At 72.8% G+C, this 57,671-nt stretch carries 35 protein-coding genes (1 of these 35 running past the window's edge); 22 read left to right on the top strand and 13 right to left on the bottom strand.

Annotated elements, in window-relative coordinates:
* Window positions 1-160, top strand: partial view of a low affinity iron permease family protein gene (locus tag AWQ68_RS35650; RefSeq protein ID WP_066949659.1) — the 3' end only. It extends 431 nt beyond the left edge of the window; the window shows 160 of its 591 coding nt (coding positions 432-591); its start codon lies beyond the left edge, outside the window; its stop codon occupies window positions 158-160.
* A 207-nt stretch (window positions 161-367) separates the two neighbouring features.
* On the opposite strand, the gene AWQ68_RS35645 is transcribed toward AWQ68_RS35650, so the two are convergent.
* Both AWQ68_RS35645 and AWQ68_RS35640 read right to left on the bottom strand, forming a co-directional pair.
* Window positions 368-949 carry a hypothetical protein gene (locus tag AWQ68_RS35645; RefSeq protein WP_066949656.1) on the bottom strand — a complete coding sequence of 194 codons (582 nt, stop codon included), beginning with the start codon at window positions 947-949 and terminating at the stop codon, window positions 368-370.
* The gene (locus AWQ68_RS35640; protein WP_066949653.1) at window positions 946-2,850 is read right to left on the bottom strand and encodes a hypothetical protein; all 1,905 of its coding nucleotides are present in this window, start codon (window positions 2,848-2,850) and stop codon (window positions 946-948) included. Before AWQ68_RS35640 ends, AWQ68_RS35645 begins: the two co-directional genes overlap by 4 nt.
* Before the next feature lie 13 nt (window positions 2,851-2,863).
* On the opposite strand from AWQ68_RS35640, the gene AWQ68_RS44490 reads away from it, so the two are divergent.
* Together AWQ68_RS44490 and AWQ68_RS35630 are read left to right on the top strand one after the other, a co-directional pair.
* Window positions 2,864-3,154, top strand: coding sequence for a hypothetical protein (locus tag AWQ68_RS44490; RefSeq protein ID WP_157546254.1), 291 nt, complete (start codon window positions 2,864-2,866; stop codon window positions 3,152-3,154).
* A gap of 213 nt (window positions 3,155-3,367) precedes the next feature.
* Window positions 3,368-4,459 (top strand): alanine racemase, encoded by a 1,092-nt coding sequence (locus tag AWQ68_RS35630; RefSeq protein WP_245656422.1) that lies wholly within the window; start codon window positions 3,368-3,370, stop codon window positions 4,457-4,459.
* A 26-nt stretch (window positions 4,460-4,485) separates the two neighbouring features.
* On the opposite strand, the gene AWQ68_RS35625 is transcribed toward AWQ68_RS35630, so the two are convergent.
* Both AWQ68_RS35625 and AWQ68_RS35620 read right to left on the bottom strand, forming a co-directional pair.
* Window positions 4,486-5,241: a trypsin-like serine protease gene (locus tag AWQ68_RS35625; RefSeq protein WP_169809049.1), complete on the bottom strand. Its 756-nt coding sequence runs from the start codon at window positions 5,239-5,241 to the stop codon at window positions 4,486-4,488.
* 204 nt (window positions 5,242-5,445) lie between these two features.
* Complete coding sequence (locus tag AWQ68_RS35620) at window positions 5,446-6,639, bottom strand: esterase-like activity of phytase family protein (RefSeq protein WP_066949645.1); 1,194 nt, start codon at window positions 6,637-6,639, stop codon at window positions 5,446-5,448.
* A gap of 315 nt (window positions 6,640-6,954) precedes the next feature.
* Here AWQ68_RS35620 and AWQ68_RS35615 point away from each other — a divergent pair, with 315 nt between their 5' ends.
* The 3 genes from AWQ68_RS35615 (at window position 6,955) to AWQ68_RS35605 (ending at window position 10,145) form a co-directional block, all read left to right on the top strand.
* Window positions 6,955-8,136 (top strand): sensor histidine kinase, encoded by a 1,182-nt coding sequence (locus tag AWQ68_RS35615; RefSeq protein WP_218007181.1) that lies wholly within the window; start codon window positions 6,955-6,957, stop codon window positions 8,134-8,136.
* A gap of 43 nt (window positions 8,137-8,179) precedes the next feature.
* A complete protein-coding gene (locus tag AWQ68_RS35610; RefSeq protein ID WP_066949641.1) occupies window positions 8,180-8,818 on the top strand; it encodes a response regulator in 639 nt (212 codons plus the stop codon).
* A gap of 124 nt (window positions 8,819-8,942) precedes the next feature.
* Window positions 8,943-10,145, top strand: coding sequence for an alpha/beta hydrolase (locus AWQ68_RS35605; RefSeq protein ID WP_218007180.1), 1,203 nt, complete (start codon window positions 8,943-8,945; stop codon window positions 10,143-10,145).
* Window positions 10,146-10,637: 492 nt separating this feature from the next.
* Here the strand turns inward: AWQ68_RS35605 and AWQ68_RS35600 are convergent, their stop codons facing one another.
* Complete coding sequence (locus AWQ68_RS35600) at window positions 10,638-12,491, bottom strand: AfsR/SARP family transcriptional regulator (RefSeq protein ID WP_157546252.1); 1,854 nt, start codon at window positions 12,489-12,491, stop codon at window positions 10,638-10,640.
* A 247-nt stretch (window positions 12,492-12,738) separates the two neighbouring features.
* Between AWQ68_RS35600 and AWQ68_RS35595 the strand changes: the two genes are divergently transcribed.
* The 10 genes from AWQ68_RS35595 to AWQ68_RS35550 all read left to right on the top strand — a co-directional run bounded on the left by AWQ68_RS35595 (window position 12,739) and on the right by AWQ68_RS35550 (window position 40,495).
* Window positions 12,739-16,218 (top strand): amino acid adenylation domain-containing protein, encoded by a 3,480-nt coding sequence (locus tag AWQ68_RS35595; RefSeq protein WP_245656420.1) that lies wholly within the window; start codon window positions 12,739-12,741, stop codon window positions 16,216-16,218.
* Entirely contained in the window at window positions 16,215-16,979 is a 765-nt protein-coding gene (locus tag AWQ68_RS43835; RefSeq protein ID WP_066949629.1) for a thioesterase II family protein, read from the top strand. Before AWQ68_RS35595 ends, AWQ68_RS43835 begins: the two co-directional genes overlap by 4 nt.
* Window positions 16,976-19,258, top strand: coding sequence for a lantibiotic dehydratase (locus AWQ68_RS35585; protein WP_066949701.1), 2,283 nt, complete (start codon window positions 16,976-16,978; stop codon window positions 19,256-19,258). The genes AWQ68_RS43835 and AWQ68_RS35585 overlap by 4 nt, the downstream gene beginning before the upstream one ends.
* Window positions 19,255-21,528 carry a lantibiotic dehydratase gene (locus AWQ68_RS35580; protein WP_066949628.1) on the top strand — a complete coding sequence of 758 codons (2,274 nt, stop codon included), beginning with the start codon at window positions 19,255-19,257 and terminating at the stop codon, window positions 21,526-21,528. The genes AWQ68_RS35585 and AWQ68_RS35580 overlap by 4 nt, the downstream gene beginning before the upstream one ends.
* Window positions 21,525-25,052, top strand: a complete 3,528-nt coding sequence (locus AWQ68_RS35575; RefSeq protein WP_066949626.1) for a non-ribosomal peptide synthetase — start codon at window positions 21,525-21,527, stop codon at window positions 25,050-25,052. Before AWQ68_RS35580 ends, AWQ68_RS35575 begins: the two co-directional genes overlap by 4 nt.
* Window positions 25,045-30,531, top strand: a complete 5,487-nt coding sequence (locus tag AWQ68_RS35570) for a type I polyketide synthase (protein WP_066949623.1) — start codon at window positions 25,045-25,047, stop codon at window positions 30,529-30,531. The genes AWQ68_RS35575 and AWQ68_RS35570 overlap by 8 nt, the downstream gene beginning before the upstream one ends.
* A 67-nt stretch (window positions 30,532-30,598) precedes the next feature.
* The gene (locus tag AWQ68_RS35565; protein WP_066949620.1) at window positions 30,599-30,784 is read left to right on the top strand and encodes an MbtH family protein; all 186 of its coding nucleotides are present in this window, start codon (window positions 30,599-30,601) and stop codon (window positions 30,782-30,784) included.
* 5 nt (window positions 30,785-30,789) lie between these two features.
* On the top strand, window positions 30,790-34,017 hold the full coding sequence (locus AWQ68_RS35560; RefSeq protein ID WP_066949699.1) for a non-ribosomal peptide synthetase: 3,228 nt from the start codon (window positions 30,790-30,792) through the stop codon (window positions 34,015-34,017).
* On the top strand, window positions 34,014-39,524 hold the full coding sequence (locus AWQ68_RS35555; RefSeq protein WP_066949618.1) for a non-ribosomal peptide synthetase/MFS transporter: 5,511 nt from the start codon (window positions 34,014-34,016) through the stop codon (window positions 39,522-39,524). The genes AWQ68_RS35560 and AWQ68_RS35555 overlap by 4 nt, the downstream gene beginning before the upstream one ends.
* Window positions 39,521-40,495 carry a TauD/TfdA family dioxygenase gene (locus tag AWQ68_RS35550; protein ID WP_066949615.1) on the top strand — a complete coding sequence of 325 codons (975 nt, stop codon included), beginning with the start codon at window positions 39,521-39,523 and terminating at the stop codon, window positions 40,493-40,495. Before AWQ68_RS35555 ends, AWQ68_RS35550 begins: the two co-directional genes overlap by 4 nt.
* 31 nt (window positions 40,496-40,526) lie before the next feature.
* Here AWQ68_RS35550 and AWQ68_RS35545 read toward each other — a convergent pair whose 3' ends face one another.
* Window positions 40,527-41,855, bottom strand: coding sequence for an FtsX-like permease family protein (locus AWQ68_RS35545; RefSeq protein WP_066949613.1), 1,329 nt, complete (start codon window positions 41,853-41,855; stop codon window positions 40,527-40,529).
* A complete protein-coding gene (locus AWQ68_RS35540) occupies window positions 41,855-42,631 on the bottom strand; it encodes an ABC transporter ATP-binding protein (protein WP_066949611.1) in 777 nt (258 codons plus the stop codon). Before AWQ68_RS35540 ends, AWQ68_RS35545 begins: the two co-directional genes overlap by 1 nt.
* A 97-nt stretch (window positions 42,632-42,728) precedes the next feature.
* Between AWQ68_RS35540 and AWQ68_RS35535 the strand changes: the two genes are divergently transcribed.
* Together AWQ68_RS35535 and AWQ68_RS35530 are read left to right on the top strand one after the other, a co-directional pair.
* Window positions 42,729-43,550 carry a TetR/AcrR family transcriptional regulator gene (locus tag AWQ68_RS35535; protein WP_157546249.1) on the top strand — a complete coding sequence of 274 codons (822 nt, stop codon included), beginning with the start codon at window positions 42,729-42,731 and terminating at the stop codon, window positions 43,548-43,550.
* Window positions 43,551-43,686: 136 nt separating this feature from the next.
* Complete coding sequence (locus tag AWQ68_RS35530; protein ID WP_066949606.1) at window positions 43,687-45,375, top strand: flavin-containing monooxygenase; 1,689 nt, start codon at window positions 43,687-43,689, stop codon at window positions 45,373-45,375.
* Between the two features lie 82 nt (window positions 45,376-45,457).
* Here the strand turns inward: AWQ68_RS35530 and AWQ68_RS35525 are convergent, their stop codons facing one another.
* Both AWQ68_RS35525 and AWQ68_RS35520 read right to left on the bottom strand, forming a co-directional pair.
* Window positions 45,458-46,798 (bottom strand): APC family permease, encoded by a 1,341-nt coding sequence (locus tag AWQ68_RS35525; RefSeq protein ID WP_066949603.1) that lies wholly within the window; start codon window positions 46,796-46,798, stop codon window positions 45,458-45,460.
* Window positions 46,795-48,426: an amidohydrolase gene (locus AWQ68_RS35520; RefSeq protein WP_066949601.1), complete on the bottom strand. Its 1,632-nt coding sequence runs from the start codon at window positions 48,424-48,426 to the stop codon at window positions 46,795-46,797. Before AWQ68_RS35520 ends, AWQ68_RS35525 begins: the two co-directional genes overlap by 4 nt.
* 84 nt (window positions 48,427-48,510) lie before the next feature.
* On the opposite strand from AWQ68_RS35520, the gene AWQ68_RS35515 reads away from it, so the two are divergent.
* The 3 genes from AWQ68_RS35515 (at window position 48,511) to AWQ68_RS35505 (ending at window position 51,176) form a co-directional block, all read left to right on the top strand.
* On the top strand, window positions 48,511-49,260 hold the full coding sequence (locus AWQ68_RS35515) for a TetR/AcrR family transcriptional regulator (protein ID WP_066949597.1): 750 nt from the start codon (window positions 48,511-48,513) through the stop codon (window positions 49,258-49,260).
* Between the two features lie 108 nt (window positions 49,261-49,368).
* Window positions 49,369-50,724, top strand: coding sequence for a transaminase (locus AWQ68_RS35510; protein WP_066949697.1), 1,356 nt, complete (start codon window positions 49,369-49,371; stop codon window positions 50,722-50,724).
* Entirely contained in the window at window positions 50,721-51,176 is a 456-nt protein-coding gene (locus tag AWQ68_RS35505; RefSeq protein ID WP_066949595.1) for an Lrp/AsnC family transcriptional regulator, read from the top strand. The genes AWQ68_RS35510 and AWQ68_RS35505 overlap by 4 nt, the downstream gene beginning before the upstream one ends.
* Window positions 51,177-51,243: 67 nt before the next feature.
* On the opposite strand, the gene AWQ68_RS46015 is transcribed toward AWQ68_RS35505, so the two are convergent.
* Genes AWQ68_RS46015 through kdpF form a run of 4 tightly spaced genes read right to left on the bottom strand, consistent with a single transcriptional unit; the run spans window position 51,244 to window position 56,003 of the window.
* The gene (locus AWQ68_RS46015) at window positions 51,244-52,116 is read right to left on the bottom strand and encodes a potassium-transporting ATPase subunit C (protein WP_066949593.1); all 873 of its coding nucleotides are present in this window, start codon (window positions 52,114-52,116) and stop codon (window positions 51,244-51,246) included.
* A complete protein-coding gene (gene kdpB / locus AWQ68_RS35495; protein WP_066949590.1) occupies window positions 52,116-54,251 on the bottom strand; it encodes a potassium-transporting ATPase subunit KdpB in 2,136 nt (711 codons plus the stop codon). The genes AWQ68_RS46015 and kdpB overlap by 1 nt, the downstream gene beginning before the upstream one ends.
* Window position 54,252: 1 nt before the next feature.
* On the bottom strand, window positions 54,253-55,914 hold the full coding sequence (gene kdpA / locus AWQ68_RS35490; RefSeq protein WP_066949587.1) for a potassium-transporting ATPase subunit KdpA: 1,662 nt from the start codon (window positions 55,912-55,914) through the stop codon (window positions 54,253-54,255).
* Window positions 55,914-56,003 carry a K(+)-transporting ATPase subunit F gene (kdpF, locus tag AWQ68_RS35485; RefSeq protein ID WP_066949585.1) on the bottom strand — a complete coding sequence of 30 codons (90 nt, stop codon included), beginning with the start codon at window positions 56,001-56,003 and terminating at the stop codon, window positions 55,914-55,916. Before kdpF ends, kdpA begins: the two co-directional genes overlap by 1 nt.
* Before the next feature lie 337 nt (window positions 56,004-56,340).
* On the opposite strand from kdpF, the gene AWQ68_RS35480 reads away from it, so the two are divergent.
* Window positions 56,341-56,604, top strand: coding sequence for a hypothetical protein (locus AWQ68_RS35480; RefSeq protein WP_157546246.1), 264 nt, complete (start codon window positions 56,341-56,343; stop codon window positions 56,602-56,604).
* Window positions 56,605-57,671: the final 1,067 nt, after the last annotated feature.

Raw genomic sequence — 57,671 nt, 5'->3', positions numbered from 1 at the left:
TGTGGTGGAAACCGAGGAAGTGATCCAGAAAAGCGAGGCCGACCTCGGCCGGGCCCCTGAGGGCCGGGCGGGCGCCGCTGACGATGCCGTCGAGACGATCGAGCGTGCGAAGGGATCCGGCGGCCGACAAGCACCCAGCGGCGATCAGTTCCCCCGCTGATCCCCTGCCGCCCGACTGGCAAGCACGGGCGATCTGTGCACCGTATCCACCGACGTGAGGTCTCCAAGGCCGCAGTCCGAGCTGAGGGCGCCGCGGTCGCAGCCCTGGACTCGCCACCGGTCCCAGTCCCGAGCGTCTCCGCTAGCCAGCCCACGCCGCCGGCCCTTTCCCCGACCTGAGCGGCCCATCGAGTCGGCTCGGGCCTGGTCACTTCCCCTTGGGAGAAGCCGCCGCGCTGGGTGACGGAGCGCTGGCGGCGGTGATGAGCTTGGGCGCGATCAGCTTCATCAACGCCAGCACATCCGCGGCGTTGTCCCGCCCCTTGACCCCGTATACCAGCTGAACGGTGAGCTCCGCCTTGCCCCGGGCGAGCACTGCCTGCGCGGCGTACTTCTCTTTGTGTGGATCTTTGAAGTAGTACCCGATGGAGCCGGGGACGATCTCCGGCAACGGCGTGGCTCCTTCGAGCTCCTCCTCCACCTCACCCGGAACTCTGGCCGGTGTGAGGATGACCTGCAAGACCTTAAGCCGATCACCGTCTCGCCGATAGACCGCACAGCTCCCATCCCCAACGTCCGCCGAAAGATCGAAGAAGCCGCGCACCAGGGGCTTGCGCACCCCGGTCATCAGCTCCACCGCCTTCAGCGGGATCTGGTCACAGATGTACGGCGGAGCCGCCACTGCCGGCAGCGGAGTGAGGTCCGCAGCCGCCTGTTGGTCCTCGCATGCCGTCGACAAGGCCAGGGCACTGGCGAGCGCGACGGTTATGGCGATTCGTGTCCTCATCATGCGTACTGAGTGAAGCCGTCGGAGAAGCTCTGGTTAAGGCGAAGCTCGACATCGCGCCAGAGATCTCCTGACGGCCCCTCGTATAGCCATCGATCGTAGGCGTCCAGTCGGCGGGTCTTCTCGGTGCTGTTGTCCGTCGTCTTGTCGATCATCTCCTCCTTTGTCATGAGAGTCCGACCGTCATCTTTCAGGAAGTTGTTGAGATTGTCCCTGGGATCGTCTCCCTCGCGCAGGCCTTCAAGAGAGGCCCACGGATGGGTGGGAGCGGGAGGATCAGCCGACCCGAACAGCCCGTGGTTGAGCATCGCCTGGACGGTGAGATCGTGCACGAGGGTCCGCGTCTGGTCCACAGCGGCGTTGGCCCCACGGCGGGCCTTGGTCTCCGCGCCGCCGTCACTCTTGAAGGCGTCCTCGACCAGGCCGGTCCAGGCCCCGGCGACCCCAGCGATGATCGGCCATTTTCCTGACTGCGGGATGGCCAGCGCGGTGTTGACCACCCCGGTGAACACCTTCATCTTCAATTGCTGCACCTCATCCAGTGCCTTGCCTTCGTCGATCTTGGCCAGGCCGGCCGCATCGGTGATCAGGCCGAAGCCGGCGCCCACTCGTTGGGCATTGGTCTTGAGCATGCCGTCGCCCTGCCCTGCGGCTATCTGGCCGGCTGCATGGTCGAGCAGCCATCCGGTGAAGGCGGTCTGCGCCATCAGGACAGGCGTGAAGGCGCCGACATCCGCGAACGCTTCACGCGCCACCCACCGCAACTCCTGCTGATCGAACTTCGCCCCCCACGGATCAGGCCCCGGCGCGCCGGGATTATCCGCGCCGGCGACACCGGGCACGACCCGGTCCGATTTCTGAGCAGCACGGTCGATGTCGGCGATGTAGCCGGCGAGGATGCGGCCGGTGCTGGGTGGGTGGACGAACGACGAAGGCGGAAAGCCCTTCTCGATCCGGCCGGCCTCGATGTGGACGAACTCCGACGCCAGCTTGGCCGAGAGGTAGCCGCGCGAGGGGTTCTGCGGCGAGCCGTCGTGATCGCGGAACGTCAGGGTGGCGGCCTCCAGCGCCTTGCCCAGCGCCACTCCCTTGTCCGCCATGCCGCGCTCGGTCAGCAGCCGCTTCAACGTGGTCGGATCACCGGCGAAGAAGTCCTGGGCCGCCGCCGGATCGCGGCTGAGCGCCTCCATGAGCGCGGTCATGACGCCTGGATCCGGCCCGACCGGCACCTGGGAGGCGTTCCGGTCCCATGCGTCGAGCTTCCTGGCGGCGGCGAGGAGGAAACCGGTTGCGAAGGTGCCCTGTTTGAGGGCCAGCGCGACCGCGTATCCCTCGCGCCATCCGACGGCGAGATCGGTGGTGAGCTCGTCCCGCCAGGTGTCGCTCAGCCGCGAACTCGCCGTCCCCAGCAGCTTGGCCAGGGCGGTCTGCAGCCGCTTGGCCTCCTTGTCGTCCCGCCGCTCCGTGGTGTCGGCCATCAGCTTCCGGTACGCCGTCGCGCCCAGGGCGTTCATCAGCGCGGTGGCGAACGCCGAATCGCCGGTGCGCTTCTCGAGCGCGGCCAGCGCCTCCTTGTCCACCTCGCCCCTGTCGCGGCCCCGGGCGAGCGCGCCGAGCGCCGCGTACACGTCCGGGTCGCCGCCCGCTTTGCCGTACTGCGCCTCGTCGAAGGCGGCGAGCGTGAAAGGTCCGGCGGACGCGCCCCACTCGGAACGTTCGGACCGGATGGTCTCGCCGCGCCGCCGCAGGTCGGGACGGCTCGACTCGATCCAGCTCCGCGCCTCGCGTAGCGCGCTCAACGCCGACGTGTCGAGATCGAGCCGCTGCAGCACCCCGCGGATCACCTGCTCGTTGCGGCCCAGGGCGTCCTCCGCCCGCCCCAGCGCCCGCTCGAAGGCGTCCATCCGCACGGGGTCGATGCCCGAATATCCCTCGGTCGCGCTCGTGCCGCCCGGCGGGACGGGGACCCGAGACGGCCCGCCGCCGGACGCTCCCGTGGCGCCGCCCGTCTTGTCCGGCGACGGCTCCGGGGTGGTGGGCGGCGGCTGCGGCGCCGGGGTCGGCGGCTCGTGCGGCTGCTGCTGGGACGGCGGCTGCGAGGGGCCGGTCGGGGGCCGTGGGCTCGGCGACGGCTGGGGTAAGGGGTGGGCCATGAGGGCGATGGACTCCAGCGCGGTCGGCGGGACGCGACGACTCCAGCGAGAGTAATTTCGATTCCCCGCCCCGTAAAGATGTCCGTCAGATCGGATATGTCCCATGAGGCCGGGGGCCTCCCCGGGGCCGAGGGCCACCGCGTCAGCGAAACCGCGGGAGGGCTCGGAATCTATGATCACCGTACGCACGCCGCCGGGCGGGACGGCCGGTTCCGGCAGGCGAGGATCACTCGGAGCGAGCCCGACCCGGGCGAAATCGGAGGTCACGGTGACGACCGCACTGCCCGCGAACGCCCAGGCGAAGGCGCTCGCCGCCGCCGGACGCCTGCCCGCGTTCGTCTACGACCTGGCCGAACTGGACGCGCACGTGCGGTCGGTACGCGCGGCGCTCGGAGACGTCGAGCTCTACTACGCGGTCAAGGCGAACCCCGACCCGGAGCTGCTGCGGGTCCTCGCCCGGCACGTCGACGGCTTCGAGGTCGCCTCGGGCGGGGAGCTGGCGCACGTACGGGAACTGCACCCCGGCCTGCCGGTCGCCCTCGGCGGGCCGGGCAAGACCGACGAGGAACTGCGCGGCGAGGTCACCCGGCTCCATGTGGAGAGCATCGGCGAGCTGCGGCGGCTGATCGCGTCCGGGCGCTCCGCCGACGTGCTGCTGCGGGTCAACCTGGACGTCCCCGTCGAGGGCGCGTCCCTGGCCATGGGAGGCGGGGCGACGCCGTTCGGCATGGACCCCGCCGCGATCGACGAGTGCCTCGAACTGCTCCGTGCGCAGGAAACGGTCCGGCTGCGCGGGATCCACGCCCATCTGGCCAGCGGGCTCGAGGCGCGGCCCCTGCTGGAGCTGGCCGCGGCCGTCCTGGACTACGCGCGGGGGCTCGGGGTCACCGAGGTCAACCTCGGCGGCGGCATGGCGGTCTCCTACGCCGAGCCGGACCGGCGCTTCGACTGGGACGCCTACGGACGGGGCCTGGCGGCGCTGCGCCGGCCGGGCGAGACGCTGCGGATCGAGCCGGGGCGGTCGCTGACCGTCTACTGCGGGCGGTACGTGACGCGGGTCATCGACGTCAAGCGGGTGCACGGGGAGCTCTTCGCCGTCGTGGCGGGCGGCACCCACCACATCCGCACGCCGGCGACCAAGGACCACAGCCAGCCGGTGGTCGCCGGCGAGCCGGGCGAGCCCGTCACGATCGTGGGGCAGCTCTGCACCCCCAAGGACGTGCTCGCCCGGCGCGTGCCGATGCGCCTGGAGCGGGACGACGTGGTGGAGTTCACCATGGCCGGCGCGTACGCGTGGAACATCTCCCACCACGACTTCCTGATGCATCCGAAGCCGGGCTTCCACTACGTCGGGGGGTGAGGGGGCGCCGCCGGGGAGTCAGGGGGTCAGGGGAGCGTGACGAACTTGCCGAGGAACGCGCGGGCCGTGGCGGTGTCGAGGCGGTAGTCGAGGTTGGTCGCCTTGCAGGCATCGTCGTCTCCGCTGATCGTCGTCGCCACGAGCAGGTGGGAGGTGCGGTCGCCGAGGAAGTTGGGGCCGCCCGAGTCGCCGAAGCAGGTGCTGCCGTCCTTCGTCGCCCGGTCCAGGGAGAGCTTGAGCCACCTGGGGGTGAGGGCCTGGAAGGAGATGGACGTCTGGCGGCGCGCGTCCGTGTAGACGTACCGGCGCCCGTGCGCGCCCTTCTTGGGGTTGAGCGAGCCGTACCCGACGGGGGTGAAGCGGGACGTCTGCAGGGTCTTGTCGGCCTTGAGCCCGTCGAGCAGGCCCTCGGTGGGGAGCGTGGCGGGGGTGATGTCCGGGATCGGGGTGTCGAAGAGGACGACGGCCATGTCGTGGAGGTCGGAGCGCTCACCGTCGAAGCGGGAGTCGGCCACGTAGCGGCCGGTGTAGAGCTTGTCGCCCTTCTTGTACTTGCCGGCGAAGGAGACGCGGGCGGTCTTCTTCCCGTCCTTCCCCTTGTGGACGTCCTCGCCGCAGTGGGCGGCGGTGAGGAAGACGGTCGGCGAGATCAGCGTGCCGGTGCAGAACGACCAGGTCCCGTCGCCGTGCGGCTTGTCGGCGATGAGGGCGCCGACCTCAGGGTGGTCGGTTCCGTCGGCGGTACCGTTCGTGATGGCCTCCGCGGGGGCGGCGATAGCCACACCGAGCATCAAAGCGGCAGGAATCATGACAAAAGGGACAAAACGCATCCCCGCACTGTAATGGGACATGGGCGTGGCATGACATGCCTGAAACCAAAGATCACCGAAAGATCTACGTACGGCGTGGTTTGCTGCAGAAGGTCCCCAAATGACATCGGCCGGCCGGGACAAGGCTCGGCCGGCCGATGGCGAGAGAGGCGAAAGTCAGGAGATCGCGCGCCGGTCCGCGTGCAGCGGCCGCGCCAGCCGTACGGTGATGAACTCGTTCGCGTCGGGCTTGCCCGCGGTCCGCCCGGAGGAGAACGGGAAGTTGTTGTCGTTCAGGATGGCCAGGGTCTGGTCGTCGAGCAGCGCGATGTCCTCGATCGTCTGGAACGGGAACCGGAAGGTGGTCCCGAAGCCGCCGATCTTCTTGGGGTTGGCCAGGTCGAGCAGGTCGGCGACGAGGGTCTTGTCCAGCTTCCCGTCGTGGTCGCGGTCGCGTGTGTCGGCGAGGTAGACGCGCTTGAACTTGGCGGCGTCGCCCTGCTCGTTGTCCCTTTCGATGACGAGGAAGCGGTGCCGGTCCACCGTGATGGCGTCGCCGATGGCGTTGGACGGGGATTCGAGCGGGTAGATCCAGCGCCGCTTGGTGTAGGCGCTCTTGTGCACGTCGAACTCGTACATCCGGAGGGTGCCCGGCTCGTCCCCGGCGACGGTGCCCTCAAGGAGCGGGTAGAGACGCTTCCCGTCCACGGAGCGCGCCATCCCCTCGAAGCCCTTGCTGCTGCCGAGGTTCGGCGCCTCCCCACCGAGGTCCGGGTTCTCCGGCGCCTTCACACCGGGCAGCGGGATCGGGGCGCCGAGCAGTTCGCCGTCCGCCGAGAAATGCAGCAGGAACGGGCCGAACTCGTCGCCGATCCAGTACGTGCCGTCCGACGCGCGCACGATCGACTCCACGTCGAAGTCGGCTCCCGTGAGCACCCGGTCCTGCCTGGTCAGCGGGAACCGGATGTGCCGCTCGGGGTCGCTCAGGTTGAACCCGCCGAGCACCGTCACCGTGCCGGTCGAGACGTCGGGCCTGATGTGGTGGACGCGCAGCAGGAAGTCGGCGCTGTTGGCCTTGTTTCCGAAGCCGTTGTCGGAAAGCACGTCGAAGGTGCCGTCACTCCGGCGCACGACACCGCTGAACCCCTGCACGGGCTGTCCCGCGAAGGGAGCGCTGATCCCGTTGAACGGCCCGGCGCCGATCGCCGACCCCGACGGCTCACTGCCCGGCACGAAGGTCTCGGCCGGGAGCACCGCGAATCCGGTCAGCGTGGCCCGGCCGAAGGTGTCGGCGGGCGGGGCGGCGGTGGCGGGCTGCGCCAGCCCGAACGTCACAGCGGCGGCACCGATGATCGTCAGAATCCGTTTCATGCGGCGCACGCTAGAGGGGCCGGATGACCGGGCGTCCAACGTGAACCGGACGGGATGTGACCGGACGGTGGACCGGCCGACGCGGCCGACGGGTGCAGCTGAGCGGATCCGGCACCACGACCTACGCCAAGCGCGTCGAGACCTACCACGACGCGCGCGGCCGGCTGCGCGCCCGCTTCGACTACGAGGGCGACGCTATCCGCCGAATCCGCCCGACCACCGCATGTCCCCGGAGCGGGCCGCGCGCCCTCAACCTGGATGCGTCCCTGGTTCCTGGTGTGGCTCCCGGCGGGCGGTGTGCCTACCCTTGGGGCCGTGCATGTCGAGCCGCGTGTCGTACCGCATCCGCCGATGATCCGGCGGTTACGGCCGGGGCACTGGCTGGCGCTGGATCGGCTCGCCGCGATCAGCTACGTGTTCCCGGCCTTCCTGTTGCTGGCCAATGAGGTCAGGGGGGCCGAGCGGTTCGCGGTCGTCCCCGCGGGTGTCGTCGTGTCGGCGTTGCCGATCGCGCTGCGCCGTCAGCGGCCGGTAGTCGCGTTCGGGCTCGCCCTGGCCGGGCTGGTCGCGGCGGAGCTGGTCGAGCGCAGGGCGATCATCTTGGGGATGCTGTCCGTGGCCTACGTCTTGTACGCGGTGGCGGCCCTCTGCCGCCCGCGCACCGCCTTCGTCGCACTCGGGATGGCGCTGACCGCCGCCGCGGCGACCGGGATTCCCGGCTACCCGCGCATAGGTGGTACCCCGGTGATCTCCGTGCTGCTGTTCACCACCGTCTGGACCGTCGGGTACGCCGTGGGCATGCATCGCCGCCACCTCGGGGAGTTGCTGCGTAACCAGGCCAGGCTGGCCAGGCAGAGTGTCACCGACGAGCGGATGCGCATCGCCCGCGAACTGCACGACGTCGTCGCGCACGGCATGAGCGTGGTCACCGTACAGGCGGGATTCGGCGCCCTGGTGATCGACGACGACCCGCAGGAAGCGCGGGCCGCGCTCACGGCCATCGAGACCACGGGACGCCAGAGCCTGGTCGAGATGCGGCGGCTGCTTGGCGTGCTCCGCGAGGAGGACCGGAGCGAAGCGCCCGATCTCGCGCCCGCGCCCGGGCTGGCCGACCTCGACCGCCTCCTGGAGCAGATCGCCGGGGCGGGAGTCCGGGTGGAGCTCACCACCACCGGGCCGCCCCGCGCACTGCCTCCCGGGATCGACCTTTCGGCGTACCGGATCGTGCAGGAGGCCCTCACCAACGTGGTGAAGCACGCCGCCGCCGGCTCGGCCAGGGTGACCCTGTGCTACGGGCCGGACGAGCTCTCCGTCGACGTCGCCGATGACGGCGTCGGATGCCCGGACGCCGGTGGTCCGCACCTCGGACACGGCCTGGTCGGCATGCGTGAGCGCGTGCACCTGTACGGCGGCGCGTTCCACGCGGCGCCCCTGCCCGGACGCGGCTTCCGCGTCACCGCCACCCTCCCCATCCCCTCCACGGAGCACCCGGCATGAACCTCAGCCTGACCGCCGCCCTCGCCGTCCCCAGGCGCGCGGCATGACCGTCCGCGTGGTGGTCGCCGACGACCAGACCCTCGTGCGTGCGGGGTTGTGCGGCATCGTGAACACCGCCCAGGACCTGACCGTCGTCGGCGAGGCCGGCACCGGCCTGGAGGCCGTCAAAGTGGCCCGCGCGCAGGCGCCGGACGTCGTGCTCATGGACATCCGGATGCCCGGCATGGACGGCCTGGAGGCCACCCGCCTGATCACCTCGTCCAGTGACACGAAGGTGCTCATCCTCACCACCTTCGACCTGGACGAGTACGTGTACGCGGCGCTGCGCGGCGGTGCCAGCGGGTTCCTGCTCAAGGACACCCCCGCGAGGGACCTGCTGGCGGCGATCCGGGTCGTCTCGGCGGGCGACGCGCTGCTCTCCCCAGGCATCACACGGCGGCTGATCAAGGAGTTCGCCGGCCGCGCTCACCCTGAGCCGCTGGAGGGCATCACCACGCGCGAGCGGGAGGTGCTCGCGCTGGTCGCCGAGGGCCTGTCCAACGACGAGATCGCCGAGCGACTGCACATCGGGCCGGGTACGGCCAAGACCCACGTCAGGCACCTCCTGGCCAAGCTCGGCGCCCGCGACCGCGTGCACCTGGTGATCATCGCCTACCGCAGCGGGCTGGTCGCCGTGCGCTGAACCCGGCATCGGCCGAAAGGCGTAGCCCGCCGGCGCGAAATGAGCCCTGGGGTAGACGACCTCGGCCGGGGCGGGTCACTAGCTTCGGAGCACTCCCACTTCCAATGATCCGAAGGAGTGCGTTTTGATCGCCCGTCGAATGGTGTGCGCCGCCACCCTGCTTGCCGTCGCGTCGCTGGCCGTACCGACTGCCGCCGAGGCCAAGACACAGCTCAAGACCCAGGCCCGGCCCCAGGCCGCCGCCCCGCATCAGCTGACCCTTCCGGCGCCGACGGGCCCCTCCCCGCTCGGCACGGTGTCCCTGCATCTGGTCGACCGCTCAAGGAAGGACCCGTTCGCGGGCGCCGGCCACGACCGCGAGCTGATGATCAGCCTGACCTACCCGGCCAGGAAGGTCGCCGCGTACCCGGTCGCGCCCTGGCTGCCGCCCAAGGCAGCGGCCCAGTACCTGCGCCAGGAGGGCCTGCCTCCGGGAGCCGTCCTGCTGCCGCAAACCCACGGGCACGAGGGCGCCCCCGCCGACCGGCGCGAGGGCCGGTTGCCCGTCGTGCTGTACTCCCCGGGCAACGACTCCTTCCGCTCGGCCAACACCGTGGTGGTCGAGGAACTGGCCAGCCGGGGATACGTGGTGGCCACGATCGACCACACCTACGACGGCCTGGTGGAGTTCCCCGACGGCCGGGTGGTGGGCCCCGTTCACGACGGCGCCGGGACCGGCCGGGTGATCTACGAGCAGCGCATCGCCGACACCCGCTTCGTTCTGGACCAGCTCACGGTGCTGAACCGCGGCGGCAACCCCGACGCCGACCACCGTAAGCTCCCCAAGGGGCTGCGCGGCCTGCTCGACCTGAGCCGGGTCGGCATGTTCGGCTACTCGGCCGGCGGGCCCACGGTCGCGTCCGCCATGTTCGAGGACCGGCGGATCAAGGCCGGGTTGGCCATGGACGGCCCGGTGGCGGGCCCGGTCGTCACCGCGGGGCTGGCCCGGCCGTACATGCTGATGACCGCCACCAAGGCCGTCCGCGACCAGATCCCCGACCTGGCCACGTTCTGGTCGAATCTGAAGGGCTGGAAGCTCAACATCAGGACCGAAGGGGTCGCGCACGTCTCCTATGGCGATATGGAGATGATCGCCCCGCAGGCGGCATCGCTGCTGAAATGGACGCCCGCCCAGCTCGCCGAGCAGATCGGCACGCTCGCCCCTGAACGCGGCGAGGCCGTCCAGCGGGCCTACCCGTTGGCCTTCTTCGACCGGCACCTGCGCGGCAGGGATCACCTGCTGGACGGCCCGTCGCCGAGGTTTCCCGAGGTCACCTTCGTCCCCTGACCTCCTCCGCCTCGCCTCCGACAGCCGACTGGATCGCGCGTCCTCCCAGAAAGAGCGTGGCCGTGATAGGGCGAACGAACGAGCCGTCCCGCCCGTTTTCTGCCTCCCAGACGATGGCGGGCGGCGGATCCGTCCATAGGCACCCCACATGACAGTGAAGATCCATGATCTGATGCTCGCGGGAGCCCGGGTGCTTGATCCAGGCGACGGCATCGCATCGCTCACGAAACGGACAGATCCGCTAAATGGCGAAAACGGTTAGTGTCGTCGGCATGGACGAGCCCACGACGGTCGCGCTCCCCAGCGGCCACCAGTTCAGCTGCGACACCTGCGACGGCTCGCTGTTCGAGCACCACAGCTGAAAGCAAGCAAGCTGCAGACCACCGGAATGAACCTCGACTGGGCCAACCGCGACGCGGCCTGCTTCGTCTGGGTGGCGTGCCGCCGGATCCACTGGTTCCACATCTGACGACGGGTGCCGTCGGGCCGGCGTCAGGAGTGGATGTTGGGCCCTTCGGAGGGCTCCCAGGCCGCGCCGCCCGGGTGGAGGACGAACAGCCGGGCCAGGTCGTCGACGCGGTAGTGGAACCGCCCGGCCTGCCCGGTGTCGACCACCGAGACGAACCGGGCCTCGACCAGGATGCCCAGATGGTCCACGGCTGCGCCGTGGTCCAGGCCGCAGACGGCGGCGACGGTGCCGGTGGTGAACTCGACCCGCCCGAGCCGCGTCAGCCGGGCCAGGGTCTGCCGGACGTCCTTCCTGATCCGGGCGTAGCTCTGCCGCAGGCCGTCCCGTACGGCGAGGTCGGCGACGCTCAGCTCGTCGAGCCGGCGGCGCTCGTCCCGCAGCAGCGCGGCGAGGCCGGCCAGCGGCCAGTGCGGCCGCGCGGCGAGCCGGGCGCCGCAGATGCGCACCGCGAGAGGGAGCCGGTCGCACTGCGCGACCAGCTCGGCGGCGGCGTCGGGCTCCGCCGTCACCCGCTCGTGCCCGACGATCGCCGAGAGCAACTGGATGGCGTGGTCGGTGTCGAAGCGGTCGATCTCGACGATCCGCGCGCCGCCGACACCGACCAGCCGCGACCTGCTGGTCATCAAGACGCCGCACGACGGCGAGCCGGGCAGCAGCGGCCGTACCTGCGCCTCGTCCGCCGCGTCGTCCAGGAGGACCAGCATCCGGCGGCCGCTCACCAGGCTCCGGTACAGCGCGGTGCGCTCGGCCGGGTCGTCCGGGACGGCGTTCTTGGCCACCCCGAGCGCCCGGAGGAAGCGCCCGAGCACGCGGGCCGACGACTCCGGGACGTCCGCGCCACGCAGGTCGGCGTATAACTGCCCGTCCGCGTACGCGGCCTCGAGCCGGTGGGCGATGTGCACGGCGAGGGCGGTCTTGCCCGCCCCGGCCGGGCCCGTGATGCCCGCGATGAGCGCGGTCGTCCGGGTCGCGTCGTCGAGCAGCCCGCCGAGGTGGTCGAGGAGCACCGCGACGGCCTTGCCGCGCCCGGTGAAGTCGGCGATGTCGGGGGGCGTCTGGCGCGGGACGACGTGGTGCTCCCGGACCACCGCGAGGGACCGCTCCAAACCGCCGGACGACGGGAGGTCCTGGTTGAGCACCGTCAGGTAGGCGTGCTGGGCGTCCGCGCTCGGGGCGATGCCCAGTTCCTCGGCCAGCCGGCTGCGCAGCCGCTCGTACTCCATGAGGGCCTCGGCGGGCCGGCCGCAGGCGGCGTGCAGTTCGATCAGCCGGGTGTGCAGCGGCTCGTCGAACGGCCGCGTCCGGGCGAGGGCACGGGCGCGGGGCAGGACCAGCTCGGGCATCTGGACCGAGATGGCGAGCGCGGCCAACCGCTGCAGGCACAGGGCGTGCTCGTCCTCCAGGGCGCGCACCGCCGACTCCTCCCGCACCCCCTCGGGGGCGCCGTCCAGCACGGAGCCGTGCCAGAGTTCGAGCGCGCCCATCAGCGCGGCCAGCCGCTGGTGCGGATCGTTCCCGGGCGCCTCGAAGTCGGCCGCGAGCGCGGTGCGGAACCGGGCCGCGTCGAGGAAGCGGTCCGGCAGCCGCAGTCGGTAGCCCCCGCCGACGTGCTCGATCTCGGCGACCCCGCCCGCCTGGTCGCGCAGCCAGGAGCGCAGCCGCGACACCGCCGTGCGCAGGGCGATGGTGCTGCCCACGCCGTGCCCCCACACCTGCTCCAGAAGTCGCCCCTCGGGGACGATCTCGCCGTTGTGCAGCAGGAGCACCGCGAGAAGCATCCGCGGATGGCGCGCGGGCAACGCCAGCGTGTTGCCGTCCACACGGACCTGGAGCGGGCCGAGAACCTGGAAGTCGTACGCGGGACCGATTTTTTCCATGATCAATTCCGGTGCCCCCGCCTGAGCCACTCGCGGATCATCGCGAAAGATCACATCAAAGCCGCATTAGCCGCAATTGCGGACATGGCAATCATACGGCCAATGATCGGCAACGGCTGACCTTTAACGTCCGTCTGTCAGCAAGTCGCCAGTCATCACCGATGGCGTAACAAGGCGGCGGAGGAACCGAAATGGCGGACAACGTGCGAGAAATCCGGTGATGCGACACACCGTAGTCGATCGATTCTTGGATGTCGTCAGGAGGTCCCCCGATCGCGTCGCGGTGCTCTCCCCCGGCTCCCCGGTCACGTACGCGGAGCTGGCGGCGGCGGCCGGCGGCGTCCAGCACCTCGTCGCCGCGGCGGGAGGCCGTCCAGGCTCCCGCGTCGGACTGCTCACCGGACACGACGCCCAGGTCATCGCCGCGATCATGGGGACGCTGCTCTCCGGCTGTGTCTACGTGCCGCTGGACCCGTCGTACCCGGCGCCACGACTGGCGTACATGCTCGACGACGCCGACGTGAGCGTGCTGGTCTCCACCCGCAGGCACGAGGCGCTGGCCCGGACCCTACTCGGGGACCGGCCGTGCCCGATCGTCTTCATCGACGACGCGCCCCCGACGCCGCCGTCGGCCTGCGCCGCCGTCGAGCCGGACGGCCTGGCCTACCTGCGCTACACCTCCGGGTCCACCGGCGTGCCGAAGGGGGTCGCGCAGAGCCACCGCAACCTGCTGCACTGCGTCGGCAACCAGATCGACAGCCTCTCGATCACGCCCGAGGACCGGCTGAGCCTGCTCGCCTCGGTCAGCTTCGACGCGTCCATCCCGGACATCTATCCCGCGCTGCTGACCGGCGCGGCCGTCGTGCCGATCGACGTGCGCGCCCTCGCTCCGGGCGAGCTGGTGCGCCGCCTCGCCGACTGCGAGGTGACCGTCTACCACTCCACGCCGACGCTCTACCGGTACGTGCTCGACGCCCTCGGGCCGGACGGCCGGCTGCCGTCCGTACGCGCGGTGCTGCTCGGCGGCGAGCGGGTGACCAGGGACGACGTGCTCGCGGGCCGCGGCCGGTTCGCCGACTCGTGCGTCTTCGTCAACGGGTACGGCGCGACCGAGGCCACCTTCGTGGCCCACCACCACACCTCCTTCGACGTGCGGGACGCCTTCCCCGAGGCCGGGCCGCTGACGCCGATCGGCCGCCCGCTGCCCGGCTACGACGTGGTGCTGCTGGACCCCGGCGGCGGCACGGTCGAGGACGACTGCCGCGTCGAGGGTGAGATCGCCCTCCGCGGCCCCTACCTGGCGCTCGGGTACTGGCGGGACCCGGAGCGCACCGCCGAGCGCTTCACCACTGACAGCGAGGGCAGGCGGGTCTACCGCACGGGAGACCTCGGCCGCCGGCTGCGCGACGGCACGCTGGTCTGCCTGGGCCGGCTGGACCGGCAGATCAAGGTACGCGGCTTCCGCGTGGAGCCGGCCGAGGTCGAGGCGCACCTCACCGCGCGGCCCGGCGTGGCCAAGGCCGTGGTCTCGCTCTCCGGCGACCGGCTCGTCGCGCACGTCCAGCCCGTCCCCGGGGCGGTGCTCGACCCGGCCGCCCTGCGCCGTTCGGCGGCGGAGAACCTGCCGGACCACCTGGTGCCCGCGGCGGTCATGGTGCTCGACGCGCTGCCGCTCACGCCCACCGGCAAGGTGGACGTGCGGGCGCTGCCCGCTCCGGCGCCGGCCCGCTCCGGCGAGCCGCCCGCCACGCCGGCCGAGGAGGCGGTCCACACCGCCTGGTGCGAGGTGCTCGGCGTGACCGAGGTCGGCGTGACCGAGCCCTTCTTCGACGCCGGCGGCCACTCGCTGCTGCTGGGACGGCTCCAGCGGCGGCTCACCGACCTGGTGGGCGAGCCGGTCTCGATGACGGCGCTGTTCGAGCACGCGACGGTGCGCGCGCAGGCCCGTGCGCTGCTGGAACAGGCCGCCCCGCCCGCCGCCCCGCCCGCCGCCGTGCCGACCCCGGCCCCCGCCGTACACGACGACCACGACGACGAGTACGAGGACGATCTGGACGGCCGGATCGCGGTGGTGGGCCTGGGCTGCCGGTTCCCCGGCGCGTCCGACCCGGCCGCGTTCTGGTCCGTGCTGGCGAACGGCGTGGACACCATCTGGGACTACTCCGAGGCCGAGCTGCGCGCGCTCGGCATCGGTGACCGGCTGCTCGCCGACCCCGCGCACGTCCGCTCCGGCGGGAAGCTGGACGGGGTGGCGGACTTCGACGCGGAGTTCTTCGGGTTCACCGCCGAGGAGGCCGCCCGCACCGACCCGCAACACCGGCTCTTCCTGGAGACCGCCTGGGAGGCCCTGGAGGACGCGGGGTGCGACCCGGAGCGGTTCGACGGGCAGGTCGGCGTGTTCGCCTCGACCTCGGCCAACCGGTACTTCCTCTTCCACCTGTTCGGCAACCCGGCCGCCGGCTCGCCGGACGACCCCGACGACTGGGAGGGGCGGATCCTGCCGCACCAGCGGTCCGACCACCTGCCGGGACAGGTCGCGTACCGGCTGGGCCTGACCGGCCCGGCGGTGGCGGTGCAGACCGCCTGCTCCAGTTCCCTGGTCGCGGTGTGCCTGGCCGCGCAGAGCCTCGCCGACCACCGGTGCGACCTCGCGCTCGCGGGCGGCGTCACCGTCACCTGGCCGCGCCACCGGCACACGCCCGGCGGGATGGTCTCCCCCGACGGCCGGTGCCGGGCGTTCGACGCCGCGGCGGCGGGCTCCGGGTTCTCCAGCGGCAGCGGCGTGGTCGTGCTGAAGCGGCTCGCCGACGCCCTGGCCGACGGCGACCACGTGTACGCGGTGATCCCCGGCTGGGGCGTCGGCAACGACGGCGCGGCCCGGGCGGGCTTCGCCGTACCGGGCCTGGCCGGGCAGGTGGCCGCGGTGACCGACGCGCTCGGCGACGCGGGCCTCTCACCCGACGAGATCGGCCTGGTGGAGGCGCATGGCAGCGGCACGCCGCTGGGCGACGCCATCGAGGTGGAGGCGCTGACCCGCGCCTTCCGGGCGGCCGGGGCGCGCGGCACCGGCTACTGCGCCCTGGGCGCGGTCAAGACCAACATCGGGCACACGGACGCCGCGGCCGGGATCGCCGGGTTCATCAAGGCGGTCCTGTCGGTGTGGCACGGCGAGATCCCCGCCAACCTGCACGTCGGCTCCCCCAACCCGCAGCTCGACCTCGACCGCGGGCCGTTCTATCTGCCCGCGAAGACGGCGCCCTGGCCGGAGGACCGCCCCCGGGTCGCCGGGGTGAGCGCGATCGGCATCGGCGGCACCGGCGCCCACGTGCTGGTGGCCGAGGCCCCGGAGCCCGCGACGCCGGCGGAGCCCCAGGCCGCGGGCCGGTTCCGGCTCCCGGTGTCCGGGCGTACCCCCGAGGCGTTGCGCGCGGCGATCGTCCGGCTGCGCGACCACCTCGCCGCCAACCCGCACCTGCCGCTCGCCGACGTGGCGTACACGCTGGCCGCCGGACGCCGCTCCTTCGCGCACCGGGTGGTGGTGGAGTGCGGCGACCTCGCCGAGGCGATCGCGGCGCTCGACCCCGACCGGCTCCTGTCCGGCGCCGGCGCGGCGGAGCCGTCCTCGGGCCCCTCCGTTCCCCCCGTCACGGGGCGGCGAGTGCCCCTGCCGACCTACCCCTTCCAGCGACAGCGTCACTGGATCGACCCGCCGGGAGGCGACTCATGACCACCCTGACCGCCCGCTGGTTCCGTTGCCCGCGGCCGGCGCCGTACGCGGCGGCCCGGCTGTTCTGCCTGCCCTACGCCGGGGCGGGCGCGGGCGTGTTCCACCCGTGGCCCGCCGCCCTCGAACAGGTCGCCGAGGTGCACGGCGTCCAGCTCCCCGGCCGGGAGAACCGGATCGCGGAGCCGGCCGAGATCGACCTGCCCGAGCTGGCCGCCGCGCTCGCCGACGCCGCGTCCTCCGAAGACCGGCCGTACGCGCTGTACGGGCACTCGCTGGGGGCCCGGCTCGGGTTCGAGCTGATCCGGGAGCTGCGCCGCACCGGCGAGCGGCTGCCCGACCGGCTTTACGTGGGCGCGGCGCGCGCGCCGCACCTGGCCGGGTCCTCGACGTTCGACGGGCTCTCCCAGGTGTCCGACGACGAGCTGGTGGCGCGGGTCGTCGCCGGGGGCGGCGTGCCCGAGGCGGTCGCGGAGGAGCCGGAGCTGCTCGAACTGCTGCTGCCGGCGCTGCGGGCCGACTTCGCCCTGCTGGACGACTACGTCTACCACCCCGAGGAGCCGCTGCCGGTGCCGATCACGGCCTTCGCCGGCACGCTCGACCGGGCCGTGTCCATGGAGCAGATGGCCGCGTGGGAGGAGCACACCACCGCCGAGTTCGTGCTCCACCACGTCGAGGGCGGCCACTTCTTCCTCCACGACCGCGAGGCGGAGCTGATCGCCCTGCTGTCGGCCGACCTCATGATGCTCGGAGGTGCGTGGTGACGAAGCTGAAGCTGGGGGACACCGGCTGGGAGGTGTGGTCGGACGCGCTGCTGCGCACCACCGGCTTCCCCGCCGCCGGGCTGGACGCCTTCGCCGCGCCCGCCGCGGCTGCCGCCGCCGACGACCTGCTCGCCGGCCACGGGGACGCCGAGGTCTTCGAGAAGGCGCTCACCGAAGCGCTCGCCGCGGGAGCGGCCAAGATCTGCGAGATCGCCGCCGACCCGCTCTTCCGCGAGGCGGTCACCTGGCAGAACCCCGGCGTGCTGATCACGCTGGACGGGATCCTGTCGAAGGGGCCGGGGGCGAACCGCACCTCGCGCCGCCGCGCCCGCGAACGCTCGGTGGCCCGCTACTGGCAGCGGTACTGCGCCAAGAACGAGACCATCGGCTTCTTCGGCCCGGTCTGCTGGATCACCGTCGCCGACTCCACCCAGGCCCTGGACGTACGCCCGGGTCCCGCACTGCTGCGCGAGCGGCGCGTCACCTTCGAGAGCTGGGCGATGGCCGCCTACGCCGACCACCTGGCCGCCGACCCGCGCGTCCGCCGCTGCTGGCCGCCCGCGCTGCTCCCCCACCTCACCCTGCACGAGCGGACCATCCTGCGTCCGATGCAGCCGCCCCTCACCCTGTCCGCCGCCGAGGCCGACCTGCTCGGCCGCTGCGACGGACGCACCCCCGCCCACCAGGTCGTCGCCGTCCTCCCCCGCCCCGAGGACGGCTACCTCCTCCTCGAACGGCTCGTCGAACGCGACCTCGTCACCTGGGACGCCGCCCTGCCGATCGGCCGTGACGCGGAACCCGCGCTGCGCGACCGGATCGCCGCGATCGACGACGACGGACTGCGCGCCGAGGCGACCGCCGGGTTCGACCGGCTCCGCGCCGCCCGCGACGCCGTAGCCGCCGCGGCCGGGAACCCCGACGCACTCAAAGCCGCCCTCGCCACCCTCGACGAGGAGTTCACCGCCCTCACCGGCGCGGCGCCCCGCCGCCGCGACGGCCAGATGTACGCCGGACGCACCCTCTGCTACGAGGACACCGCCCGCGACCTCGACGCCACCGTCGGCACCGCGCTCCTGGACGACCTCGCGGCGCCGCTGGACGTCCTGCTCGCCACCGCCCGCTGGCTCACGCACGCGATCGGCGCGGCGTGCCTGGACGTCCTGCGCGACCTGTACGCGGAGCTGAGCCAGGAGGCGACGGGCCCGGTGCGCCTGGGCGACCTGTGGTACCTCGCCCAGGGCCTGCTGTTCACCGGGGACGACAACCCGTTCCGCACGGTGGCGGCCGACTTCGCCCGGCGCTGGGCCGAGCTGATCGGGACGCCGGACGCCGCCGCGACCGGCGGCCGGGTCACGCTCTCCTCGGCCGAGCTGGCCGGGCCGCTCGCCCGGCTCTTCCCCGCCGAGCGACCCGGCTGGTCCGGCGCCCGGCTGCACAGCCCCGACCTGCAGATCTGCGCGCCCGACGTGGACGCCGTCAACCGGGGCGACTACCAGGCTGTCCTCGGCGAGATGCACCCGTCGTGGTCGTCCCTGGACAGCGCGGCGCTCAGCCCGTTCCACCCCGAGCAGGAGCGGCTGCGCGCCGACCTCGACCTCGACCTGGGGCCGGAGCGGATCCACATCCTCTATCCCGAGGACTATCCCCGCCACACCACCCGCACCGGGTACGGGCTGGCCCGGCCGCGCGACCGGCAGCTCGGCGTGGGCAAGGCGCGCGGCGCGGACCCCGACCGGCTGCTGCCCGCCACCGCGGCCACCGTCTCCGACGAGGACGGGGCGCTCGTCGCCACCGGCCCGGACGGGCGGCGGTGGCCGCTGATCGAGATATTCGCGGAGATGCTCGGCACCCAACTGCTGGACATGTTCAAGCTCACCGTCCCCGGCGCGCACGTGCCCCGGATCACCATCGACCGGCTCGTCATCACCCGCGAGACGTGGCGCACCACGGTCGGCGAGACCGGGCTCGCGGACGTGACGGACGAGCGCGGGCGCTACCTCGCCGCCCGTGCCTGGCGAAACCGGCTGGGCCTGCCCGACCAGGTGTTCATCAAGATCGGCACTGAAGTGAAACCCTGCTACTTCGACCTCACCAGCCCGCACTACACGGACGTGCTGGGCACCATGCTGCGGACGGCCGGGCCGGACGCCACGCTCACCATCAGCGAGGCCCTGCCCACCCCCGACCAGTCGTGGGTGCCCGACCACCGGGGCGACCGCTACTTCAGCGAGCTCCGCCTGCAGATCACCGACCCCCTCACCCCGGGCGGTGCGCGGTGAGGAAGCTGGAACTGGGGAACACCGGCTGGGCCGTCTGGCCCGACGCGCTGCTGCGCACGACCGGCTTCCCCGCCGCCGGACTGGACGCCTTCGCCGCGCCCGCCACCGCTGCCGCCGCCGACGACCTGCTCGCCGGCCACGGCGACGCCGAGGTCTTCGACAAGGCCCTCGCCGAAGCGCTCGCGGCCGGAGCGGCCAAGATCTGCGAGATCGCGGCCGACCCGCTCTTCCGCGAGGCGGTCACCTGGCAGAACCCCGGCGTGCTCATCGCGCTGGACGGTCTGGTCGCGGGCGGTCCCGACGCGCCGCGGAACGTCCGCCGCAGGGACCGGGAACGCGCGGTGGCCCGCTACTGGCAGCGGTACTGCGCCAAGAACGAGACCATCGGCTTCTTCGGCCCGGTCTGCTGGATCAGCGTCGCCGACTCCGCCCAGGCGCTGGACGTCCGTCCCGGAGCCGGACTCCTCCGGCAGCGGGGGGTGATGTTCGAGAGCTGGGCGCTGGCCGCCTACGCCGACCACCTGGCCACCGACCCCCGCGTCCGCCGCTGCTGGCCGCCCGCGCTGCTCCCCCACCTCACCCTGCACGAGCGCAGCATCCTGCGTCCGATGCAGCCGCCCCTCACCCTGTCCGCCGCCGAGGCCGACCTACTGGCCCGATGCGACGGACGCACCCCCGCCCACCAGGTCGTCGCCGTCCTCCCCCGCCCCGACGACGGCTACCTCCTCCTCGAACGGCTCGTCGAACGCGAGCTCATCACCTGGGACGCCAATCTCCCCCTCGGCCACCGGGCCGAGCGGGCCCTCCGGGACCGCATCGCGGCGATCGACGACGACGGACTGCGCGCCGAGGCGACCGCCGGGTTCGACCGACTCTGCGCCGCCCGCGACACCGTCGCCGCCGCGGCCGGAAACCCCGACGCACTCAAAGCCGCACTCGCCACCCTCGACGAGGAGTTCACCGCCCTCACCGGCGCGGCGCCCCGCCGCCGCGACGGCCAGATGTACGCCGGACGCACCCTCTGCTACGAGGACACCACCCGCGACCTCGACGTCACCATCGGCACCCCGCTCCTCGACGACCTCGCCGCACCCCTGAACGTCCTGCTCGCCACCGCCCGCTGGCTGTCGACGGCCCTGGCCGACGCCTACGCGGCGGCGCTGCGCGAGCTGTACGACGACCTGCGGGACGGGGCCGACGGGCCGGTGCGGCTGTCGGACATCCTCGCCCTGGCCCCGGGCCTCTTCTGGGGCGACGGGCGGCGGCCGGCGGACGAGGTCGCCGAGGAGTTCGCGCGGCGCTGGGAGGACCTGTTCGGACCGGGGCGGGGCGAGGCCCCCGTCGAGGTGTCCGCCGCCGACCTGGCCGAGCCGCTCGCCCGGCTCTTCCCCGCCGAGCGGCCCGGCTGGTCGGGCGGCCGGTTGCACAGCCCCGACCTGCAGATCTGCGCGCCCGACGTGGACGCCGTCAACCGGGGCGACTACCAGGCGGTCCTCGGCGAGATGCACGCGGCCTGGGCCACCTTCGACTCCGACCTCTTCACCGTCTGGCACCCGGAGGTGGACCGGCTCCGCGACGAGCTGACCGCCGACCTCGGGTCGCACCGGATCCGGCTGATCCTGCCGACCGACTGGCCCCGGCACACCGGTCGGGTCACGCCGTCGCTGATCGGCACCACCGACCGGCGGCTCGGGTTCGCCCCGGGGCGGTGCGCCGAGCCCGAGCGGCTGCTGCCCGCCACCTCGGTCGTCGTCACCGACGAGGACGGGGCCCTGGTCGCCACCGCCCCCGACGGGCACCGCTGGCCGCTGATCGAGATGTTCTCCGAGATGCTCAGCACGCTCGCCGTCGACGCCTTCAAGATCACCATGCCGCGGGAGCACACCCCCCGGATCACCATCGACCGGCTCGTCGTCACCCGCGAGACCTGGCGCACCACCATCAGCGAAACGGGACTCGCCGGCATCACCGACGAGCGCGCTCGCTACCTCGCCACCCGCGCCTGGCGAAACCGCCTCAACCTGCCCGACCGGGTATTCGTCAAGATCGGCAGCGAAGTGAAACCCTGCTACTTCGACCTCACCAGCCCCCACTACGTCGGCGTGCTGTGCACCATGCTCCGCACCGCCGGACCGGACGTCACCCTCACCGTCAGCGAGGCCCTGCCCACCCCCGACCAGGCCTGGGTCCCCGACCACCGCGGCGACCGCTACTTCAGCGAGTTCCGGCTGCAGATCACCGACCCGCTCCTTCCCGGAGGCGCGCGATGAGCGGCCGGCCGTCCCTCGCCGGGCCCACCGTCGTCGACGCGATCCTTGAGCGGGCGCGCGCCGTGCCCGACGCGGTCGCGGTCGCCCAGTGGGACGAGGAGATCACGTACGCCGAGCTGGTCCGCCGGGCCGCGCTGCTGGCCTCCCGGCTCCGCGCGCTCGGCGTCCGCCCGGAGACCCCGGTCGGCATCTGCCTGGAGCGGCGGCCCGCGATGGTGGTCGCGGTCCTCGGCGTACTGCTGTCCGGCGGCTGCTACGTGCCCCTGGACCCGGGCGGCCCGCGACTGCGGCTGCGCGACATGGCCGCCGACGCCGGCCTGGACATCGTGGTGTGCGACCCGGCGGGAGCCGAGGCGGTCGGCGAGGCGATGGGCGACGCCGCCCTGCGGCGCCTCGCCGTACCCGGGGCGAACGAGCCGGCGGAGGTCGACCCGGCGGCCGCGCCCGCCTGCCCGGCCGCGCCGGACAACCTCGCCTACCTGCTGTACACCTCCGGCTCCACCGGCCGCCCCAAGGGCGTGGCCGTCACTCACGGCAACGTGATGACGTTCGTGACCGCATGGGCCGCGATCAGCGGAGCCGACGAGACCACCCGCGCGCTGGCCGCCGCGTCTCTCGGTTTCGACGTCGCCGTCCTCGACCAGCTCGTACCGCTGGCCGTGGGCGCGACGGTGCTGCTGGTGGGTGACGTCGACCGTACCGACCCGGCCAGGCTGCGGCGTTTCATCGCCGAGCACCGGGTCAACTGGGGATTCCTCACCCCGGCGGTGCTCTCCCTGCTCGACCCGGCCGCGCTGCCCGGCTGGCGGACGGTGATGTGCGGCGCGGAATCGGTGCCGGCCGAGTTGATCAACCGCTGGGCGACACCGGGCCGCCGGTTCATCCACGCCTACGGACCCACCGAGACCACAGTGGCGGCCACCGCCGTCGAGGTGACCGCGCCGCAGGTCGCGCCGGTGCCCATCGGATATCCGCTGCCCGGCTACCGCTGCCACGTCGTCGACGAGCGACTCCGCCCGGTCGAGCCGGGAGTCGAGGGCGAACTGGTGATCGGCGGCCCCGCCGTGGCTCGCGGCTACATCGGCAGGCCCGCGACGACCGCCGGTGTGTTCGTGCCGGACCCGTTCTCCGGCGAGCCGGGCGCGCGACTCTACCGGACGGGCGACATGGCCCGGTACACGCAGGACGGGCAGGTCGTCTTCCTGGGCCGCCGCGACGGGCAGGTCAAGATCCGCGGTCAGCGGATCGAGGTCGGCGAGATCGCGGCCGTCCTGCAGGAGCATCCGCGTGTGACGCAGGCGGCGGTCGAGGCGGTGCCGCGGCCCGGCGGCGGCCTGGAACTGGTCGCCTTCCTCACTCCGGAGGACGCACCGGACGACGTGGAGTACGCCGCCTCGCGGCTGACCGCCGCGATGCTGCCCGGACGGGTGCTGCGCCTGCGCGAACTGCCGGTGAACGCCTCCGGCAAGGTGGACCGGGCCAGGCTCCGCGAACTGGCCGACGCCGACCGCCCCGCCGGCGACGTACCGGAAGGGACGACCACCACAGAACGGGCGCTCGCCGCGATATGGCGGCGCCTCGGCATCGGCGCCGACTTCTTCGCCGGCGGAGGCGACTCGATCACCGCGATGCGCCTCGTCGCCGCCGTACGCGACGAGCTGGGGCTGGACGTCACGGTGGACGACGTGTTCGCCGGGCGGACCCTGCCCGAGATCGCGACGCGGTTCGACAAGGCCGCCCGGCGCACCGAGCCGGAGCTCGCCCGCGGCAACCCGCCGACGCTGGCGCCGCCGCAGCGCCGCCTGTGGTTCATGGACCAGCTCGCGCCCGAGGCGGCGCCGTACAACATCGCGCTGGCGCAGCGGCTGCGCGGCCCGCTCGACCGGGACGCGCTGCGCGCCGCGCTGCGTGCGGTCGCCGAGCGGCACGACGTGCTGCGCTGGCGGATCCGGCAGACGGCCGGTGTGCCGTACGCCGTCTGCGAGCCGCCGTCCGACGTGGACCTCCCCGTGGTGGACCTGAGCGCGTACGGCCCCGCCGAGCGGGACGCCCGGCTGCGCACGCTGCTCGCGGCCGGCGCGGCCGCGCCCCTCGACCTGGCCGCCGCGGCCCCCTGGCGGGCCTGGCTGTACACGCTGGCCCCCGACGAGCACGTGCTGGCGCTGACCCTGCACCACGCGGTCTTCGACGGCTGGTCCGTGGACGTGCTCTACACCGATCTCGCCGCCGCGTACGCCGCCGGTGTCGCGGACCGGACGGCGGATCTGCCGCCGCTGCGCGCGTCGTACGCCGACTACGCGGTGTGGCGGGCCGAGCGTGACCTGCGCGACGGCGCGGCGGACCTCGCCTGGTGGTCCGAGCACCTGCGCGACGCGCCAACCGTGCTGGACCTGCCCCGCGACCGGCCTCGCCCGGCCGAGCAGACCTACCGGGGCGCGCAGGCGTGCCTGGCGCTCCCGGCCGAGACCGACGCCGCCGTACGCGGTCTCGCCGCCGACCTCGGCGCGACCCCTGCGGGCGTGCTGCTGGCCGGGCTCGGACGGCTGCTGCACCGGCTCACCGGCTCCGCCGACCACGTGATCGGCGCGGTCGTCGCCGACCGGCGGGTCGCCGCCTTCGACGACCTGGTCGGGTTCTTCATCGACATGGTGCCGCTGCGGCTGCGCTCGGACGACGAGGCCGACTTCGCCACCCAGGTGCGGCGGGCCACCCGCGAGCTGATGGACGTGGCCGCGCACCCGGCCGCGCCGCTGGAGCGCGTGGTCGAGGAGCTCGGCATCGCGCGGGACCCGTCCCGCGCGCCGCTGACGCAGGTCATGTTCAACGTGCTGAACCTGACCGAGCCCCGGCTGGACCTCCCGGGGCTGCGCGGCGAGGAGATCGATGTCGACAAGCCGGGCTCGCCGTTCGACCTGACGGTCTACGTGATGGAGCGCGGCGGCGGGTTCGAGGTCGAGTTCCTCTACAACCCCGACCTCTTCGACGCGGCCAGGGTCGACGCGATGCTCGCCGACTACGCGAACGTGGTCGGCGCGCTGGCGGCCAACCCGGCGGCCCCCGCGGGCGCGGTCGCCCTGCCGGAGCGGCTCTCGCCGGAGGCCGCGCCCGGCGCGATGCGGGTCGCGGAGCCGACGGCGGCGCCGCTCCCGCCCGTGGGGGCCGGGACCGCCGCCACCGAGGAGCTGATCGCCGCGATCTGGCGCGAGGTCCTGGAACGGGACGGCTTCAGCCCCGACGACAACTTCTTCGACATCGGCGGCAACTCGCTCGCGCTCGCCGCCGTCCACGCCCGCCTGTGCGCCCGGCTCGGCCGCGACCTGCGCATGGTGGACCTCTTCCGCTATCCGAACATCCGCACCCTCGCCGCCCACCTGGACGCCCAGGCGGACGACACCGGCGGCACCACCGAGGCCGTCAACCCCGAAATCGCCCGCGCGGCCTCCAGGGCCGAGGCGCGGCGGAACCGAACCCGGCGCCCACGACGCGCCCCCAGCACCACCGGACAGGAGAACGACCATGAGTGACATCACCGACGAGGGCGTCGAACCGATCGCCATCGTGGGGATGGCCGCCCGCGTGCCTGGAGCGGCCGACCTCGAGGAGTTCTGGCGCAACCTGGTCGACGGTGTGGAGTCCATCAGCACCTTCACCCGCGAGGAGCAGGTGGCCAGAGGCGTCTCCGAGGAGGACGTCGACGACCCGAGCTGGGTGTCCAAGGCGCCGTACGTCGAGGGGTACGACCAGTTCGACGCGGGCCTGTTCGGCCTCACAACGCGCGAGGCGGAGATCCTCAACCCGCAGCACCGGCTGTTCCTCGAGTCGTGCTACGCCGCCCTGAACGACGCCGGGACCGACCCGATGCGCTACGACGGCGCCATCGGCGTGTACGCGGGCACCGGCGGCAACCAGTACCTGTGGGAGAACCTGGCCCACAACAAGAAGGTGTGGGAGACCCGCCACGGCATCGGCCTGGCCACCGCCAACTCGCCGAACTACGTGGCCACCACCGTGTCGTACCGGCTGAACCTGCGCGGGCCGAGCCTGACCCTGCACACCGCGTGCTCCACGTCGCTGGTCGCGTTCCACATGGCCTGCGAGGCGCTGCGCGGCGGCGAGTGCGACATGGCCCTGGCGGGCGGCGTCAACCTGGAGCACCCGCCGGCCACCGGCTACATCGGGGTCGAGGGCTTCACCTCCCCCGACGGCCACTGCCGGCCGTTCGACGCGGGCGCGAACGGCACCGTGTGGGGCAGCGGCGTCGGCGTCGCCGTGCTCAAGCGGCTGGAGGACGCCATCGCCGACGGCGACCACATCCGGGCCGTCGTGCGCGGCAACGCGATCAACAACGACGGCGCGGCCAAGGTCGGCTTCTCCGCGCCGAGCGTGGACGGCCAGGCCGCCGTCGTCGCCCAGGCGATCGGGCTCGCCGCCATCGACCCGCGCACCATCGGCTACGTCGAGGCGCACGGCACCGGCACCGCGATGGGCGACCCGATCGAGGTCGCCGCCCTGACCGCCGTGTACGGGCAGGGGGCGCGGGACCACGGCTGGTGCGCCATCGGCTCGGTGAAGTCCAACATCGGCCACCTCAGCCAGGCCGCGGGCATCATCAGCGTGATCAAGGCCGCGCTCGCCCTCGAACACGGGGTGATCCCGCCGACCATCAACTTCGAGCGGCCCAACCCGGCGATCGACTTCGAGACCACGCCGTTCTACGTGGCGTCCACGCTGGGCAAGTGGCAGACCGACGGCGTCCCGCGCCGCGCCGGCGTGAGCTCCTTCGGCATCGGCGGCACGAACGCGCACGTCGTGCTGGAGGAGGCGCCCGACTCGGCCGCCTTCTCCTCGCGCGCGTCCCGGCCCGCGCACCTGCTGCAGGTGTCGGCCAAGACCCCGACCGCCCTGGACGCGGCGGTGGAGCGGCTCGCCGGCCACCTCGACACCCACGAGGACCTCGGCCTCGCCGACGTGGCGCACACGCTGCGCGTCGGCCGCCTCGAATACCCCCACCGCGCCACCGTGGTCGCCGCCGACCGGGCCGACGCGGTAGCCGCGCTGCGCGACCGCAAGCGGCTGCGCAAGCGCGAGGCCGGCGCCGTCCCGCCCGTCGCCTTCCTGTTCTCCGGGCAGGGCGCGCAGTTCGCGGGCATGGGCGCCGAGCTGTACCGCGCCGAGCCGGTGTTCGCCGCCGCCGTGGACGAGTGCGCCAACCTGTTCACCGAGCACGTCGGACTCGACCTGCGCGAGCTGATGTTCGCCGGCTCCGACGGCGCCTCCGAGGCGGACGAGCTGCTGCGGCAGACGCGCTACACCCAGCCGGCCCTGTTCACGGTCGAGTACGCGCTGGCCCGCCTGTGGCAGAGCTGGGGCGTGCGCCCGGCCGCCATGATCGGCCACTCCATCGGCGAGTACGCCGCCGCGACCGTCGCCGGGGTCTTCCGGCTGCCGGACGCGGTGCGCCTGGTCGCCGCCCGGGGCGCGCTGATGCAGTCGATGCCGCCGGGCTCGATGCTCGCCGTCCAGCGGGACGAGTCGGAGCTGGCCGGGCGGCTGCCGGAGGGCGTGTCGGTGGCGACCGTCAACGGCCCCGGCACCTGCGTGGTCGCGGGCCCCGTGGACGCGATCGAGGCGTTCGCCGCGACGCTGAAGGCGGAGAAGGTGGGCTGCAAGCCGCTGCGCACCTCGCACGCCTTCCACTCGGCCATGATGGAGCCGATCCTCGCCGAGTTCACCGCGCTGGTGGCCTCGGTGCCGCGCCAGGCCCCGAACCTGCCGTTCTGGTCCAACGTCACTGGCCGGCCGATCACCGCCGAGCAGGCGACGGACCCGGCCTACTGGGCCGACCACCTGCGCCAGCCGGTCAGGTTCGGCGCGTGCGTGGCCGGGCTGTTCGCCCAGTACGGCGACACGCCGCCGCTGCTGGTCGAGTGCGGACCGGGCCGGCAGCTCGCCGGGCTGGCCCGGATGCAGCTCCCGAAGGGCGCGTCGCTGCCGCTGCCCACCCTGCCCGGGCCCGGCGAGCGCGCCGGTGACGTCGTCACCGCCTACGAGGCGGCGGGCGCGCTGTGGGCCGCCGGAGTGTCGCTGGCCGCCGGGTCCGAGACCGGGTTCGGCGGCGCGGGGCGGCGGGTGCCGCTGCCGGCCTACCCGTTCGAGCGGCGCCGCTACTGGATCGACGCCGACCCGGTGGACCAGGACGCCGTCGCCGCCGCGCCGCGCCGGCGCGGACCGCTGCCGCTGGGCGAGTGGTTCGCGGTGCCGACCTGGCGGCAGCTCGCCCCGGACACCCGCAAGGCCGACCTCGGCACCTGCCTGGTGCTGGCCGACGGGCCGCGCGGTGAGGAACTGGTCGCCGCGCTGCGCGACCGGGGCGTCGCCGTACGGGTCGCCGGGCTCGGCGGCCACGAGGCGCTGCTCGCCGACCTCGGCACGCAGGAGGCCGGCGAGGCCGCACCGGTCACGATCGTCCACGCCCTGGCGCTGGACGGCGCGCCCGCGAACGGCGACATCGCCGCCACCTGGGAGGCGCAGGAGCGCGGCTTCTTCAGCGTGCTGAGCCTGGTGCAGGCCCTCGCCGGAGCGGGGACCACCGACGGCGTGCGCCTCGACATCGTGTCGTCGGGCACCACCGACGCGCAGGGTGAGCCGTCGCGTCCCGAGCACGCCACCCTCGCCGGCATCACCCGCGTGGTGCCGCTCGAACTGCCCGGCCTGACCGTGCGGCACATCGACGCCGACCCGCGGTCGGGCCCGGCCCGTACGGCCGAGATCGTCGCCGAGCTGCTGCGCCCGGCCGACGAGCGGGAGGTGACGCTGCGCGGCGGCCGCCGCTGGGCGCTCGACTACGCGCAGGTGCCGCTGGCCGAGGAGGACGCCGCGTCGCCGGCGGTCCGCGAGGGCGGCCGCTACCTGATCACGGGCGGTGTCGGCGGCATCGGCATCACCCTCGCCGAGGACTTCGCGCGGCGTTCCCGCGCCCGGCTGGCGCTGCTCAGCCGGGGCGGCCTGCCGCCGCGCGAGGAGTGGGACGCGCACCTCGCGGTGCACGGCGGCGCCGACCGCACCGGCCGGGCCATCCTCGCCATCCGGCGGATGGAGGAGGCCGGCGCCCAGGTGCTGGTGCTGGCGGCCGACGTCACCGACCCGGCCGCGCTGCGCGAGGCGCGCGAGCGGATCGAGGCCGAGTTCGGCGGCCTGGACGGCATCGTGCACGCCGCGGGCCTGCCCGGCGGCGGCATGGCGGAGGTCAAGGAGCGTGCCGCGGCCACCGCGGTGCTGGCTCCCAAGATCGCCGGAACGCTCGCCCTGGCCGAGGCGTTCGGCGACCTCCCCCTCGACTGGGTGGCGCTCTGCTCCTCGGTGACCTCGGTGGTCGGCGGCTTCGGCCAGGTCGACTACTGCGCGGCCAACAACTTCCTCGACGCCTACGCCAAGGGCGCGCACGGCTGGAGCGCGCCGGTCGTCTCGCAGAACTGGGGCGGCTGGACCGAGGTCGGCATGGCCGTCGAGGTGACCGCGCCCGAGGGCTTCCGCGCCGCGCGCGGCGGGGTCGCCCAGGCGGTGGACCACCCGGTGGTCTCCACCCGCCTGACCGGCGAGGACGGGCAGGCCGAGTGCCACGGCCTGGTGTCGGCCGGCACGCACTGGATGCTCGACGAGCACCGCATCGGCGGGGTCCCGGTGGTGCCCGGCACCGGCCACCTGGAGTCGGTCCGCGCCGCCGTCGCCGCCTGCCTGACCGCTCCGGACGCCGACCACGTCGTGGAGCTGCGGGACGTGGCGTTCCTGGAGCCGTTCTCCGTCCCCGAGGGGGCCACCGCGCAGTACCGGGTGGAGCTGAACGGCACGCCGGAGGGCGCCGAGTTCCGGGTGACCAGCCGCACGGCGGGCCGCTCGGCGGTCCACGTGCGCGGCTCCGCCGGGTGGGTGCGTCCCGAGCCCGCCGCCGAGGCGGACGCCGCGGCGATCGTGGCGCGCTGCCGGTTGCGGACGGCCGGTCACGACGCCGGTTCCGAAGCGGCTCGCGAGGGCGGCCGGACCAGCATGCTCACCTTCGGCCCCCGGTGGGACGCCCTCGGCGAGCACCACGTCGGCCGGGACGAGGAGCTGGCCAGGATCGTCGCGCCCGAGGCCGCCGCGGCCGACCTGGAGCGCTGGGTGCTGCACCCGGCCCTGCTCGACGTGGCCACCGCGTTCGGAGAGGGACGTGGCGAGGGCAGCTACCTGCCGCTCTCCTACGGCCAGGTGCGGGTGCGCGGCGCGCTGCCCGCGCGGTTCTGGAGCCACCTGCGGTACGCCGACGGAGGCGACGACGTGGTGTCGGCCGACCTCACGCTGTTCGACGAGGACGGCCGGGTGCTGGTCGAGATCGCCGACTTCGTGCTGCGCCGGGTGGACCGCGACGCCGTCACCGGCAACCTGGCCGGCGACGCCCCGGCGGCCGCGCCGGCGGCCCCCGCCGGAGCCGGGACGAGCGGCGACGGCATCTCCCCCGTGGACGGCGCCGAGGCGTTCCGCCGGGTCCTGGCCGGCGGCCTCGGCTCGCAGGTCGTGATCAATCCGCTGCCGGTGGCCGAGCTCGCCGAGCGGGCCAGGTCCCGGACCACCGACACCGTCGCCGGTGACGGCGGCGACGGGCACGCGGGCGAGCGGGCGGCGTCCGGCGACCTCGCGATGCCGCGCAACGAGCTGGAGGCCACCATCGCCCGGGTGTGGAGCGACGGCCTGGGCGTGACGGAGGTCGGCATCGACGACGACTTCTTCGCGCTCGGCGGCAACTCCCTGATCGCGGTGCAGCTCATCGCCTCGCTGCGCAAGGCCGTCGGCGTGAAGCTGCCGATGCGCAGCCTGTTCGAGTCGCCCACCGTGGCCGAGCTCGCGGTCGTCGTCGAGCGGCTGCGCGCCTCTGCCGACGCCGAGCAGGCCCCGGCCGCGGCCGACGCGGGCGACGCCGGTCAGGGCCAGGCCGCCGGCACCACCATCCCCAAGCTGGACCGTCGATGACCTCCTCTTCCCGGGCCACGCCCGAGGTCGCCGCGGCAGCAGACATTCGACGAACGAGGCAGGAACCATGACCGACGAGCAGTACGTCGTCGTGCGCAACGACGAAGAGCAGTACTCGATCTGGCCCGCCGGGCGGACCCTCCCCGCCGGATGGCACGACGCCGGGTTCGGCGGGTCCAAGCAGGAGTGCCTGGACCACATCGAGACCGTGTGGACCGACATGCGGCCGCTCAGCCTCCGGCAGGGCGGGTGACCACGGTGACCGGCAAAGAATGGGAGGCGCCCGCCGCCTTCGGCCAGGAGCGGATCTGGCTGGCCGACCAGATGGACCCGGGCTCGCCGGTGTTCAACCTGCCGTGCCCGTTCGAGATCACGTACGTGATCGAGGCGGACGCGATCGAGGCGGCGCTGGCGGCGCTCGCCGAACGGCACGAGGCGCTGCGCACGTCCCTCCGGGTCGTGGACGGCGCCCTCCGCCAGGTCGTGCACGCCGAGATCACCCCCGACATCCGGGTGCACGACCTGCGCGGGCTCCCCGAGGAGGAGCGCAGGGCCCGGACGCTCGACCACATCCTGTCGGCCAACAGTGAGCCGATCCCGACCGACCGCGCCCCGATGTGGCGCGTGGTGGCGGTCCGCACCGACGACGCCCGCTGGGTGGTCTGCTTCGTGGTCCACCACGCCGTTTTCGACGCCTCCTCGGCCGTCATCCTGCAGAAGGAGATGGCCCGCCTCTGCGCCGCCGCCGCGGCCAGGGCGGGCGAGGACGGCGAGCCGATCGCCCCGGCCGGGCTGGCCGGGGCCGCCGGGCTCCCCGAGCTGCCGATCCAGTACGCCGACTTCGCGGCCTGGCAGCGGGACCGGATCGGCGACGAGGCGACGGCAGGACAGGTGGAGTACTGGCGCACCCGCCTGGCCGGGCTGCCCGCCGTCCACTCCCTGCCCACCGACCGGCCCCGGCCGGCCCGGCTCGGCTACGCCGGGGACGAGATCCGCTTCACGGTCCCCGAGGGGGTGCGGGAGCGGGCCACCGCGCTGGGGCGCCGCTCCGGCGCGACGCCGTTCATGGTGTTCCTCGCCGCGTACGTCGCGCTGCTGTCGCGGCTGTCCGGCGAGGACGACACGGTGGTCGGCGTGACCATGAGCGGGCGCGAGCTGCCCGAGGTCACCGGGCTGATCGGCATGTTCGTCAACCAGCTCGTGGTGCGGGTGGACGCGGGCGGCGACCCGACGTTCGCCGACCTGCTCGGCCGGGTGCGCGCCACGCTGCTCGACGCGATGGAGAACGGCCGGGTCCCGTTCCAGGCGGTCGTGGAGGCGGTCGCCCCGCAGCGTGACCCGGGGACGCAGCCGCTGTACCAGATCGGCTTCAACTACATCCCCGACTCGGGCATCGAGCCGATCCCGTACACCACCTCGAAGGACGACATCGCGTTCGACCTGACCACGGGCACCAGCCGCCTGCTGTACCGGACCGACCTGTTCGACCCGGAGACGGCGGAGGCGTTCGTCGCCCGCTACCTGCGCGTCCTGGACGCCGGGGTGGCCGACCCCGCCACCGCGATCGGCGACCTGCCGCTCGTGGACGGCGCCGAGCGCGCCGCGCTGCTCGCGGCGAGCACGGGCGAGCCGCTCGCGCCCCGCGCCGCGACGGCGCTCCGCATGGTCGAGGAGCAGGTCGCGCGCACCCCCGACGCGGTCGCGGTGGTCGCCGGCGACCGGCGGCTGACGTACGCGGAGCTGGACGAGGCCGCCGGTCGGGTGGCGGAGCGGCTGCGCGGCTCCGGCGCCGGCCCCGAGTCGCTGGTCGCGGTCTGCGCCGAGCCCTGCCTGGACCTGCTGCCCGCGCTGCTCGGCGTGTGGAAGGCCGGGGCGGGGTACGTCCCGGTGGATCCGGCCTACCCGGCCGACCGGGTGGCGTACATGCTGGGCGACTCCGGCGCCGGGCTGGTCCTCACCCAGAAGCACCTGCTGGACACCGTGCGGAAGGCCCTCCGGAGCGGCGCGGACTCGGAGGTGCTCGCGATCGACGAGCCGGCCGAGTGGCCTGCGTCGTCCGGGACGGCGGGCGACGCGTCCACGCCGGACGCGGTCGCGTACGTCATCTACACCTCGGGCTCGACCGGCACCCCCAAGGGCGTCGCGGTCGAGCACGGCTCGGTGGCCGCCTACCTCGGGTGGGCGGGCGCGACCTACCCCGGCCTGGCCGGGCAGGCGCTGCTGCACTCCCCCATCTCCTTCGACCTGACCGTGACCGCCCTGTTCGGGCCGCTGACGGTCGGGGGCTCGGTGCGGCTCGCCGCGCTGGACGACGAGCCGGTGGGCGACGCGGCCGGTCTGGCCACGTTCCTCAAGGTCACGCCGAGCCACCTGGCGCTGCTCGCCGCGCTGCCGGACCGGGTCGCCCCGGAGGCCGACGTGGTGCTGGGAGGCGAGGCGCTGCCCGCCGACGCGGTCGCCGCGTTCCGGCGGAGGCACCCCGGCGTGGCCGTCATCAACGAGTACGGCCCCACCGAGGCCACCGTCGGCTGCGTGCTGGCGCGGGTCGCCCCGGGCGAGGATCTGCCGGTGGACCGGGCGGGCTCGGTGCCCATCGGCCGCCCGGCCCCCGGCGTCGCGGCGTACGTCCTGGACGGCGGCCTGCGGCCGGTGCCCACCGGCGTGGTGGGCGAGCTGTACGTGGCCGGCCCGCAGGTGACCCGCGGCTACCTGAACCGGCCCGGGGCCACCGCCGCCGCGTACCTGCCGTGCCCGTTCGGCCCGGCCGGCGCACGGATGTACCGCACCGGCGACCTGGCCCGCCGCCGCGCGGACGGGATCCTGGAGTACATCGGCCGCGCGGACGACCAGATCAAGCTGCACGGCTACCGCATCGAGCCGGGCGAGATCGAGACGGCCCTGCGCGCCCAGCCCGGCGTCCGCGACGCCGCCGTGAGCGTGCGCGAGGACACCGTCGAGGGCAAGCGCCTGGTGGCCTACCTGGTCGGCGAGCCGGAGCCCGCCTCCGGCGCCGTCACCGTGGACGTCGACGCGGTCGACGGCGCGCTCACCGCCGCCCTGCCCGCGCACATGGTGCCGTCGGCGTACGTGCTGCTCGACACCCTGCCGCTGACCGCCAACGGCAAGCTCGACCACGCCGCGCTGCCGGCGCCGGTCGCCGCGCCCGGGGAGAGCGAGTACGTCGAGCCGCGCACGGCGGCCGAGGAGCTGGTGGCCGAGGTCTTCGCCGAGCTGCTCGGCGTGGAGAAGATCGGGGCCACCGACGACTTCTTCGAGCTGGGCGGCAACTCCCTGCTGGCGATCCGGGCCATCGCGCGGATCCGCGGCCAGATCGAGATCGACATCCCGGTCCGGGGCCTGTTCTCCTACACCACCGTCGCGGACCTCGCCGCCGAGATCGAGAGGCGGCTGTCCGAGGACCTCGACCAGCTCAGCGATGAGGATGTCGAGCGGATGCTCGCATCGGAAGGCGACGGCACATCATGACGACGCCCGCGCAGACCCCTCCGTCCGCCGCGCGCCGGGCGCTGCTGGAGCAGCGGCTCCGCCGGCGCGCCACCACCACCGTGCGGCCGCGGCCGGAGGGCGCCGCCCCGCCCCTGTCCTACCAGCAGGAGCGGGTCTGGTTCATGGAGCAGTTCGCTCCGGGCACCAGCCAGTACAACATCCCGGTCCCGATGCGGCTGACCGGGACGCTCGACGTCGAGCTGCTCGAACAGGCGCTGCAGACGCTGCCGGTCCGGCACGAGGCGGTGCGGATGCGCTTCCCGGCCGACGCCGACGGGCGGCCGACGGTCCGGGTCGAGGAGTCCGTGACGGTGCCGCTGCGCGTCGTCACGGCGGACGACGAGGCCGCCGCCCAGGCGCTGATCGACGAGGCCGCCGCCGAGCCGTTCGACCTGGTCGAGGGGCCGCTGTTGCGCGCCCTGCTGATCCGGCTGGCCGACGACGACCACCGCCTGCTGGTCAGCACCCACCACATCGTCAGTGACGGCTGGTCGGTGGACCTGCTGCTGCGCGACCTCGCCGCCGCCTACCACGCGGGCCGGTCCGGCGCCGAGGCCGCGCTGCCCGCCCTGCCGGTGTCGTACGGCGACTTCGCGCAGTGGCAGCGGCAGACCCAGACCGGGCCGGAGCTGGACCGGCACCTGGACTTCTGGAGCGGACGGCTGGCCGGGGTGCCGGCTCTGGAGCTGCCCGCCGACCGGCCGCGCCCGGCGACCCAGGTGTTCGACGGCGACTGGCACATCGTGCAGGTGGACGCCGAGCTGGCCGACGCGGTCAACCGGCTGTCCAGGGAGCGCGGCACGACGCTGTTCATGACGCTGCTCGCGGCCTACCAGGTGCTGCTGTCGCGGCACTCCGGGCAGGGCGACTTCGCGGTCGGCTCCTCGTCCGCGGGCCGGTCGCTGGCGGAGCTGGAGAACGTCATCGGCATGTTCATCAACATGCTGCCGATGCGCGCCCAGCTCGAGGACGACCCGACCTTCGACGAGTACCTCGAACGCACCCGGGTGACCGTCCTGGACGCCTTCGACCACGCGGAGGTGCCGTTCGAGCAGCTCGTCAACGCGCTCGGCGTGCCACGCGACGTCAGCAGGTCGCCGGTCTTCCAGGCGATGTTCGCGCTGCAGAACTACCAGATGGGCCGCATCTCGGAGGCGGGCGAGTCCGACCTGCGCATCGAGTGGCTGCCGATGGACCTGCGGGCCACCCGCTTCGACATCGAGCTGCACGTCATCGAGGTCCGCGACGGCCTGATCGTCAAGTTCGTCTACAACACGGCGCTGTTCGACGAGGCGACCGTGGCGCGGATGGCGACGCGGTTCGTCACCCTCCTGCGCTCCGTCACCGCCGACCCGGCCCTCCGGGTGTCCGAGCTGCCGATGCTGGACGCCGCCGAGCAGACGCTGCTGGTGGACGTGTGGAACGACACCACCGCCGAGCTGGACGAGGCGGCGACGCTGCACGGCCTGATCGAGGAGCAGGTCGCCCGCACCCCGGACGCCGTCGCGGTGACCTTCGAGGGCCGCCACCTGACGTACGCGGAGCTGAACGAGCGGGCGAACCGGGTGGCGCACCGGCTGCGCGACCTGGGCGCGGGGCCGGAGACGCTGGTCGGCGTCTTCGCCGAGCGCTCGGCCGAGCTGGTGGTGGCGCTGCTCGGCGTGCTCAAGGCGGGTGCCGCCTACCTGCCGCTCGACCCGGAGTACCCGGCCGACCGGCTGCAGTTCATGATCGAGGACGCCCAGGCGCCCGTGGTGCTGACCCTGGGCCGCCTGCGGGAGAGCGTCCCGGCCACCGACGCGGTCATCCTGGACCTGGACGACCCCGGCGAGTGGGCTGGTCAATCCACTGACCGGCCCGCCGACGCCCCCGGCGCCCCCGTCACCTCCGGCAATCCGGCGTACGTCATCTACACCTCCGGCTCGACCGGGCGGCCGAAGGGGGTGCCGAACACCCACCGCGGCATCGTCAACCGGCTGGAGTGGATGCAGCGCACCTACCGGCTCGGCGGCGACGACGTCGTGCTGCAGAAGACGCCCGCCGGATTCGACGTGTCGGTGTGGGAGTTCTTCTGGCCGCTGCTCACCGGCGCGCGGCTGGTGCTCGCGAAGCCGGGCGGCCACAAGGACGCGGCCTACCTGCGTGAGCTGCTGATCGCCGAGGGCGTGACCACCGCCCACTTCGTCCCCTCGATGCTGGGGGTGTTCCTCGCCGACGACGAGGAGGCGGCGAAGGGCTGCACCGCCCTGCGCCGGGTGATCTGCAGCGGCGAGGAGCTGCCGGTGGCCACCGCGGCCACGTTCACCTCGGTGCTCCCGGGCTGCGAGCTGCACAACCTGTACGGCCCGACCGAGGCGGCCATCGACGTCACCTCCTGGCACTGCCGTCCGGAGCTGCTGGAGGGCGCGGCCACCCTGCCGATCGGCGCCCCGATCGACAACATCCGGCTCTACGTCCTGGACGGGCGGGGGAGCCCGGCGCCGGTCGGCGTGCCCGGCGAGCTGCACATCGGCGGCGTCGGCGTGGCGCGGGGCTACCACCGCCGCCCGGCGCTCACCGCGGAGCGGTTCGTCCCCGACCCGTTCGGCCCCGAGCTGGGCGGCCGGCTGTACCGCACGGGCGACCTGGCGCGCTGGCGCGCCGACGGGAACCTGGAGTTCCTCGGCCGGATCGACCACCAGGTGAAGCTGCGCGGCCTGCGCATCGAGCTGGGCGAGATCGAGACGGCGCTGCGCGAGCGCGACGAGGTCGCCGACGCGGTCGTGATCGTCCGCGAGGACACCCCCGGGGACAAGCGGCTGGTCGCCTACCTGACCCCGGCCGGCGAGGCGGAGATCGACGTCACCGAGCTGCGGGCCGCGCTCAAGCAGGGCCTGCCCGACTACATGGTGCCGACGGCCTTCGTCATCCTGGACGCGCTGCCGCTGTCGCCCAACGGCAAGCTCGACCGCAAGGCGCTGCCCGCCCCGCAGGCGACCCGCGACGCCTCCGCCGAGCTGGTCGAGCCGGAGACCGCCACCGAGCGGATGCTGGCCGCGATCTGGACCGAGGTGCTCGGCGTGGAGCGCATCGGCGTCCACGACGACTTCTTCGACTCCGGCGGCCACTCGCTGCTCGCCACCCAGGTGGTGGCCCGCATCCGCAAGGCGTCCGACGGCACCGGCCGTCCGGTCGGCGTGATGGACCTGTTCCAGAACCGCACCATCCGCGAGCTGGCCGCGTTCATCGACGCCGGCAGCGACGCGGCGGACGGGCCGCAGCCGCTGCTGTACGAGCTGACCCCGAAGGGCGCCACGCGCACCCTGTCCTACGTCTGCGTGCCGTACGGCGGGGGCAGCGCGATCGTCTACCAGCCCCTCGCCGACGCGCTGCCCGCGGGGAACGCGCTGTACTCGGTGGCCATCCCCGGCCACGACGTGGGGCTGAACGAGGAGGCGGTGCCCTTCCACGAGCTGGTGGACCGGATCGTGGCGGAGATCAGGGAACGGGTCGAGGGCCCCCTGGTCCTGTACGGCCACTGCGGCGTCGGCAGCGCCATCGCGGTCGGCGTGGCCCGGAAGCTGACCGAGTCGGGCCGCGACGTGGACGCGGTCTACATCGGCGCGATGTTCCCGTTCGCCCGGCTCAAGGGCGTCGTCGGCACCGTGCGCGCCCGGCTGGAGAAGCTGCGCAGCAACCGCGAGTACGCCAACTGGCTCAAGGGCATGGGCGTCGACACCGACGAGCTGGACCCGGAGCAGGCGGACCGGATCATCGCGAACATGCGGGCCGACTCCCGGGCCTCCGAGGAGTACTTCACGACGCTGCTCGACCAGCACCCGGAGCCGATGTCGGCCCCGATCATCTCGGTCGTCGGCTCGGAGGACCCGGTCACCGACTACTACACCGAGCGGTACCGGGAGTGGGAGTTCCTGACCGAGACCTCCGGGCTGGTGGTGCTCGACCAGGCCGGCCACTTCTTCCTCAAGCACCGCTCGGAGGAGCTGGCCGAGATCGTCACGAAGGTCCACCCGGCGATGGCCCGGCGCGACACCTCCGAGTACGGCGTGGCCGCCAGGGGCGCGGACGCGGGATGGGCGGTGCACGACACGCACTACCCGGCCGCGCCGGGGACGGCCGATGAGAAGCCGAAGGTGCAGCCGAGCAACCGCCGGTTCCTCAGCGTCGCGATCGGCCAGCTCATCTCGGCGACCGGGTCGGCGCTGACCGGCTTCGCGGTGCCGGTGTGGCTGTTCGACCGTACGGGGTCGGTGACCGACCTCGGCCTGCTGTGGGCGCTGACGCTGATCTGCGGCGTGGCGATGATGCCGATCGCCGGGCCGCTCATCGACCGGTTCGACCGGCGCCGCGTCATGATCGTCGCGAGCGGCGTGGCCGGCGTGGTCCAGCTCACGATCGCGCTGCTGCTGTGGGCCGGACGGCTGGACCTGTGGGTCATCTATCTGCTGTTGCCGATCAACTCGATGGCGGGCACGTACCAACGGCTGGCCTTCCAGACGGCGGTGCCGCAGCTCGTGCCCAAGCGCTACCTGGGGCACGCGATCGGCCTCACGCAGCTCACCAACGGATTCGCGATGCTGTTCGCGCCCCTGCTGGGCGCCGGTCTGTACGTCGCGATCGGCCTGCCCGGCATCCTCGCCATCGACATGACGAGCTACGTGTTCGCCCTCGCCGTGCTGCTGGTGATCCGCTTCCCCGACACGCTCGGGTTCCGCCGCAAGGAGCCGCTGCTGACCTCGATCGCGGAAGGTCTGCGGTTCTCCTGGAAGATGCGCGGCTTCCGGACGATGGTGATCTACTTCGCGGTCGCGAACATCTTCCTGGGGCCGGCCCTGGTGCTGACCGTCCCGCTGACGCTCTCGTTCGGCGACGTCGACCAGGTGGCGCAGGTGTCGGTGGCCGAGGCGCTCGGCGCGGTGGCCGGCGGCATCGTGATGGCGCTGTGGGGCGGCCCGCGCAAGCGCCGGATGATCGGCGTGTTCGCGGGCAACCTCGGCATGGCGGTCGGCTGCCTGGTGATGGGCCTGCGGCCGTCCCTGGCCGTGGTCGTGACCGGCATCTTCCTCCTGGCCATGTCGATGACGATCTCCCAGGGCACCTACGTGACGCTGGTCCAGGTCAAGGTGCCGCAGCGGTTCCACGGGCGGGTGCTCGCGCTCAACCAGGCGCTCTCGTGGTCCACCCTGCCGATCGGGTTCGCCGTGCTGGCGCCGGTGGCCACGTCCCTGTTCAACCCCATGCTGCGGCCGGGCGGCGCGCTCGCCGACACGGTCGGCGCCGTCATCGGCGTCGGTGAGAGCCGGGGCGTGGGCCTCACGTACATCGTCTTCGCGCTGATGATGGCCGCGGTCACCCTCGGCGCGTCCACCATCCGGCTGCTGAGGCGCTTCGACACCGAGGTGCCGGACTCCCTTCCCGACGACCTCATCGGCATGCAGGAGAGGCAGCGTCGCCTCGGCCTCGTGAAAGGAAGCAGCGCATCATGACCGGAGTCACCCCCACTGAGGCGCCCCTGCTGGGGTCGGTGGCCGGACACGTCGAGGGCAACGGCCACACCGCCATCGCGGTGTACGCCCTCGGCCAGGACGCGACCGGCCACCTCGACTGGGTGACGGCCCACCGCGACGGGCTGCGGGCCGCCCTCGCCGAGCACGGCGCGGTGCTGCTCCGCGACCTGCCGGTCGATCTGGAGCTGTTCGACCGGATCGTCCGGGTGGTCGGGGGCGAGCCGCTGCGCTACACCGAGCGCTCGACCCCGCGCACGTCGGTCACGGAGTCCATCTACACCTCCACCGAGTACCCCGCCGACCAGCCGCTCCCGATGCACAACGAGAACTCGTACTCGGACACCTGGCCCGGGCACCTGTTCTTCTTCTGCCAGACGGCGGCGGCCACCGGCGGGGCCACGCCCATCGCCGACAGCCGCGCGATGTTCCGCACGGTCCCGGAGGAGGTGCGGGAGCGGTTCGCGGCCGGCGTCGTGTACGCCCGGGCGTTCCGCGAGGGGCTCGGCCTGTCCTGGCAGGAGTCGTTCCAGACCGACGACCGGGCCGCGGTCGAGCGGTACTGCGCCGACCACGGTCTGACGTACGAGTGGACCGACGAGGGGCTGCGCACCCGGCACCACCGCCCGTCCTGGCAGACCGAGCCGCTGACCGGGGAGCCGGTCTGGTTCAACCAGGCCAACCTGTTCCACGTCAGCAGCCTGGACGAGGAGGTCCGCGAGGCCCTCCTCAGCCTGTACGGCGAGGCCGACCTGCCCCGCAACGCCTACCTCGCCGACGGCTCCCCGATCGCCTCCGCCGACCTCGACGCCGTCACGGCCGCGTACGACGAGGTCTCGTACGCGTTCCCCTGGCGCGAGGGCGACCTGATGATCATCAACAACATGCTGTGCGCGCACGGCCGGGAGCCCTTCACCGGCGCCCGCCGGATCCTGGTCGCGATGACCGCCTGACGGCGGCTCCGCCCGCCCGGGACGCGCTGCCTCACACCGAGGTCAGCGCGTCCACCGGGCGGACGCGCAGCGCGGACACGGCGGTCGGGATCGTGGCGGCCAGCACGAGCAGGAGCGCCGCCCCGGCGATGGCGGCGTACATCCACCCCGGCCCCGTGGCGATCGGAGATCCGGTCTTGACCAGGCTGTACGGCACGGTCGTCGCGGCGACGGCGACCGTGCCGAGCGCGACCGCCAGGACCGCCGTGATCGCGCCCTCGGCGGCGACCATCCACACCACCTGCCGCCGGGTGGCCGCCGACAGCCGCAGCAGGCCGAACTCCCGGCGGCGCCGCCGGGTCGCCGCGATCAGGGTGTTGACCACCACGATCGCCGTGAACGCGATGATCATGGCGACGACCAGGTAGTTCACCGGAGCGAGTTGCGCGCTCACGTCGTCGCCCCGATGGGTGACGCTGTCCTCGGTGGACTGCATGTAGAGCGTCCCGCCGGCGATGCCGACCAGGAGGATCAGCGGCGACGCGACGGCGCCGCCCTGCCTGGCCCCGGCATGGAGGTTGCGCGCGGCCAGCCGTACGGTCGCGCCCAGCCGAGCCTCCGACAGCCATCTGACGGGCCGCAGGGCAGCCGGGCTGAGCAGGGCGAGCCCCACGGCGACCGCGACGCCCGCCGGCCCCGCGGTGCTCGACAGCAGCGGGCCGTTCTCCATGAACAGCGTCCCGAAGGACAGTGCGAGCCCCACGGCCAGCAGCCCCACCCCGGAGAGCACCCGGCCGCGCCCCAGGGCCCGCGCGGGCTGCGGTGCCGCCGCCGCCAGCGCGCGCACGGGCGGGATCGAGACGGCGCGCCGGCTGGAGATCAGGGCGGCCCCGACCGCGGTCAGCAGCGACATGCCCGCCACGAACGCGATGCCCCGCCAGCCCACCTGGACCGTGGTGCCGTCCGCGACGAGCCCGGCGTCGACCAGCCGCCCGAGGACGATCGCGCCCAGCCCCACGCCGGGCGCCACCCCCGCCGCGATCGCGGGGACGGCCGCGATCACCGTCTCCCGCACGACGTTCCGCCGGACCTGCCGCGGGGTGGCGGCGATCGAGCGCAGCAGCGCCAGCTCCCGCTCCCTGTGCTGGATCGTCAGGGACACGGTCGAGACCACCCCGAACCCCACGATCGCCACGGTCCAGCCGCCCAGGATCGCGGGCAGCATGATCAGGAATCCGCTGTCGCGTCCGGTCGCCAGCCCGGTTTCCAGCAGGCTCGCGAACGCGGTGAGCAGCGCGGTGCCGGCCAGCGTCACCCCGGCCGACGCCAGATACGACCCCAGGTGCGCCCGCACCGTGGCGAACGCCAACCTCCAGCCCATCAGGCGGCCCCCCTCGCGGAGAGGCGGGCCATCCGCGCGGCCACCGCTCCCGCGTCCGGCCGCGCCATGTGGTCCACGATCCGTCCGTCGGCGAAGAACACCACCGCGTCGGCGTACGAGGCCGCCACCGGGTCGTGCGTCACCATCACGATCGTCTGCCCGGACGCGGTCACCGCCTCGCGAAGGATGCCGAGCACCTCGCGCGCGGCCTGGGTGTCGAGGGCGCCGGTCGGCTCGTCGGCGAAGATGATCGCCGGCTGGGAGAGCAGCGCGCGGGCGATGGCCACCCGCTGCTGCTGCCCGCCGGACAACTCAGCCGGGCGGTGGTCGATCCGGTCGCCGAGTCCCAGCCTCCCGAGCAGCCCGCGTACCCGCCGCCCGTCGGCCCGGCGGCCGGCGAACTCCAGGGGCAGCACCGCGTTCTGCTCCACGGTCAGCGTGGGCACGAGGTTGAACGACTGGAAGACGAACCCCATACGCTCACGCCGCAACCGGGTCAGCGCCGTCTCGTCCAGGCCGGTCAGGTCACGCCCGTCGAGGACCACGGCCCCGGAGTCCGGCCGGTCGAGCCCCGCCGCGCAGTGCAGCAGCGTGCTCTTGCCCGACCCCGACGGGCCCATGACGGCGGTGAAGGTGCCGCGCGGGATGGACAGGGACACCTGGTCCAGCGCGGTCACGGCGGCGGCGCCCACGCCGTGGCGCTTTGTCACGTGATGAAGCTCAAGTGCGGCGGTGACGGTGTTCGTCACGCGCTCGTCGTACGGTGCACGAGTCATAAATACACCGTACATCAATTCGCATGAATCCTTATTTGCCAGGATGAATTATAATTTCGACACGAAATCGCTCCGTGATGAAAAGAGGACGGCGATCGTGGCGACATGCGAGATGTGCGGGCGCGCGTTGCGGCCCAGCGTGCGGGGGCGTCCCCGGCGGTACTGCTCCCGCGCCTGCAGCGCCCGGGCGTACCGGGCGCGCGTCGCCGACCGCCCGGCCACGGTGGAGGCGCGGCGGACGCCCGAGGTCGCCGAGGCCGGCCTGGACCAGGACGTCATCGTGCGCGCGGCCGTCGCGCTGGCCGATCGGGAAGGAGTCGGCGCCGTGTCGATGCGCCGCCTCGCCGGCGACCTCGGGGTCGGCGTGATGTCGCTGTACCGGTACGTGACCGGCCGCGAGGAGCTCAACGACCTGATGGTGGACGCCGTCTTCGGCGCGCGACCCCTGCCGGAGCCCGGCCCCGACGGCTGGCGGGCCAAGCTGGAGCTGTCCGCGCGCGAGGAGTGGGCCCTCTACCGCGCGCACCCCTGGCTGTCGCATCTGGCCGCCGCCACCACGCGCCCGCCGAACGCGCCGAACCTGCTGGCCTACACCGACTGGCGGATGCGCGCGCTGGGCGGGCACGGTCTCGACTTCGCCACCCTCGTCCAGATCGCCATCATGATCGGCACGTACCTGCAGAGCGCCGCCGTACCGCTCGCGTACGAGGCGCAGGCGGCGCGCAGGACACGCCACACGCGGCGGCAGTGGGCGGCCGCCCGGCAGGAGGCGTTCGAGCGCACAATGCGAGACCCCCGCCTGCCGATGGTGTCGGAGTTCGGCGCCGAGGCGTTCGAGGCGTCCGAGCCGGAGAACATCTTCGAGTTCGGCCTGCACCGCATGCTGGACGGCATCGCGGTCCTGCTCGAACGCGGCTGAGAGGGTCTGGACATATGCCACTTTCACCGACGTTGACGGGATTCGTCAGGCGTCTTACGTTCGTGAGGTAGATCACATTCCGGACGAAGGCGGCGAGGGGTCGGCCTGGCCTCCGGATTCACCAGCGAGGTGATTCATGGCGCGCGACGAGACGGCCGCGGCCCACTTCGACGCGGTCGTCGTGGGGGCGGGACTCGCCGGCCTGTACATGCTCCACCGCCTGCGGCGGCTCGGACTGCGCGTACGCGTGTACGAGGCCGCCGGCGGCGTCGGCGGCACGTGGTACTGGAACCGCTACCCCGGCGCGCGCTGTGACATCGAGAGCATGGAGTACTCCTACTCCTTCTCCCCCGAGCTCGAACAGGAGTGGGTCTGGACGGAGAAGTACCCGAGCCAGCCGGAGCTCCTGCGGTACATCGAGCACGTCGCCGACCGGTTCGACCTGCGCCGCGACATCCGGCTCGGCACACGGGTGGCGGCCGCCCGCTTCGACGAGGCGGCCAGCCACTGGGTGATCCGTACGGAGCCCGGGGAAGGCGCCGCGCAGGTCGCCGGGGATGACCTCGGGAGGGACGCCGGGACGCACGCCGGGACGGACGCCGGGGAGACCGTGTCGGCGCAGTTCCTCGTCATGGCGACCGGCTGCCTGTCCGCCGTGAAGAGCCCCGAGGTCGAGGGGCTGGAGCGCTTCGAGGGCGACTGCCACCACACCGGCCGCTGGCCGCACGAGGGCGTCGACTTCACCGGGCGGCGGGTCGCCGTCATCGGGACCGGCTCCTCCGGCATCCAGTCCATCCCGATCATCGCCGAGCAGGCCGCTCATCTGACCGTCTTCCAGCGGACGCCGAATTTCAGCATGCCCGCCCGCAACGTCCCCCTCGACCCCGAGAAGCAGCGGGCCATGAAGGCGGGGTACCCCGAACACCGGCGGCTGGCCCGCGAGTCGCTCTTCGGCATTCCCGTCGACTTCCCGGTGAAGTCCGCGCTGGAGGTACGGCCCGAGGAGCGGGAGCGGCGATACCAGGAGAGCTGGGAGAAGGGCAACCTCGTCGACATCCTGATCTCCTACACCGACATCCTCTTCGACAGGAGGGCCAACGACACCGCGGCCGAGTTCATCCGCGGCAAGATCCGCGAGATCGTGGCCGACCCGGACGTGGCCTCGGCGCTGTCGCCGACGGACCATCCCGTCGGCACCAAGCGCCCCTGCCTCGACTCCGGCTACTACGCGACGTACAACCGGGACGACGTCACCCTGGTCGATCTCCGGCGGTCCCCGATCGTGGAGATCACCCCGAAAGGGATCCGGACCACGGACGGGGAGCACGAGTTCGACGACATCGTGCTGGCGACCGGCTTCGACGCCATGACCGGCGCCCTGCTGTCCATCGACATCCGGGGGAAGGGCGGCAGGTCCCTGAGGGAGAAGTGGGCCGAGGGCCCCCGGACCTATCTCGGCATCGGCACGGCCGGCTTCCCCAACCTGTTCACCGTCACCGGCCCGGGCAGCCCGTCCGTGCTCAGCAACATGGTGGTGTCCATCGAACAGCACGTCGAGTGGATCGCGGACTGCGTCACGTTCCTGCGCCGGCGCGGCTTCGCGTCGATCGACGCGACCGTGGAGGCCGAGGACGCGTGGGTCGAGCACGTGAAGGAGATGGGCGACCTCACGCTCTATCCCACCGCCGACTCCTGGTTCATGGGGGCGAACGTCCCCGGCAAACCGCGCGTCATCCTGCCCTACTGCGGCGGCGTCGGGGTCTACCGGCAGAAATGCGACGAGGTCGCCGCGAAGGACTACGAGGGGTTCACCCTGTCGTCGTAGCCGATCTGCGACGCCGGGGCCCCGATGGAAGGGGCCCCGGCGGAATGGACTTCAGACGGCTCCGATCGAGCGATCGTGTCGGTCAGGTGGTGACCGGATCGGCGTCGGAGAAGGTCATCACCGGGGGCCTGCGGCGGAAGAACCGGGTGAGGCCGGTCAGGTAGAGCAGGCCGAGGGCCATCCAGACCAGCCCGACCGCAAAGGTCACTCCCTCCAGGCTCGTCCACAGCCAGACCGTCAGGGCGAAGCCCACCAGCGGCAGCAGGCCGTAGTGGAACAGGTCGCCCGCCGAGCGCCGCCCGCCGTCCACGATGTAGTGCTTGATCACGGTGAGGTTGACCATCGAGAAGGCGATCAGCGCGCCGAAGTTCACCATCACGACCGCGTTGTCCAGGCTGATGAAGAGCGCGACGAGCGACACCACGGACACGACGGACACCGCGAAGATCGGCGACTTGAAGCGCGGGTGCAGCAGGCTGAAGACGCGCTTGGGCAGCACGCCGTCCCGTCCCATGGAGTACAGGATGCGGGAGACGCTCGCCTGCGTGGTCATCGCCGACCCGAAGGCGCCGATCACGTAGATGCCCACGAAGATCGTCTCGAACGCGGCGCCGCCCAGCGCGGCCATGATGTCCACCCCGGCGGTGTCGGGGTTGGCGAAGTCGTCGTACCCGGGGTGGGCCAGCCCGCCCATCCACGCGACCAGGACGAAAAGCAGCCCGCCGATCAGCGTGGTCAGCACGATCGCCCGCGGGATGTCGCGGCGCGGCTCCTTGGCCTCCTCCGACAGCGTGGAGACGGCGTCGAACCCGAGGAAGCTCAGCGCCAGGACGGCCGCGCCGGTGAACACGCCCGCACCGGGCGTGAAGACCTCGAAGGGCGCCGGGGAGGGGTGGCCCGACAGGTGCTTGAGCGCCAGCGCGACGAACACGAGGATCAGCACCACGGAGGCGCCGACGACCGCCACACTGACCCGGCTCATCACGGTGATGCCGAGGATGTTGAGCCCGAACACCACGAGCAGCGCGGCCAGCGTGAACGCCCATTGCGGCACGGCGGGGAACTGGCTGTTCAGGTAGATCCCGATGAGCAGGAAGTTGATCATCGGGAGGAAGAGGTAGTCGAGCATCAGCGTCCACCCGGTCATGAAACCGACGTGCCCGCCGAAGGTCTGCTGCGTGTAGGTGTAGGCCGACCCGGCGGTCGGATACGCCCGCGCCATCCGGCCGTAGCTGATCGCCGTGAACAGCATGACCACGAGGGCGACCACGTACGCCGACGGCAGGTGACCCTTGGTGATCTGCGTGACCGTGCCGTACGTCGTGAAGACGGCCACGGGGGCGAGGTAGGTGAGCCCGAACAGCGTCAGGCCCCGCACCCCGAGGACCCGCTTCAGCCCCGAGGGGGCGGCTGGCTGGTTCATTGAGCGCTTCTCCTGTCGGAAGGGGGGTGGATGCGCGCGCCGGACATCCACGTGCCGCGGACGGCCGACTGAAGCGCGATGTCGTGCGGATCCATCAGGCGTATGTCGGCGTCGACCCAGACCAGGTCGGCGGCCATGCCGGGGGCCAGCAGACCGCGCTCCTTCTCGGCGAACGCCTGGTAGGCGACACCGGCCGTGTACGCGGACAGGGCGGCGTCGAAGCCGACCCGCTCCTCCGGCAGCCAGCCGCCGGCCGGCTCCCGCCCCTCGTTCTCGCGGGTCACCGCGACCGGCAGCCCGGCCAGCGGGCGGTGGTCGCTCACCGGCCAGTCGCTCCCGAAGGCCACCGTGACCCCGGCGCGCAGCAGCGAGCCGATGAGGTACTGCCGGCGGGCGCGCTCGGCGCCGATCCGCGGGAAGGTCAGCTCCTTCATCGCGGCGTCGGTGCGCGCCCACAGGGGCTGGAGGTTCGCGATCACCCCGAGCCGGGCGAAGCGCGGCAGGTCCACCTCGTCCAGGAGCTGCACGTGGGCGATGACCGGCCGCCGGTCCCGGGGCCCGTTGACCCGCGTCACGTGCTCGACCGCGTCCAGCGCGGCCCGCACGCCCGCGTCGCCGATCGCGTGCAGGTGCGCCTGCAGGCCCATCGCGTCCACCGCGGTGAACGCCTCGACCAGCTCCTCGTACGGCCACACGGGCATGCCACGCGTGCACGGGTCGTCGCTGTACGGCGCGAGCAGCGACGCGGTGCGGTTCTCCAGGATGCCGTCGACGAAGAACTTGACGGTGTTCGCGGTGAGCCGGTCGTCGCCCAGCGCGCGGACGCGCTCCCGGTCGGCGGCGAACTCGGCGAGCTGCTCGCGCCAGCGTTCCGGGTCGGCGCGCAGGCCGAGGTTCACCCGGGTGGCGAGCACGCCCCGGCGGGCCGCCTCGACGTACGCGTCCACGGAGGCGTGCTCCACCCAGGCGTCCTGGATCCAGGTGACGCCGGCCGCCGCGTAGGCCTCGGTGGCGATCTGGAGCGCCCGGACCAGGTCCTCGGTGGTGCGGGCGGGCGCGGCGTGCAGCACGGCGTCCACCGCGTCCCATTCGTACATCGTGCCGAGCGGTGCGCCGTCGGCTCGGCGGGCGAAGCGGCCGCGCTCCGTGTCCGGCGTGGAGGCGTCCACGCCGGCCCGCCGCATGGCCTCGGTGTTGCACCAGATCGTGTGGTAGTCCCAGGCGCGCAGGACGACGGGCCGGTCCGGCACGGCGGCGTCCAGCCAGCGGGCGTCGAACACGCCGTCGGGGGCCAGGGTCGAGTCGTAGCTGGCGCCGATGATCCACTCGTCTTCCGGATGCGCGAGCGCGTACTCGCGGACCGCCTCGACGATCTCTTCCACGCCGGCCCGGTCCCGGATCGGCGGACCCATCGCCTCGAACCCGGCGTGGTCGGGGTGGCAGTGCCCGTCGCCGAAGGCGGGCAGCAGCAGCCCGCCCTCGAGGTCGACGACTTGGTCGGCACTTCGCTCTGCGGCGAGAGCCTCGGCCCCGACTGCCTCGATGCGGCCGTCCCGCACGGTGAGTGCGGTGACGGTGTGTCCGGTGCCGGTCCAGATCGTGCCGTTGCGGAAAAGAGTGCGTGACATCGCCGTCCAAAAAGAATGACGTTCGTTTAGTGTCCGGAAGGATAAGTTGTCCGGAGGCCAAAGCGGAAGGGGTCGGCCGAGGAAATGAGAAGACGGGCGGGCCGACCGGCCACACCTGTGCTGAGCAGGGAGATCATCGCGCGGGCCGCCCTCGGCCTCATCGACGACGCGGGGGCCGAGGGGTTCTCCCTCGCCGCGCTCGCCACGCGGCTCGGCGTGCGGCCCTCCTCGTTCTACAACCACGTGGGCGGCAAGGACGACATCCTGGCCGCGGTCCGCGAGCTGGTCTCCGACTCGATCGACGCCTCGATGTTCGCCCGGCTGCCGTGGGACGAGGCGATGATCGCGTGGGCGCACGGCTACCGCGACGCGTTCGCCGCCCATCCGCCGGTCATATCGCTGCTGGCCACCCTCCCGATCAGCGGCGCCCTGCGCACCCTGCGGATGTACGACCAGGTCGTCGCCGGACTGGAGCGCGGGGGCTGGCCGAGCGAGATGATCATCCCGGTCATGGTGTCGGTCGAGTCGTTCGTCCTCGGCTCGGCGCTCGACGTGGTGGCCCCGCCCGACATGTTCGACTCCGGGCCGCTCTCGTCCGAGGCGCCCTCCTTCGCGGCGGCCGTACGCGCCCGCGACGAGGCCGCGGCGGCGCGCGGCCGCCCGCCCGCCGACCTCTCGTTCGAGGTCGGACTCGCGGCGATCGTCGACGGGCTGCGCCGGACGCTGCGCGCGCTCGGCGGGCCGTCGCCGGACGGCGCCGGCGCGGAGCGCCCCGCCGTGCCCCTCCCCCGGGACGTCACACGGGACGCGGACCTCACGGGAGAGCCGGCCTGAGAACCCGCTCAACCCTCTCCCCTATGAAGAATCGAATGTCGTGAGGTACGTTGACTTAAGATTCACAGACCGGAACCGGTCATCTCGACGTTTTCTAAGGCAGTGATCATGATCGACCGTGCCCGTCTCGCCGAGCTGCTCGACCGCGAGCGCCGGACGTTCCGCGACCGCAACCCCCGCTCCGCCGCCGCGTACGAGCAGGCGCGCGCCCACCTCTTCGGCGGCGTCCCGATGACGTGGATGAACAAGACCGCCGCCGGCTTCCCCCTCTACCTGGCCGAGGCCAGGGGCGCCCGGGTCACCGATGTTGACGGCCACACGTACGTGGACCTCTGCCTGGGCGACACCGGCGCCATGGCCGGGCACTCGCCGCAGGCCAGCGTGGACGCGGTCGCCGACCGCTTCGGGGGCCGCGGCGGCGCGACCGTGATGATGCCGACCGAGGACGCGACCTGGGTCGGCGCCGAGCTCGGCCGCCGCTTCGGCGTGCCGTACTGGAGCTTCTCGCTGACCGCGACCGACGCCAACCGCTGGGCGATCCGCCTGGCGCGGGCGATCACCGGCCGGCCCAAGATCCTGGTGAACAGCTACTGCTACCACGGCAGCGTCGACGAGGTGCTGCTCGTGGTCGGCCCGGACGGCGAGCAGGTCTCCCGCGAGGGCAACGTCGGCGCCCCCGTCGACCCGACCGTGACCTCCCGGGTGGTGGAGTTCAACGACCTGGCGGCGCTGGAGCGCGAGCTGGCCCACGGCGACGTGGCCGCGGTCCTCATGGAGCCCGCGCTCACCAACATCGGCATCGTGCTGCCCGAGCCCGGCTACCTCGACGGCGTGCGCGAGCTGACCCGGCGGTACGGCAGCCTGCTCATCAACGACGAGACGCACACGTTCTCGGCCGGACCCGGCGGCTGCACCGGCGCGTGGGGGCTCGACCCCGACATCGTGACGATCGGCAAGGCCATCGGCGGCGGCATCCCCAGCGGCGGGTACGGGCTGTCCGCCGAGGTGGCGGCCCGGGTCGAGGCGATGAGCGGGCTCGACCTGGTCGACATGGGCGGCGTCGGCGGCACGCTCGCCGGAAACGCGCTCTCGGTCGCCGCCATGCGCGCCACCCTCGAGCACGTCCTCACCGACGACGCCTTCGTCGGCATGACCGAGCTGGCCACCCGCTTCACCAAGGGCGTCCAGGAGGTCATCGACGAGCACGCGCTCCCCTGGTCGGTCACCCAGCTCGGTGCCCGCGCCGAGTACCGCTTCGCCGCCCCGGCGCCGCGCAACGGCGGGGAGTCCAACGCGGCCGGCGACCCCGACCTGGACGACTACCTGCACGTCTACCTGGCCAACCGCGGCGTGCTGCTCACCCCGTTCCACAACATGGCGCTGATGTGCCCGGCCACCACCGAGGCCGACGTGGACCTGCACCACGAGGTGTTCGCGTCCGCCGTGTCCGAACTGGTGGGATGAGCCGCGTGCACCTCGACGACATCGACCGGACCCTGCTGCACGAGCTGCAGCGGGACGGCCGGGTGTCCTACACGGCGCTCGCCGAGACGACGGGGCTCTCGGCCCCGGCGGTACGCCAGCGGGTGCAGCGGCTGCGGGACGAGGGCGTCGTCCAGATCGTCGGCGTGACCGACCCGATGGCGCTGGGCCTTCCGGTCATGGCGCTCATCGGCGTACGCGTCGAAAGCGACGTGCACACCGTGGCCGACCGGATCAGCGAGCTGTCCGGGGTGATCTACGTGGTGCTCACGTCCGGCTCGTTCGACATGTTCGTGGAGGTCGTGTGCAAGGAGCCCGCCGAGCTCCTCGCCGTCCTCAACGACCACATCAAGCGGGTCCCCGGGGTCACCCGGGCCGAGGCGTTCACCTATTTCGGGATCCACACCCACCGCTTCGCCTGGCCCGGCACCTGAGAGGTTCGGGCATGCGAGGGGCGGGCCGTCCGCGACGCACGCGGCGGCCCGCCCACTGCCTGGGGTTTCAGCCCCGGTCGAGGGCCAGGTTGAGCGTGAGGACGTTCACCGCGGGCTCACCCATGAAGCCGAGGGCCCGCCCGGTCGTGTTCTCCTCGATCAGGTGCCCGACCCGGTCCAGCGGGAGTCCCCGCTCCCGCGCCACCCGGGGGGCCTGGAGCTCCGCGTACGCGACGGAGATGTGCGGGTCGAGGCCGGAGCCGCTCGCGGTGACCGCGTCCGCCGGGACGACGGCCCGCGCCGTCCCCCGCACCGGGACGGTGCGCCCCGCGGAGTAGTCCTCGCCCGGCCGGCCGCACTCCACCTTCACGCCCCGGTAATCGGCGACGAAGGGCGTGGCCGGGCACGCCTGGTTGACGCTGACCACCCGGGTCGGCGTGCCGACCACCGGGAAGACCTTCAGGACCGCGCCCACGCCGTCCGGCGTGCAGTACGGCCGGGCGCCGCTCACGCCTTCGAGCGTGCCGACGGCGCGGCTGCGCGCGCACACCTGGGTGAGCAGGCTCTGCCGTCCGGTGTCCGGCTTGCCGTGGGCGTCCTTCGCGCCGGGGACCGCGAGCACGTCCAGGACGTTCTCGGGGCCGAGGTTGCTCGCGCCGCTCGCCATGGGGTCGTAGCCGGCCCCGGCCGCGCTCGGCCGGCTCTGGAAGTACTTCCTGAGCGGGGCGCCGTCCGGGCCGGTGAAGGACTGGCCGATGAGGGCGCTCCCCACGACCCGGCCGTCCTTCTCGACGGGCGAGCCGTTGGCCCGGCCGTTGAGTATCGCCTGGGCGACACCGGTGACCGCGAGCGGGTAGAGCGCTCCGAGGAGCACGGTCAGCACGAGCAGCGCCCGCACCGCGGCGATGTGCTGGCGGAGCCAGCCTGGCATTCGTACCATCACGACATCCCCGGGATGAGCTGGACGAACAGGTCGATGATCTTGATTCCGACGAACGGCGCCACGATGCCGCCGAGGCCGTACACGTAGAGGTTGCGGGAGAGCAGCTTCGAGGCGCTGGACGGCCGGTAGCGCACGCCGCGCAGGGCGAGCGGGATCAGCGCGACGATGACCAGCGCGTTGAAGATCACCGCCGACAGGATCGCCGACTGGGGGCTGGCCAGGCGCATGACGTTGAGCACGCCCAGGCCGGGGTAGACCGCCGCGAAGATCGCCGGGATGATCGCGAAGTACTTCGCGATGTCGTTGGCGATCGAGAACGTGGTCAGCGCGCCGCGCGTGATCAGGAGCTGCTTGCCGATCTCGACGATCTCGATGAGCTTGGTGGGGTTGGAGTCGAGATCGACCATGTTGCCCGCCTCCTTGGCGGCGGTCGTGCCGGTGTTCATCGCCACGCCGACGTCCGCCTGCGCGAGCGCGGGCGCGTCGTTGGTGCCGTCACCGGTCATCGCGACCAGCCGGCCGCCCTCCTGCTCCCGTTTGATCAGCGCGAGCTTGTCCTCCGGCGTGGCCTCGGCCAGGAAGTCGTCCACCCCGGCCTCCTCCGCGATCGCCCGGGCCGTCAGCGGGTTGTCCCCCGTGATCATCACGGTGCGGATGCCCATCCGGCGCATCTCGTCGAACCGCTCCCGCATCCCGGCCTTGACCACGTCCTTGAGGTGGATCACGCCCAGGACGCGGGCCTTGCCGTCCGCGATCTCGCCCACCACCAGAGGCGTGCCGCCGGACGCCGAGATCCCGTCGACCAGGTGGCCGACCTCGTCGGTCGGGTGTCCGCCCGCGTCCCGCACCCATTTCATGACCGCGGTGGCCGCGCCCTTGCGCACCTGGCGGCCGTCCACGTCCACACCCGACATCCGGGTCTGGGCGGTGAACGGCACCCACACCGCGTGCGCCAGCTCGCCCGGCCGCCGTTCGCGCAGGCCGTGCGCCTTCTTGGCGTACACGACGATCGAACGGCCCTCGGGCGTCTCGTCGGCGAGACTCGCGAGCTGGGCGGCGGTGGCGAGTTCCTCGTCGCTGACGCCGCTCGCGGGCACGAACTCCGACGCCTGCCGGTTTCCCAGCGTGATGGTGCCGGTCTTGTCCAGCAGCAGCGTGTTGACGTCGCCTGCCGCCTCCACGGCCCGGCCGCTCATCGCGAGCACGTTCCGCTGGACGAGCCGGTCCATGCCCGCGATGCCGATCGCGGACAGCAGCGCGCCGATCGTGGTCGGGATCAGGCAGACCACCAGCGAGACCAGCACCACGCCGGTGACGCCGTCCGCGGTCAGCGCCGGGGAGTCCGGGATGCCGGGGTTGACGCTCTTGGAGTAGATCGCCAGCGGCTGCATCGTCGCCGTCGCGACCAGGAAGACGATCGTCAGGGCGGCCAGCAGGATGTTGAGCGCGATCTCGTTGGGCGTCTTCTGCCGATTGGCCCCCTCGACCAGCGAGATCATCCGGTCGATGAAGCTCTCCCCCGGCTTCTGGGTGATCCGCACGATGATCCGGTCGGAGAGCACCTTCGTGCCGCCCGTGACGGCCGACCGGTCGCCGCCGGACTCGCGGATCACCGGGGCCGACTCGCCGGTGATCGCCGACTCGTCGACCGAGGCGATGCCGTCGATCACGTCGCCGTCACCCGGGATGATCTCCCCGGCCTCGACGACGACCACGTCGCCCTGCCGCAGTTCGGTCGCCCCGACCGTGTCCCAGGCGCTCGGGTCGTCCCGGTCCCGCAGACGGCGGGCGGTGGTGTCGCGCTTGGCGGCGCGCAGCGTCGCCGCCTGGGCCTTGCCCCGGCCCTCGGCCACGGCCTCGGCCAGGTTGGCGAACAGCACGGTCAGCCACAGCCAGACCACGATCGCCCAGGCGAAGAACGACGGATTCGCGATGGCCAGCGCGGTCGTGAAGACCGCGCCGATCTCGACGATGAACATGACCGGGTTGCGCCACAGCGTCGTCGGGTTGAGCTTGCGCAGCGCGTCCGGCAGCGAGCGGATCATCTGCTTGGGATCCAGCAGGCCGCCGCCGACCCGGCCTTTCCTGGGAGCGGGGGAACGTCCCGGTGCTTTCAGCGCGGGTGTTGACATGTCAGTGGATTCCTTCTGCGAGCGGCCCGAGCGCCAGGGCGGGGAGGAACGTGAGAGCGACCAGGATGACCGTGACCCCGGCCACCATGCCGACGAACTGCGGCCGATAGGTGGGCAGCGTGCCCGCCGACACCGGGGTGGGCGCCTGCCGGGCCAGCGAGCCGGCCAGTCCCAGCACGAACACGATCGGCAGGAACCGCCCGAAGGCCATGCACAGGCCGAGCGCGGTGTCGTACCAAGGGGTGTTGACCGTCAGGCCGGCGAACGCCGAGCCGTTGTTGTTGGACGCGCTGGTGAAGGCGTAGAGGACCTCCGACAGGCCGTGCGGTCCGCCGTTCAACATGCTCGCGCGCTGCTGGGGGGACGCCATCGCCAGCGCCGTCCCGATCAGGACGAGCGCCGGGGTGGTCAGGAAGTACAGCGAAGCGAGCTTGATCTCGCGGGAACCGATCTTCTTGCCCAGGTACTCCGGCGTCCGGCCGACCATCAGGCCCGCCACGAAGACGGTGATCACCGCGAGGACGAGCATGCCGTACAGGCCCGAGCCGACGCCTCCGGGCGCGACCTCCCCCAGCATCATGTTGCCCATCGTGATCATGCCGCCGAGCGCGGTGTAGGAGTCGTGGAAGGAGTTCACGGCACCGGTCGAGGTCAACGTCGTGGCGGCGGCGAAGGTGCCGGAGTCGGCCACGCCGAACCTGGCCTCCTTGCCCTCCATCGCGGCCCCGACCGCCTGCGGCACGGTCCCGCCGTGCGCCAGTTCCAGCGCGGTCAGCGCGCTGACACTGGCCAGGGCCAGCACGCCCATGACCGCGAGGATCGCGTACCCCTGCCGCCGGTCGCCGACCATCTGCCCGAACGTGCGCGGCAGCGCGAACGGGATGAGGAGGATCACGAAGATCTCGATCCAGTTGGTCCAGCTCGTCGCGTTCTCGAACGGGTGGGACGCGTTCGCGTTGTAGAAGCCGCCGCCGTTGGTGCCCAGCTCCTTGATGATCTCCTGGCTGGCGACCGGGCCGCCGGTGAGCGTCTGGTGTCCGCCCGCCACGGTCGCGACCGCGTGCGGCTCGGCGAAGTTCTGGACCAGACCGCCCGCGACCAGCGCCAACGCGCCGACGAAGGCGATGGGCAGCAGGATGCGGAGCGAGCCGCGCACCAGATCGACCCAGAAGTTGCCCAACTCGTCGGTCCGCTTCCTGGCGAAACCGCGTACCAGGGCGATCGCGACCGCCATCCCCACCGCCGCCGACACGAAGTTCTGCACGGCCAGGCCCGCCATCTGCACCAGATGGCCCATCGTGGACTCACCCGAGTACGCCTGCCAGTTGGTGTTGGTCACGAAGCTGACGGCCGTGTTCCACGCGATGTGATCGGGCACCGGGCCGAAGCCCAGCGACAGGAACAGCTTGTCCTGCAGCCGTTGGAACGCGTACAGGAAGAGGATCGACACCGCCGAGAACGCCAGCACCGAACGGGCGTAGACCGTCCAGCGCTGCTCGGCGTCCGGCCGCACGCCGATGAGCCGGTAGATCAGCCGCTCGACAGCGAGATGCCTGGTGCCGGTGTAGACACGGTGCATGTAGTCGCCCAGCGGCCGGTGCGTGATCGCGAGGGCGACGATCAGGGACACGATGAAGACGATCCCCGCCATGGTCGGCGACATCAGAACCGCTCCGGGAACAGCAGGGCCGCGACCATGAAGATCACCAGGCCGATGACCACGACCAGGCCGGTCGCGTTGGCGGCGCTCACAGCCGTTCCACCGCCTTCACGACGAGCCCGAGAATCGCGAAGACCGCGATCGTCAGGGCGACGAAGATGACGTCTGCCATCCCCACTCCTCAGATGCCGGATGAGTGTCTTCGGCCGCCCAGGTGAGCAGCCTCAAGGCAAGCAAATCGCGGAGTTTGGGCGCCTTCGCCCCGTCTTGACGGCTTTCCTACGCCGCCATGGGGATTATTGACAGCTTTCCTACGCTCACCTTCCCCTCTTCGGAGGGACCCCCACGTCCCACCGTCCCCAGTTCGGAGGGACCCCCACGTCCCACCGTCCCCAGTTCGGAGGGACCCCCACGTCCCACCGCACGGCGATGCGGCGACAGGTGGACGCCGGGGGGCGGCGACCCCGCGCCGCGGTGTACTACCTCCAGCGCGTCACCACCTACCTGTACTTCGCCCCCACAGTCCTGGGCTGGACCACCGGCAGCCACACCGTGCCGCTCTCCCAGGTCGCCCTCTGGCTCAACCTCGACCTGGCCAGGATGACCCTCGACCTGACCGTCATCGTCATCCTCGCCATCGCGGCACTGAGGCGGCACGTCCACGTCCCGGCCTCCGCGCTCCGCGCCTCCTGACCGATGCCAGGGGCGGCCAGGCGAACCGCCGGCCGCCCGCGCTCCGAGAGGGCCACCGCCGCCCGGCCACTGAGCCCACTTCCATCCTGATCGCGCTGGTCGGACGGGAACGCCTGCCGCCTGATCTGAGCATCGTCAGCCCTGCCCGGTGCCGCTTGTTCGCGTACCGCCTGGGTCCCGCCTGCCGCCCCCGCCCTGGCGGCCGGAGAGGAGCCCCACACGTGCCGCCCGCCAGGACGCCCCTCCCTTATCGGCGCCACCCGACCGTCCTTTATCAGCGCCACCTGACCGTCCCTTATCGGCGCCACCTGACCGCGACCGCTCCGCGCAAATCCTTGGCACGTGGAACTCTGGCAGGTGGGAGTTCCGCATGTGGATGCCCGGCGCGTGGAGTCGGGGCAGGCTGCCAGGCCCATCCGTGGGCGGGCCGGAACAGCACCGACGCGATCAACAGTTCGCTTCCTGTTCGCGCACCATCTGGGGCAGCCTGGGGCAGACGCGGGCGGAGCCCCGACCACGCTGACCTCCGACGCTGGCTCCGCGCCCATGCGGCCCTGGCGACTGGAGCCCGGGCACGCTGCCGGGCTGGCCCGGAGTGAGGCTGGATCAGCCTTGATGCGTTCGCTGACCACTGTCTGTCCACCCATCACCCCGGGCGGCGCGTGGAGTTCGGGCACGCTGCCGAGCCGGCCGGTGGACGGACATGATCACCGCCGATCGATCGCCCCGCCGGATCACTGCCTGTTCGTGCACCGTCTGGGGCAGCCTGGGGCAGACGCGGGCGGAATCCCGGTCACGCCGACCTCCACGCATGCGGCCCTGGCGACTGGAGCCCGGGCACGCTGCCGGGCTGGCCCGGAGTGAGGCTGGATCAGCCTTGATGCGTTCGCTGACCACTGTCTGTCCACCCATCACCTGTCTGTCCACCCATCACCTGGGGCAATGCGCGGAACCTCGGCACATGAGAGTTCCGGCACGCTGACTTCCCGTGCTGCCTTCTGACGCGTGCAGCCCTGGCGCGTGGACTTCGGGCATGCTGCCGGGCCAGCCCCCAGGGCGGGCCGGTT

The sequence above is a fragment of the Microtetraspora fusca genome (genome assembly GCF_001570365.1).
GTDB lineage: Bacteria > Actinomycetota > Actinomycetes > Streptosporangiales > Streptosporangiaceae > Microtetraspora > Microtetraspora fusca.
This window is presented reverse-complemented; position numbering and strand designations above follow the sequence as displayed.

What these genes read in the sequence shown, in the direction of transcription:
- AWQ68_RS35575 (WP_066949626.1), top strand. Translation starts at nt 21,525, where the DNA reads ATGAGCGGCCGGCCGTCCCTCGCCGGGCCCACCGTCGTCGACGCGATC.
- AWQ68_RS35550 (WP_066949615.1), top strand. Translation starts at nt 39,521, where the DNA reads ATGACCGGAGTCACCCCCACTGAGGCGCCCCTGCTGGGGTCGGTGGCC.
- AWQ68_RS46015 (WP_066949593.1), bottom strand. Translation starts at nt 52,116, where the DNA reads ATGGTACGAATGCCAGGCTGGCTCCGCCAGCACATCGCCGCGGTGCGG.
- AWQ68_RS35480 (WP_157546246.1), top strand. Translation starts at nt 56,341, where the DNA reads ATGCGGCGACAGGTGGACGCCGGGGGGCGGCGACCCCGCGCCGCGGTG.
- AWQ68_RS35545 (WP_066949613.1), bottom strand. Translation starts at nt 41,855, where the DNA reads ATGGGCTGGAGGTTGGCGTTCGCCACGGTGCGGGCGCACCTGGGGTCG.
- AWQ68_RS35530 (WP_066949606.1), top strand. Translation starts at nt 43,687, where the DNA reads ATGGCGCGCGACGAGACGGCCGCGGCCCACTTCGACGCGGTCGTCGTG.
- AWQ68_RS35520 (WP_066949601.1), bottom strand. Translation starts at nt 48,426, where the DNA reads ATGTCACGCACTCTTTTCCGCAACGGCACGATCTGGACCGGCACCGGA.
- AWQ68_RS35600 (WP_157546252.1), bottom strand. Translation starts at nt 12,491, where the DNA reads ATGGAAAAAATCGGTCCCGCGTACGACTTCCAGGTTCTCGGCCCGCTC.
- AWQ68_RS35505 (WP_066949595.1), top strand. Translation starts at nt 50,721, where the DNA reads ATGAGCCGCGTGCACCTCGACGACATCGACCGGACCCTGCTGCACGAG.
- AWQ68_RS35640 (WP_066949653.1), bottom strand. Translation starts at nt 2,850, where the DNA reads ATGGACGCCTTCGAGCGGGCGCTGGGGCGGGCGGAGGACGCCCTGGGC.
- AWQ68_RS35565 (WP_066949620.1), top strand. Translation starts at nt 30,599, where the DNA reads ATGACCGACGAGCAGTACGTCGTCGTGCGCAACGACGAAGAGCAGTAC.
- AWQ68_RS35540 (WP_066949611.1), bottom strand. Translation starts at nt 42,631, where the DNA reads ATGACTCGTGCACCGTACGACGAGCGCGTGACGAACACCGTCACCGCC.
- AWQ68_RS35570 (WP_066949623.1), top strand. Translation starts at nt 25,045, where the DNA reads ATGAGTGACATCACCGACGAGGGCGTCGAACCGATCGCCATCGTGGGG.
- AWQ68_RS44490 (WP_157546254.1), top strand. Translation starts at nt 2,864, where the DNA reads ATGCCCGAATATCCCTCGGTCGCGCTCGTGCCGCCCGGCGGGACGGGG.
- AWQ68_RS43835 (WP_066949629.1), top strand. Translation starts at nt 16,215, where the DNA reads ATGACCACCCTGACCGCCCGCTGGTTCCGTTGCCCGCGGCCGGCGCCG.
- AWQ68_RS35525 (WP_066949603.1), bottom strand. Translation starts at nt 46,798, where the DNA reads ATGAACCAGCCAGCCGCCCCCTCGGGGCTGAAGCGGGTCCTCGGGGTG.
- kdpB (WP_066949590.1), bottom strand. Translation starts at nt 54,251, where the DNA reads ATGTCAACACCCGCGCTGAAAGCACCGGGACGTTCCCCCGCTCCCAGG.
- AWQ68_RS35515 (WP_066949597.1), top strand. Translation starts at nt 48,511, where the DNA reads ATGAGAAGACGGGCGGGCCGACCGGCCACACCTGTGCTGAGCAGGGAG.
- AWQ68_RS35620 (WP_066949645.1), bottom strand. Translation starts at nt 6,639, where the DNA reads ATGAAACGGATTCTGACGATCATCGGTGCCGCCGCTGTGACGTTCGGG.
- AWQ68_RS35610 (WP_066949641.1), top strand. Translation starts at nt 8,180, where the DNA reads ATGACCGTCCGCGTGGTGGTCGCCGACGACCAGACCCTCGTGCGTGCG.
- AWQ68_RS35510 (WP_066949697.1), top strand. Translation starts at nt 49,369, where the DNA reads ATGATCGACCGTGCCCGTCTCGCCGAGCTGCTCGACCGCGAGCGCCGG.
- kdpA (WP_066949587.1), bottom strand. Translation starts at nt 55,914, where the DNA reads ATGTCGCCGACCATGGCGGGGATCGTCTTCATCGTGTCCCTGATCGTC.
- AWQ68_RS35645 (WP_066949656.1), bottom strand. Translation starts at nt 949, where the DNA reads ATGATGAGGACACGAATCGCCATAACCGTCGCGCTCGCCAGTGCCCTG.
- AWQ68_RS35555 (WP_066949618.1), top strand. Translation starts at nt 34,014, where the DNA reads ATGACGACGCCCGCGCAGACCCCTCCGTCCGCCGCGCGCCGGGCGCTG.